Here is a 57,440-nt window from a genome sequence, read left to right as displayed (position 1 = left end):
GCCGCTTCGCCGCGCTACTTGTCGATGTCGCCGACCACGAAGAACAGCGACCCCAGGATCGCGACCATGTCGGCGACGAGCGTCCCCGGCAGCAGTTCGGTCAGCGCCTGGATGTTGTTGTACGACGCGGAGCGCAGCTTGAGGCGGTACGGGGTCTTCTCTCCCTTGGAGACCAGGTAGTAGCCGTTGATGCCGAGGGGGTTCTCGGTCCAGGCGTACGTGGCGCCCTCGGGAGCCTTGAGGACCTTCGGCAGGCGCTGGTTGATCGGGCCCGGCGGCAGGTCGGCGATCCGGTCCAGGCAGGCGTCCGCCAGATCCAGGGAGTTGTGCGTCTGGTCCAGGAGGCATTCGAAGCGGGCCAGGCAGTCGCCCTCCTCGCGGGTCACCACCTTCAGGGTGTCCTGGAGGCCGGCGTAGGCGAGGTACGGCTCGTCGCGGCGCAGGTCGAAGTCGACGCCGGAGGCACGGGCGATCGGCCCGGAGACGCCGTAGCCGTGCACCGCCTCGCGGCTCAGTACGCCGATGCCGCGGGTGCGGCCCCGGAAGATCTCGTTGCCCAGGACGAGCCGGTCGAAGACGTCCATCCGGGAGCGGACCTCGCGGACGGCGTGCCGGGCGCGGCCGAGCCAGCCGGCCGGCAGGTCCTCCTTGAGGCCGCCGACGCGGTTGAACATGTAGTGCATCCGGCCGCCGGAGATCTCCTCCATCACGTTCTGGAGCTCTTCGCGCTCGCGGAAGGCGTGGAAGACGGGCGTGATGCCGCCCAGTTCCAGGGGGTAGGAGCCGAGGAACATCAGGTGGTTGAGGACCCGGTTCAGCTCGGCGAGCAGCGTACGGGTCCACACGGCGCGCTCGGGCACCTCCATGCCGAGCATCCGCTCCACGCCGAGGACGACGCCCAACTCGTTGGAGAAGGCCGACAGCCAGTCGTGACGGTTGGCGAGCATGATGATCTGGCGGTAGTCGCGCGCCTCGAAGAGCTTCTCGGCGCCGCGGTGCATGTAGCCGATCACGGGTTCGGCGTGCTGGATGCGCTCGCCGTCCAGGACGAGGCGCAGCCGCAGCACGCCGTGCGTGGAGGGGTGCTGCGGGCCGATGTTCAGCACCATGTCGGTGCTCTCCGCCGCGCCGCCGATGCCGACCGTGGTCTCCGTCATGGGGACAGTCTCGCAGTTCGGCCCGGCGGGGGAAGGCGGCGGTCGGTGGTGGGGGATCGGCCGGTCACCGGGCGAGCAGGCCCGTACAGCTGCCGCCGACCGGTTGCAGGAGCCAGCCGAAGGAGCCCAGACCCGCCGGATCGGTCAGTTCCGCCGCCGCGCCCGCCGAGGCGAGGGCCCGTACGTAGGCGGCCGGGTCGCTGGACGCGAGGGCGAGCGGCGGGCGGCTGCCGTCGACGCCGAGGGCGTGCAGCGCCTGTCGCTGGCTGAGGTGTTCGGCGCCGGGGCGCGCGCAGGCGTCCAGGGCGACGTGGGCGGTGATGTCGCAGCTGCCGTCCGGCACGGGGCGGACCTCGCGGCCCTCGCGGAAGCCGGTGAGGGTGCCGTAGGGCGGACGGGCGTCGCGGGTGTGCGCGTAGTCGGCGGTGGCGGCGAGTCCGGCGCGCAGGGTGCGTACGGCGCGGGACCAGGCCGCGTCGCGCGGGCGGCCGATCTCGGCGCGCAGCCCGGGAGGGGCGGGGTGGGCGGCCGAGCCGGGGGCGGAGTCCGTACCGGGGACCGGGGTCGGGGTCGGGCCGGGGACCTCGCCGGAGTCCGAGGCCCCGCCCGGGCCGGGGCCCTTGCCGGAGACCGGGGACATGGGCCACCACCGGGCGAGCCAGTCGGCGTCCGCGCCGGTGACCGGGTCGCCGAGCCGCTCGGTGCCGTCCGGCCGGACCAGTACGTACCTGGGCACGCCGGACCCGTCGGTCTCCGCGACGTCGACGGGCACGTTGTCGAGCCACTCGTTGGCGAAGAGCAGGCCCGTCAGGGAGCCGGGCGCGGGCAGCTCCGCGAGCCAGGTGACGCGGTCGTCGAGACCGGCGGGCCGGGGGGCGCGTTCGACGGCGTACGGGCGCACGCGGGCCCGCACCGGCTCGGGAAGCGCCGCGAGCACCCCCGTCAGCAGTTCGCCACGCCCGGCGCCCACGTCCACCAGCGCCAGCTCCGCCGGACCGCCCAGGGACGCGTCGACGCGGCACAGCAACGTCGCCAGCGCCCCGGCGTAGAGGGGCGACACATGCACGGAGGTACGGAAGTGACCGGCGGGGCCCGGCCCGTCGCCACAGGTGTAGAAGCCGCCGGGGCCGTACAGCGCCCGCTCCGTCGCGTCCCGCCAGCCGCACCAGTCGTGTGTCACCGCACCACGGTACGCGGGCGCACCGTGGTGCGGTACGCGGACGCGAACGGCGGCGAACGCCGAGGAGCCGCCCCCGATCCCGCTCTCGATCCCGCCCGGATTCCGCCCCGGTCCCGCCCGCCGGACACGGTCCCGGACCCCGGTGGCAGGCCTGTCTCCACCTTGCGGAGTACTCCCGTCCTCCAGGATCGCCCGTCCGGTTGACCCGTACACTCATACGCCCTGCCTACGCTGGGTGACGTGCAGCGTCTCTACGACTTCTTCCGCAGGCACCCGACAGGGGTGGACACTTTCTGGGCCGTCCTCCTGTTCGGGTTCAACAGCCTGGTGCTGGTGGCGTCGGCGGATGCGCAGAGCGATCTGCGGACGGTCGCCGAGATTCTCGTCGTCGTCGGGCTGTGTCTCGTCGTCGCGCTGCGGCGCAAGGTGCCCGGGAAGATGCTGCTGCTGGCGGTCCTGGTCGGGCTCTGCCAGGTCGCCTTCGCCCTGCAGCCCAACCTGGCCGACTTCGCGATACTGGTGATCATCTATACGGCCGCCTCCGGCTCCGAACGCTGGGCCTCGCGCGTCGCCCTCGTCGGCTCCCTGATCGGCCCGACGCTCTACGCCGCCCGCTACGGCAAGGGCGAGGCCCCGCCCCGCAGCCTGTGGGAAGGGCTGTTCGTCATGGGCCTGCTCACCGTGCCTTTCGTGCTGGCGTGGGTGCTCGGCGACTCGATCCGTACCCGTCGCGCGTACTGGGCCCAGCTGCAGGAGAAGGCCGACCGCCTGGAGAAGGAGCGCGAGGCGCAGTCGCGGATCGCGGTGGCCGCCGAGCGTGCCCGTATCGCCCGCGAGCTGCACGACGTCGTCGCGCACAACGTGTCCGTGATGGTCGTCCAGGCCGACGGCGCCGCGTACGTCCTGGACGCCGCGCCCGAACAGGCCAAGCAGGCGCTGGAGACGATCTCCGGCACCGGCCGGCAGGCACTCGCCGAGATGCGCCGCCTGCTCGGCGTGCTGCGCACCGGCGAACAGCCCGAGAGCGGCGAGTACGTGCCGCAGCCCGGTGTCGAGCAGCTCGCGGACCTGATCGACCAGGTGCGGGGGGCCGGACTGCCGGTCGACTTCCGGGTGGCGGGCGAACCGCGCCCGCTGCCCAGCAGCGTCGAACTCACCGCGTACCGCATCGTGCAGGAGGCGCTGACGAACACCCGCAAGCACGGCGGCCCGGACGTCGGCGCCACGGTCCGCCTCTCCTACCAGGACAGCGAACTGGACCTGCTGGTGGAGGACGACGGCCGGGGCGCCCAGCACGAGCTGTACTCGGGCGGCGGGGCGGACGGCCTCGGCCACGGACTCATCGGCATGCGTGAACGCGTCGGCATGGTCGGCGGCAGCCTGGACGCGGGGCCGCGGCCGGGGGGAGGCTTCCGGATCAGCGCGGTGCTGCCGCTCAAGTCGGGGCAGTGAGGCGGTTTTGGTGGCGGTCGTCGGCTGCTATCGGCCGGATCAGTCGATATCGGCTGCTATCGGTTGCCATGGGGCTCTCCTGTCCGTTGGTCGTCTGCTGCCGTCTGCCGTCTGCCGTCTGCCGTCTGCCGTCTGCCGTCCGCCGTGGCCCGCCCTCACCCCCTTCCGTACGCTCTCGCCCCCTCCCACCCCTCCCGCCCGCTCCCGTACGTACCCTGTTGCCGCGCCGCCGACGGCCGGCCTCCGGTGCCGGGACCACCGGCCCCGCCACTCGCCCGCACGCCGTTGAAAGGGACCTCCTGCCATGACTGTCCGCGTGATGCTCGTCGACGACCAGGTGCTGCTGCGCACCGGATTCCGCATGGTGCTGGCCGCACAGCCCGATATGGAGGTCGTCGCCGAGGCCGGTGACGGGGTGGAGGCGCTGGAGGTGCTCCGGTCCACCAAGGTCGACGTGATCCTGATGGACGTGCGGATGCCGCACCTGGACGGCGTGGAGACCACCCGCCGGATCTGCGCGGGCCAGCAGCAGGAGGGCGCGCCGAAGGTGCTCATCCTGACCACCTTCGACCTGGACGAATACGCCTTCTCCGCGCTCAAGGCGGGGGCCAGCGGCTTCATGCTCAAGGACGTGCCGCCGAGCGAACTGCTGGCCGCGATCCGCGCGGTGCAGAGCGGGGACGCGGTGGTCGCGCCCTCCACCACGCGCCGGCTGCTCGACCGTTTCACGCCGATGCTGCCGACGACCGCCGAGCCGGTCCGCCCGGAGATCGGACGGCTCACCGAGCGAGAGCGGGAGGTGCTGCTGCTCGTCGCGCAAGGCCTGTCGAACGGTGAGATCGCCGCCCAACTGGTGCTCTCGGAGGCCACGGTCAAGACGCATGTGGGCCGTATCCTCACGAAGCTGGAGCTGCGCGACCGGGTGCAGGCGGTGGTGCTCGCCTACGAGACGGGCCTCGTACGGGCCGGGGGCGGCGCGGGGGCGTAGGGGCGTCCGGGACGGGGGCTCGGGGCAGGGGCCCGGAACAGCGGTCGTCGGTCGGTGGTCGGTGGTCGGTGGTCGGTGGTCGGTGGTCGGTGGCCGTCGGTCGGTGGTCGTCGGTCTGTGGTCTGTGGTCTGTGGTCTCGGAAAGTGGCGGCCGGGTACGGCGTTCGGCGCCCGCCCGGCCGTTCTGCATATCCGCTGAAACCCGCCCCTTATGGCATAAAACGCCGACAATATTGGGCGTGGAATCACCGCCCGACGGCAGGAGTACCGCCATGGCAGCCTCCCCCGCCCACCCGTCCCCCGGCAACCACCCGCACCTTCCCGCGTCGCCGTTGCACGACCTCATGTACGGCCACATCTACGCGTCCGCACTGCGCGCCGTCGTCCTGCACGGCATCCCGGACCTCCTGGCGGGCGGGCCACGGTCCGCCGTGGACCTGGCCGCGCGGTCCAGGACCCAGGCGGGTCCGCTGTACCGCGTCCTGCGGCTGCTCGCCGCGCGCGGACTGTTCCGCGAGGACGCGGGCGGAACGTTTGCTCTGACGGAGGGCAGCGAGGCCCTGCGTGCGGGGGTGCCGAACTCCCGGCGCGCCGCCGTCCTGCTGTTCACCGACGTGATGTACCGCCGGTCCGCCGAGGGGCTGACGGACACCCTGCACACCGGCGAGCCCGGCTTCGAGGCCGCGTACGGAGCCCCTTTCTTCGAGTACCTGGTCGCGGCGCCCGACGCGGGCCGCCTCTTCGACACCGCCATCAGTTCGCTCACCGACGGCGTGAACGCGCAGGTCGCCGGCAGCTACTCGTTCCCGGACCGGGGGACCGTCGTCGACGTGGCCGGGGGCCGGGGCGGGCTGCTCCGCGAGGTGCTCACCCGGTCGCCGGGCCTGACCGGGGTGCTCTTCGAGCGGCCCGAAACGCTCGCCGACCACCTGCTCGACTCCGGGGAGACGGCGGGGCGTTGGCGCACCGAAGGCGGGGACCTGTTCGCGGCCGTACCGGAGGGCGGGGACCTGTACCTGCTCAAGAACATCCTGCACGACTGGCCCGACGCGGACTGCCTGCGCATCCTCGCCACCGTGCGGCGGGCCATGGCCCCCGGCACCCGGCTGCTCGTGATCGACGCGGTGCTCCCCGCCGACGGCACCCCGGACCCGGCTGTCGCGCTGGACATCGTGATGCTCATGATGCTGCGGGGGCGTGAGCGTACGGCCGCGGAGTTCGAGGGCCTGCTGACCCGCTCGGGGTTCCGGCTGCGCGGCATCGTGCCGACCCCGTCGCTGACCTCGATCGTCGAGGCGGAAGCGGTCTGATCCGGGGCGGAAATCGGGGGCGGTCCGATCCGGGGAGGAGATCGGGAGGCGGTCTGATGCGGGGGTGGTCTGATCCCGGGCGGAAATCGGGGAGCGGCTTTCGGGGAGCGGATTCCGGGGAGCGGATTCCGGGCGCCGAGGTGGTGCCGAAGCCGCGCCGAACCCGTGCCGAACGGTTGTCGAACAGGTGCTGTGGTGGCGCGAGTTGCGTGTGAGGCGGGGTTGACGGGAGTGGGGGAGCGGAGGAGATTGGGCGCGCTCGGTAAGGAAACTTTCCTAACAGAGGGGCCCTCCTGTGCGCAGACGAACCTTCGCCCTGGCCACCGCCGCCGGAACCGCGCTGCTCGCCGCCGCCGCGCTGCCCGCCACCGCCCAGCCCACCGCCCCCACGGCCGCCGCGAACGCCGCGAGCCGTCCGGGCGTGACCGAGGGCTCGGTCAGCGCCGCCGACCTGCTCGCCAAGGTCACGAACTGTTCGCAGATATCCAACGGCAAGTACCGCACCGACGAGGAGACATCGGCGACCGTCCCGGTCTGCGGCAAGAAGAACGCCGTGTTCTGGAAGGCGGATATGGACATCGACTGCGACGGTCAGGTCACGGCCAAGTGCAACAAGGACACCGACCCCTGGTTCCAGGACGACACCCGCTACCACCAGTCCGACGGCAAGCCGCTGAACGCCGAGAAGCTGCCGTACGTCGTCGTCCCCTCGGTCAGCGGCATCTGGAACTTCGAGTCGGCGGGCATCAAGGGCGGTGGCGTCGTCGCCATCATCTACAAGAACAAGGTCGAGTACGCGGTCGTCGGCGACACCGGGCCCGAGAAGATCATCGGTGAGGCGTCGTACGCGGCCGCCAAGGGCCTCGGCATCGACCCCGACCCGGCCACCGGCGGCGCCGAGTCCGGCGTCACCTACATCCTGTTCAAGAACTCCAAGGCGTCCCCCATCGAGAGCCACAGCGAGGCCGTGTCCCGCGGCGAGGCACTCGCCAAGAAGTTCCTCCAGGAGAACTGACGCCGCCGACCGGGGGATTGGCGTGCTCCGGCCGGGGCGGGCCGCCTCGTCCGGCCGTCAGCGCAGTACTCCTTCCAGGAAGTCGCTGCCCAGGCGCGCCACTACCCGGACGTCCAGTTGGTGCAGCACGTACCGGCCGCGGCGGCGGGTCTGGAGCAGCCCGGCCTTCTTGAGGACGGCGAGGTGCCGGGACACCTCCGGCGCGGATATGCCGAGCGCGGAGGCCAGTTCGCCGGTGCTGTAGGCGGTACGGGCCAGGTAGCGGCACATACGTATCCGCATCGGGTGGGCGAGCGCGTCGAGCCGCGACTCGACCAGGGCGACCGAGGCGGGACCGGCCAGCTCCGGCGCCGCGACGGGGTAGTGGATCACCGGGCGCCAGCCCCTCGCGTGGAGCACGCTCAGGTGCGGCCAGCCGAACGAGGTGGGGACGAGGGTGATCCCGGCGCCGGCGGCCGGCTCCACGGCCGTGCCGTGACCATGGCTCATCTTGTCGACGACGACGCGGGCCCGCTCCTCGTCCAGGGTCACCGCGGGCGATACCTCGGCCAGCGCCCCGGCCAGGCCCTTGTGGCGCAGCACCTCGGCCTTGTGGCGCGCGTCCGCGGCGAGCTGTACCCGTACCCGCTGCCAGACGTCCGCGAAGAAGGCCTGCTCGCAGTCCTCCAGCAGGCGGCGTATCCAGGCCCGTACGGCAGGCGGGTCGGCGAGCAGCCGCTGCGCGAAACCGGCCTGCCGGGGGCCGCGCGCGGTGGCCCGCTCCAGCGCCAGCCGGCGGGCCTCGGCGTCCACGAGCGGCGACGGGCCGCCGCGGCAGTACCCGCTGGTGCAGTTGATCTCCAGCGCGGCGTTCACGAACAGCTCGTCGTCGAGCCGGTCGAGCAGGTCCAGATCCTCGGCGAGTGTCGCGCCGGGCTGTCCGGCGGTGTCCGCGAGCGCGGCGAACGGCATCGACACATCGGAGAACGTCGGCCCCCACAGGAAGTCCGCGTCGCACAGCCGGTCGGCCAGGTCGGGCTTGAGCGCGCCGGCCGTCGCGGTCGTCCAGCCGTGCAGGCCGGGGTGGTGGCCGGGCTCGGCGAGCGCGTGCAGGGCGGAACCCAGCTCCGCGAGCGGCGAAGGGCTGAACACGATGCGCTCGGCAGGCAGCCCCGCGATGTCGATCCACACACTCATGTGCCTCTCCCCGTTTCCGTGTGCGGCACCCGATGCCGCACCCGCCGTCCAGTCCGCCGTACAGCCAGTCCGCCGTACAGCCAGTCCGCCGTACAGCCAGCCCGCCGTACAGCCAGCCCGCCGTACAGCCAGCCCGCCGCACAGCCAGTCCCACGCGCAGTCAGTGCCACGCACAGCCCGGACCGGCTGCGGGCCGACGGCGCCCCCGCCTCGGGCACCGACTCCGCCCCGCTGCCGTTCCATCATGCGTGAGCCCGCGACCTGCGGCGTCGTCGTTTGACGGCTCCTGTCAAACGACGGGCCACCCGCCGCCGGGCAGGCCCACTGTGGTGCCCATGAACGCATTCCAGCAGCACATGCTCGACGCCTACCGCGCCGCCCAGCACGGGGAGAGCGCGCCCGTTCTCCCCAGCGCCGGTGACGTCCACGTCCAGGCCCTGCGCGAGATCCGTGGGTGGCTGCGCTTCCGGGCTGTGGTCACCGCTCCCGCGGACCGTCCGCTGGGCCGCTTCCGCCGCGCCGTACGCCACGCCTTCACCCCGCTGCTCGCACGCCCCGCCCGCCCCCGGCAGGCCGCACGCACCGCCCCGGCCGAGCCGCTGAACCTCCCTCCCCTCGGTCCTTCCTCCGCCTCTGTTTCCACCTCCACCATGCCGGGCCGCGCCCGCCTCGGCGACCCCTGTGGATAACCTCCGCACGCAGCTCCGACGCGCCTGTGGAAAACCATCGGAGCCACGGCCGGAGCCACGGCCGGAGCCGGAGCCGCAGCCACGCCGGAACCGCAGCCGCGGCCCGAACCGCACCCGCAGCCACCGCTGAGATCGCCGCTCAGGACACCGCCGAAGGCGCCCCCGGAAACGCGGTATGAGATGGCCGTCTCACCTTGCGTACGGCTCTGAAGGCGGCCCGAAACACTCGCGTAGCATGGCGAACGAATCGTCCGGTACCCCCCGCGGACTGGAACGGAAGGCCGTCGCCGCGTGAACACAACCCCACCCACCGAGGCCCAGGACCGCCCCGCCCGGCTGACCGTCGGAGTCGTCGGCGCAGGCCGCGTCGGGCCCGCCCTCGCCGCTTCGCTGCAGCTCGCCGGGCACCGGCCGGTCGCCGTGTCCGGTGTCTCCGACGCCTCCGTACGGCGCGCGGCGACGCTGCTCCCCGACGTACCGATCGTCTCCCCGTCCGAGGTGCTGGAGCGCGCCGATCTGGTGCTGCTCACCGTGCCCGACGACGCCCTGGCCGGGCTCGTCGCGGGCCTCGCCGAGACCGGCGCCGTACGGCCGGGGCAGCTGCTCGTCCACACGTCGGGGCGGTTCGGCACGGCCGTCCTCGACCCGGCCACCCGGGCCGGCGCCCTGCCGCTGGCCCTGCACCCCGCCATGACCTTCACCGGTACGCGCGTCGACGTGCAGCGGCTGGCCGGCTGCTCCTTCGGGGTCACCGCGCCCGAACCGCTGCGGATGGCCGCCGAGGCGCTGGTCATCGAGATGGGCGGGGAGCCGGAGTGGATCGAGGAGGGCGCCCGGCCGCTCTACCACGCGGCCCTCGCGATCGGCGCGAACCACCTGGTCACGCTGGTGGCCCAGGCCATGGAACTGCTGCGGGAGGCCGGGGTCGGCGCGCCCGACCGGATGCTCGGCCCGCTGCTGGGCGCGGCCCTGGACAACGCCCTGCGCTCCGGCGACGCCGCGCTGACCGGCCCGGTCGCCCGCGGTGACGCGGGCACCGTGGCCGCCCACGTCTCGGAGCTGCGCAAGCACGCGCCGCAGAGCGTCGAGGGGTATCTCGCCATGGCCCGTACGACGGCCGACCGCGCCCTGGCGCACGGCCTGCTGAAGCCGGAGCTGGCCGAGGATCTGCTGGGCGTCCTGGCGAACATCGGCGGCGGCGCCGCGAGCGGCGGCCGGGACGGTCAGAAATCCGGCCGCCCAGAAGGCCGCCCAGAAGGCCGTCCCGAGGGCCGTCCAGAGAACCGCCCCGACAGCGCCCCCGGCGACCGGCCCGACAGCCAATCCGGCGACCACCCCGACGATCCCCTGGGCGACCACCCCGAAGAAGGCGACCGATGAGCGCCCCGCGCACCCACCTGGTGCACACCGCGGCCGAACTGCGCGCCCTGACGGGCCCTTCCGGGCAGCGGGCCGTCGTCATGACCATGGGGGCCCTCCACGAGGGGCACGCGACACTGGTCCGCGCCGCCCGCGACCGGGTCGGGCCGGACGGGCAGGTCGTCGTCACCGTCTTCGTCAATCCCTTGCAGTTCGGCGCCGGCGAGGACCTCGACCGCTACCCCCGCACCCTGGAGGCGGACCTCGCGCTGGCCGGGGAGGCCGGTGCGGACGCCGTCTTCGCGCCCCCCGCCGGTGAGGTCTACCCGGGCGGGCCGCCGCAGGTCCGGATAGCCGCCGGGCCGATGGGCGACCTCCTGGAGGGAGCCAGCAGGCCGGGTCACTTCGACGGCGTGCTGACCGTCGTCGGCAAGCTGCTGCACCTGACCCGCCCCGACGTGGCCCTGTTCGGGCAGAAGGACGCGCAGCAACTGGCCGTCATAGAGCGCATGGTGGCCGACCTGAATTTCGGCGTACGGGTCGTCGGCGTCCCCACCGTCCGGGAGGAGGACGGGCTGGCTCTGTCCAGCCGCAACCGCTACCTGTCCGCCGCGGAGCGCCGTACCGCCCTGGCGCTGTCCCGGTCCCTGTTCGCGGCCCGCGACCGGCTCGCCGCCGAGGAGGCCCTGCGGGACCGCGCCTCGCACGCGGCGCGGACCGCCCACCGCGCGCACGACCGTTCCGCTGCGCTCGCCGCCCTCGGCGAGGACCGCGCGGCAGCCGACGCGCACGCCCTCGCGCACGCCGTCGCCACCCCGCTGCGCGCCCCCGCGGTGGCGCGCGCCGCGGCCCGCATCGTCCTGGAGGACGCCGCCCGCCTCGACCCGCCGCTCGCGCTCGACTACGTGGCGCTCGTCGATCCGTCCGACTTCACCGAGGTCCCGGACACGTACGAGGGGGAGGCGGTCCTCGCGGTCGCCGCCAAGGTCGGCACCACCCGCCTCATCGACAACATCCGCCTCACGTTCGGAGCGCCCCGATGACCGGCACCGGCCCCAACGGCCACGACACCAACATCGGCCCCACCACCCACACCGGCCCCGATGGCACCAACAACCCCACCGGCCCTGCTGGCACCCCCGCCCCCGCCCTCCGCCTCCACGCCCCCGCCCCCGGCTGGTCCATCGAGGCCGACGTGGTCGTGGTCGGCTCCGGGGTCGCGGGCCTGACCGCCGCGCTGCGCTGCGCCGCCGAGGGCCGCCGTACCGTCGTGGTGACCAAGGCCCGCTTGGACGACGGCTCCACGCGCTGGGCCCAGGGCGGCATCGCGGCCGCGCTCGGCGACGGCGACACCCCCGAACAGCATCTGGACGACACCCTCGTCGCGGGCGCCGGCCTGTGCGACGAGGCCGCCGTACGCACCCTCGTCACCGAAGGCCCGGACGCCGTCCGCCGCCTCATCGCCACCGGCGCGCGCTTCGACACCGCGCCCGGCGGCGAGGAGATAGCCCTCACCCGCGAAGGCGGGCACCACCGCCGCCGCATAGCGCACGCGGGCGGCGACGCGACCGGCGCCGAGATCTCCCGCGCCCTGGTGGAAGCCGTCCGCGCCCAGGGCCTGCGCACCATCGAGAACGCGCTCGTCCTCGACCTGCTCACGGACGCCGACGGCCGCACGGCAGGTGTCACCCTGCACGTGATGGGCGAGGGCCAGCACGACGGCGTGGGCGCCGTGCGCGCCCCCGCGGTCGTCCTGGCCACCGGCGGCATGGGCCAGGTCTTCTCCGCGACCACCAACCCCGCGGTCTCCACCGGGGACGGCGTCGCCCTCGCGCTGCGCGCCGGCGCCGAGATCTCCGACCTCGAATTCGTCCAGTTCCACCCGACCGTGCTCTACCTGGGCCCGGACGCGGAGGGCCAGCAGCCGCTGATCTCGGAAGCGGTACGCGGCGAGGGCGCCCACCTGGTGGACGCCGACGGCACCCGCTTCATGCTCGGTCAGCACGAACTCGCCGAACTGGCCCCGCGCGACATCGTCGCCAAGGCCATCATGCGCCGCGCCCACGAGCAGGGCACCGAGCACATGTACCTGGACGCCCGGCACTTCGGCGCCGCCATGTGGGAGCGGCGCTTCCCGACCATCCTCGCCGCCTGCCGCGCGCACGGCATCGACCCGGTCACCGAGCCGATCCCCGTCGCGCCCGCCGCGCACTACGCCTCCGGCGGCGTACGCGCCGACCTGTACGGGCGGACGACCGTGCCGGGCCTGTACGCGTGCGGCGAGGTCGCCTGCACCGGCGTGCACGGCGCCAACCGGCTGGCCTCCAACTCCCTTCTGGAGGGACTGGTCTTCGCCGAGCGCATCGCGGACGACATCACGGCGACGCCCGCCCGCCGTCCCGGCCCGGCCGTCGCGCCCGCCGCCGATCCCGTACCGCTGCTCGCACCGGAGGCACGCCCCGCGATCCAGCGGATCATGAGCGCCGGTGCCGGGGTGCTGCGCTCCGCGGCCAGCCTCACCGAGGCGTACACCGCGCTGATCCGGCTCCAGCGCACCGCCACCGAAGCGGCCGCGTACGCCGCCGCCGAAGCGGACTCCGCCACCGCCCCGCCCGAAGGCCCCAAGCCCGCCGAGCCCGGCGTGGAGGCCTGGGAGGCCACCAACCTCCTCCTCGTCGCCCGGGTGCTGGTCAGCAGCGCCCGCAGCCGCGAGGAGACCCGCGGCTGCCACTGGCGCGAGGACCACGCCGACCGGGACGACACCACCTGGCGGCGCCACTTCCTGGTCACTCACCGCCCGCCGCACACCCTGAACATCCGTACGACCGACACCGCCGCGTTCCCCGCGACGACCGTCGCACCCGCGCCCGAAACGGAGCCGACCCTGTGAGCACCCCCGACGACCTTCCCCTGCACCAGATCGGCCGTCCGGGCCAGGAGGCCGAGGCCCCGGAGGGCGGCGGCTGCGGCGACTCCTGCGGCTGCGGCGCGGGCGACGGGACGTACGAACTCGACCCGCTGGCCTGCGGGCTGGACCCTGACCTCGCGGCCCTCCTGGTCGCCGCCGGCCTGGACCCCGTACAGGTCGAGGACATCGCCCACCTGGCCGTCGAGGAGGACCTCGACCAGGGCGTGGACGTCACCACCGTCGCGACCGTCCCCGAAGACGCCGTAGCCACCGGCGACTTCACCGCCCGACAGGCGGGCACGGTGGCCGGTCTGCGGGTCGCCGAGGCCGTGCTGTCCCTCGTGTGCACCACGGAGTTCGAGGTCGAACGGCACGTCGAGGACGGCGACCGGGTCGAGGCGGGGCAGCCGCTGCTCAGCGTCACCACCCGCACCCGCGACCTGCTCACCGGCGAGCGCAGCGCCCTGAACCTGCTGTGCCGCCTGTCGGGCATCGCCACCGCCACCCGCGCCTGGGCCGACGCCCTGGAGGGCACCGGCGCCAAGGTCCGCGACACCCGCAAGACGACGCCCGGCCTGCGCAGTCTGGAGAAGTTCGCGGTGCGCTGCGGCGGCGGCGTCAACCACCGCATGTCGCTGTCGGACGCGGCCCTGATCAAGGACAACCACGTCGTGGCGGCGGGCGGCGTGGCCGAGGCGTTCACGGCCGTACGGGCCCGCTTCCCCGGCGTGCCGATCGAGGTCGAGGTCGACCGGCTGGACCAGATCCCGCCGATCCTCGCCGAGGGCGCCGACCTGATCCTGCTGGACAACTTCACGCCCGAGCAGACGCGCGAGGCGGTGGCCCTGGTCGCCGGGAAGGCGTTCCTGGAGTCCTCCGGGCGCCTGGCCCTCGACAACGCCCGTACCTACGCCGAGACCGGCGTCGACTACCTGGCCGTGGGGGCGCTCACGCACTCGTCCCCGGTCCTCGACATCGGTCTCGACCTGCGCGAGGAGCGCTGACGCTGATGCTGCTCACCATCGACGTAGGCAACACGCACACCGTTCTCGGCCTGTTCGACGGTGAGGAGATCGTCGAGCACTGGCGCATCTCCACCGACGCCCGCCGGACGGCCGACGAACTCGCCGTGCTCCTCCAGGGCCTGATGGGCACCCACCCGCTGCTGGGCGAGGAACTGGGCGACGGCATCGAGGGCATCGCCATCTGCGCCACCGTGCCCTCCGTCCTGCACGAGCTGCGCGAGGTCACCCGGCGCTACTACGGCGACGTGCCGGCCGTCCTGGTCGAGCCGGGCGTCAAGACGGGTGTGCCGATCCTCATGGACAACCCCAAGGAGGTCGGCGCCGACCGGATCATCAACGCGCTGGCCGCCGTGGAGCTGTACGGCGGCCCGGCCGTGGTCGTCGACTTCGGTACGGCCACGACGTTCGACGCGGTCAGCGCGCGCGGCGAGTACGTCGGCGGGGTGATCGCGCCCGGCATCGAGATCTCGGTGGAGGCGCTCGGCGTGAAGGGCGCCCAGCTGCGCAAGATCGAACTGGCCCGGCCGCGCAGCGTCATCGGCAAGAACACGGTCGAGGCCATGCAGTCCGGCATCCTGTACGGCTTCGCCGGGCAGGTCGACGGCGTCGTGCAGCGCATGGCGCGGGAGCTGGCGGACGACCCGGACGACGTGACGGTGATCGCCACCGGCGGGCTGGCGCCCATGGTGCTCGGCGAGTCCTCGGTCATCGACGAGCACGAGCCGTGGCTCACGCTGATCGGGCTGCGTCTGGTGTACGAGCGCAACGTCACCCGGGGGTGAGCGGTACGGGACGGGCGGGGCACCGGGCCACCGGGACCGACCGTCTCGACCGGGGCCACGGGGGCCACAGGGGCCGACCGGTCCATTGCCCCCGGGACTCTCCGAGTGATATGTCCAGTTGAGTGCGTTACGTCGCCTCGTCGGCCTGAAGTGGCTTTTGTTGGCTAAAGAGGGTTCCGCGACACTTGCGGCGTTCTAATCGTGTTAAGCGGATTTTGTCCGCCGGGGACGTAAGGTCGGCACATGCCTATGCCATACGGATTCCGCGGCGGTATGGCCTTCAGCGCCGACGAGTTGCGCGTGCTGCGGCGCGCGCTCGCCGCCGCACTCCAGCCGACGCCCCACACGACCGGTGCCCAGGACGCCCCGGCGGGTTACGACGCCGAGGGTGCCCAGGAAGTCCAGGAGTACCTGCGGCTGGCCGGGGCGGTGGACGAGGCGGCGCGCGAGGGCGGGCGCCTGCGCGCCTTCCTCCTCGCCGACCTCGCCCGCTACCGGGCCGCCCTGCCCGGCTCCGCCAGCGGCTACCTGGGGCAGCTCCAGGAGGCCCTGGCGGCCGGCTACGACCCCGGCCCCGCCGACCTCGCCGCCCTGCGCGCCCTGTGCGCGCGGCGCCAGGGGCCAGTCGAGAGCGCGCGCCGCACCGCCCTGCTGCGCCGCTGCGAAAGCCTGGCCGAACGCTCCGTACGGGCCCGCCTGTGCGCCCTCCCGGGCGGCCGGGCCACCGGCGAACCGGAGGCCGAGCCGGCGTCGCGGCCCGCGCCGTCTCCGCAGCCGAAGGCGCCGCGCCCCGGCCGCCCCGTCCCCACACCGGGCGAGGTGTTCCCGCCGCGCCGCAAGCCCGCGCCGCCCCCCGCGGCCCGGTCCGCCTGAGTGCTGCGTACTCTGGAAGCCTCACGCCCGAAGGAGGCCCCTGGTCATGGATTACGTCGCAGCGCTGGTACCGCCCGTGGTGATGGCCGTGGCGTTCGTCGCGCTCATCGTGACGATCGTGAAGAGCCAGGGCGGCGAGAACAAGTCCAAGGAGGACGCGGCGGTCGACGCCGCGCTGGCCCGCGCCGAGGGCGCCCGCCAGGAGCCCAAGGCCCACGGCGCCTGACACCGGTCCGGCCGGGACCCGTCCCGGCCGCCTCCGCGCGGCTCCGGCCCGCCGTTCCGGTATTCGTCCGCCCGTTCGGCAACCTGGCCGGCCTTGCGAACCGCACGCGCCCTGTACGGCCCGAGATTGAGCATCTCGGGCCGTATCGCCTTTTTCCGGGGTAAATCAACCGGGTAAGAACCGGCATTCGCGACATCTCCCACTATTGTGCTGGTGTGCCACGACGCTTGGGTGATCTGGAAGACGCGGTCATGACGCGGGTGTGGGAGTGGAACCGCCCGGTCACCGTTCGGGAAGTCCTGGAAGACCTGCAGAAGGAACGATCGATCGCCTACACGACGGTGATGACCGTATTGGACAACCTCCATCAGAAGGGCTGGGTGCGCCGTGAGGCAGAAGGGCGCGCCTATCGATATGAGGCGGTCTCGACTCGTGCCGCCTACTCGGCCGCACTGATGAACGAAGCGTGGTCCGCAAGTGACAACCCCGCGGCAGCCCTGGTGGCCTTCTTCGGGATGATGTCGCCGGAACAGCGCCACGCCTTGAGGGATGCCGTACGTATGGTGCAGGGTGACGAACCTGCGGAACCCGCACCGCCCCCGCCGCAGGCCGGCCACTCCGAACGCGAACCGTCCGCGCCGCCGGAGCGGCCGGACCGCGAAGAAGGCGCCGGTGAACCGGCCGCGGAACGCGCGCGCGAACCCGCCGGGCCCCCGGAACAGGCCGAAGCGGGGGAAGCGGATGCCGCAGAAGTACCCCCGGCGGGATCGGACGACTCGGGGCGATAGCGTCGCGCCATGCCGCCGCAATCAATTGGACTCACCGTCCGCCGTGCCAGGACCAGCGATGTACCGGCCGTACGCCGGCTCATCGACGCCTACTCGCCGGACGGCATCCTCCTCGACAAAGCCACCGTGACGCTTTACGAGGACATCCAGGAGTTCTGGGTGGCCGAGCGGGACGCGGACGCCGAGGTCGTCGGCTGCGGAGCGCTGCACGTCATGTGGGAAGACCTGGCCGAGGTCCGCACATTGGCGGTGGACCCGCGCCACAAGGGCACCGGAGTCGGCCACCAAGTCCTCGACAAGCTGGTGAGCACCGCCGGCCGGCTCGGAGTCCGGCGCATTTTCTGCCTCACCTTCGAAGTGGACTTCTTCGCCAAGCACGGGTTCGTGGAGATCGGTGAGACGCCCGTCGACGGCGATGTCTACAGCGAGCTGCTGCGTTCCTATGACGAGGGCGTTGCCGAGTTCCTCGGTCTCGAACGAGTGAAGCCCAACACCCTGGGCAACAGCCGGATGCTTCTGCACCTGTGATCAGCGTTCTATGTCCGAATCGCGCCCCTATCTCATAGCTGTGGAAGCAAGGGTTCCCCGACGGTCGTGCAACTGAACCCTACCCAGGGGTTTGTGTTTTTCCCGGAAAAGCGGTTTGCTTTCCGTCGTAATCCGCATTCGATGAAAGGGAAACCGGTGGCACAGAAGGTTCAGGTTCTTCTTGTCGACGACCTCAACGGCGGCGAGGCCCATGAGACCGTGACGTTCGCCCTCGACGGCAAGTCCTACGAGATCGACCTGTCCGACGACAACGCGCAGAAGCTGCGGGAGTCGCTGGCCGAGTTCGTGAAGGCGGGCCGCAAGACCGGTGGCCGTTCCGGTGGCCGGGGCAAGGCGCGTGCGTCTTCCGGAGGCAGCCAGGACACCGCGAAGATCCGCGCGTGGGCCAAGGAGAACGGCTACAACGTCAATGACCGCGGCCGTGTGCCCGCGGACATCCGCGAGGCGTTCGAGAAGGCCAACGGCTGATCGCCGAACCCGCGATCTGTTTGTCTTCGAGCCTGACGACCGCGCAGCAAACGGGCACGGTGGCACTCCGTGGCCGCCGCGCTCACCAGTCGTACGAGGTCGGGGGCGCGCCCCTGGCGATCCGCGAGGGGATCACCGCGGCCCCCGCGCCCTGCCCCTGTCCCCGTGGTGGGCAGAGTCGACTCGACCTCGCATCCCGGCTCGGGAGGCCGCACCCACCCCGCGGCCTCCCGAGGGCCGGATCCGTACGGCCACCACGCGTGCGGTGACGGCGGGGGCGGTGACGGCGCGGGCATCCGGTCCCCGGCGCCGCGCGCGCTCAGATCCAGCCCCAGCGAGCCCCATTCCAGCCATTCCAGGAGCTCCGGCAGCTCTTCCGCGGCGCCCGCCGCCACGAGCACGAGCATCCGGGGGCCGGCGGAGCCGCCGCGGTCGATCGCCACGGGCCCCGTGGGGCCCACCCGCCCCAGCACGGCACGGCCCGCGTCGGCGGGCAGGTCGAGGGCGTCGAAGCGCACTCCGGTCAGCAGCTCCACCGGCTCCGTGCCGGTGGTCGGCCAGCGCAGCTCGTCCTCGTACCACTGCCGTACGGCGGCGAGGGGGGATCGGGGGCGCGGGAGCGCGACGGGCATACCGGAAGCAACTCACGAATCCCCGAGAAGTTACGCTGTGTTGACATGTGCGTACGTACTGTCGTCGCGGAAGGGGGCGCGTGGGGGTGTGGCGGCGCATTCGAAGGCGCTCGGGTGTTCGCCCGTAGCGGATGGAACGGGCCTGCGCCGCATGGAGTGTCAGTGGCAGCGGGTAGGACATTCCCAGTGGGGAGAGACGGTGCAGCGGCGTGCGCAGCGCCTTTTCCGGAGCGGCGGCGGGCTCCGGGCGGGCGTGTCGGTGACGGGTGCGTTCGCCACGGGCGTACTGGCCCGGGGCGTATATGCCTGGCCTGCGGGAACATCGTCTCGCACCATCGGGTTGGAGCAGATGTCGGCTGTTCGGCAGCAGATTTCCCCGCCGTCGCGGGGGTGATCCGGACGGATGTCGGCAGTTGGAATGAGCTGTCCCGTCCCACGGGACTAGCATGCGGAAGGACAGGGAGGGGACCGACCCCTAACTGCCTGACCGCTCTGAGGAGCGATTAACGATGTTCGAGAGGTTCACCGACCGTGCGCGGCGGGTTGTCGTCCTGGCTCAGGAAGAAGCCCGGATGCTCAACCACAACTACATCGGCACCGAGCACATCCTCCTGGGCCTGATCCACGAGGGTGAGGGTGTCGCCGCTAAGGCCCTGGAGAGCCTCGGGATTTCGCTCGAGGCGGTCCGCCAGCAGGTGGAGGAGATCATCGGCCAGGGGCAGCAGGCCCCGTCCGGTCACATCCCCTTCACCCCCCGTGCGAAGAAGGTCCTGGAGCTGTCGCTCCGCGAGGCCCTTCAGCTCGGCCACAATTACATCGGTACGGAGCACATCCTGCTCGGCCTGATCCGCGAGGGCGAGGGCGTCGCCGCCCAGGTCCTGGTGAAGCTGGGCGCCGATCTGAACCGGGTGCGGCAGCAGGTCATCCAGCTGCTCTCCGGCTACCAGGGCAAGGAGGCCGCCACCGCCGGCGGCCCGGCCGAGGGCACCCCCTCGACCTCGCTCGTCCTGGACCAGTTCGGCCGCAACCTGACGCAGGCCGCTCGCGAGACCAAGCTCGACCCGGTCATCGGGCGCGAGAAGGAGATCGAGCGGGTCATGCAGGTGCTGTCCCGCCGTACCAAGAACAACCCGGTCCTCATCGGCGAGCCCGGCGTCGGCAAGACGGCGGTCGTCGAGGGACTGGCCCAGGCCATCGTCAAGGGCGAGGTGCCCGAGACCCTCAAGGACAAGCACCTCTACACCCTGGACCTGGGCGCCCTGGTCGCCGGCTCCCGCTACCGCGGTGACTTCGAGGAGCGCCTGAAGAAGGTGCTCAAGGAGATCCGCACCCGCGGCGACATCATCCTGTTCATCGACGAGCTCCACACCCTGGTGGGTGCGGGTGCCGCCGAGGGCGCGATCGACGCCGCGAGCATCCTCAAGCCGATGCTGGCGCGGGGCGAGCTGCAGACCATCGGTGCGACGACGCTCGACGAGTACCGCAAGTACCTGGAGAAGGACGCGGCCCTGGAGCGCCGCTTCCAGCCCATCCAGGTCGCGGAGCCGTCGCTGCCGCACACCATCGAGATCCTGAAGGGCCTGCGCGACCGTTACGAGGCGCACCACCGCGTCTCCATCACGGACGAGGCCCTGGTCCAGGCCGCCCAGCTGGCCGACCGCTACATCTCCGACCGCTTCCTGCCGGACAAGGCGATCGACCTGATCGACGAGGCCGGTTCCCGGATGCGCATCCGCCGGATGACCGCGCCGCCGGACCTCCGCGAGTTCGACGAGAAGATCGCCGACGTGCGCCGGGAGAAGGAGTCCGCGATCGACTCGCAGGACTTCGAGATGGCCGCGGGCCTGCGCGACAAGGAGAAGCAGCTCCTGGCCGCCAAGGCGAAGCGGGAGAAGGAGTGGAAGGCCGGCGACATGGACGTCGTCGCCGAGGTCGACGGCGAGCTGATCGCCGAGGTTCTGGCCACGGCGACCGGCATCCCGGTCTTCAAGCTCACCGAGGAGGAGTCCTCGCGGCTGCTGCGGATGGAGGACGAGCTCCACAAGCGCGTCATCGGCCAGAAGGACGCCATCAAGGCGCTCTCGCAGGCCATCCGCCGTACGCGGGCCGGTCTGAAGGACCCCAAGCGCCCCGGTGGCTCGTTCATCTTCGCCGGTCCGTCCGGTGTCGGTAAGACCGAGCTGTCCAAGACGCTCGCCGAGTTCCTCTTCGGCGACGAGGACGCGATGATCTCCCTCGACATGTCGGAGTTCAGCGAGAAGCACACGGTCTCCCGGCTCTTCGGCTCGCCTCCCGGCTACGTCGGCTACGAAGAGGGCGGCCAGCTCACCGAGAAGGTGCGCCGCAAGCCGTTCTCCGTCGTGCTGTTCGACGAGGTGGAGAAGGCCCACCCCGACATCTTCAACTCCCTGCTGCAGATCCTGGAGGACGGTCGCCTGACCGACTCCCAGGGCCGGGTGGTGGACTTCAAGAACACGGTCATCATCATGACGACCAACCTCGGGACACGGGACATCTCCAAGGGCTTCAACCTGGGCTTCGCCGCCCAGGGCGACACCAAGAGCAGCTACGAGCGGATGAAGAACAAGGTCAACGAAGAGCTCAAGCAGCACTTCCGGCCCGAGTTCCTCAACCGTGTCGACGACACGGTGGTCTTCCACCAGCTCACCGAGGAAGACATCATCCAGATCGTCGACCTCATGATCGCCAAGGTGGACGAGCGCCTGAAGGACCGCGACATGGGCATCGAGCTCAGCGGTGAGGCCAAGAAGATGCTCGCCAAGCGCGGTTACGACCCGGTGCTGGGCGCCCGCCCGCTGCGCCGGACCATCCAGCGCGAGATCGAGGACGCTCTCTCGGAGAAGATCCTCTTCAGCGAGCTGCGCCCCGGCCACATCGTGGTCGTCGACATCGAGGGTGAGGGCGAGAACGCCAAGTTCACCTTCCGCGGCGAGGAGAAGTCGGCGCTGCCCGACGCCCCGCCCGTGGAGTCCGCGGCCGGCGGCCCGGACCTGTCGAAGGACGCGTGACGGCCGGCGATACGGACCGGGCGCCCGGCGCCTGACCGGTACGGCTGACGCCGCGGCCCGGAACCTGCTCCAGGTTCCGGGCCGCGGCGTTTTCGGCAAGGCGCCCGGTCCGCGGGCGGAAGTGGTTTTCCGGACAGACATCGGCGCATTTTCGTAACCGCCGCATCCGGGACTTCCCCCGTGGTACAGGAGTGACTACGGCTATTGCCCGGGGCGTATCCCGGCGGGTAACCCGGGGCGTAACCCGGCACGTAAATGGAAAACGTCATTCCGGGTGCTCCAGCGGCTCTCGGACGGCATCCCGGCGCTAATACGGACCGGGCTATTCCGATGACCCCGGGACTCCAAGGTGTCTGGGCGCTCCCGAGCCCAGTAAGGCAGGCCCACAGCCCTAAAGGGCCGCGATATCACAGCTCAATGACGCGAACGCCGTCCGGTACACCGCAGACGCGCGGCAGCCGGCTGCCGACCACGAGCGTTTCCAGGCGGGGAAAAGCGGCCAGCCACTCCATCGAGATACCGAGGTCGTACGCCAGCCAGAGCCGGGTCAGGCCGTCCGCCGGAGCGATGCCCGCGGTCAGCTCGGCCGCGGTGAACCGCCCGGCGACCTGGAGGTACGGCCGGCCGCCGAGCCGGCGCAGGGCGTCCAGCTCCTCCGCGTCCGCCACGGGGAAGTACAGCTCGTCCGGATCGAGGTGGGCGATGATCTCCCGGGCGTAGCGGGCGGTGTCGTACCGCCGCCAGGCACCGGCCAGCTGCGCCCGTATGTCGTGGTGCGTCCGCTTGCGCAGCCCGGTCAGGTAGTCGATCGCCATGTCGTCGGCGATGGAGGTGGCCGTGACGGCGAGCAGATAGGCCTCGCCGTCCGAGACGTCGGCCGGCTCCGGCAGCATCTCCAGGACTATCGGGCCGATCCAGCCCAGCGCGCGGGCGCCGGCCGCGGTGCTGGGGCGGACCATGTCACGGGTGAAGCGCTGCACCCGGTGGCGTACCTCGGGGTCCAGTTCGGCGGCGTGCTCCACGCAGGCCGCGGCGAGCAGCTTGCGGTGCCGGGCCTCCGCGGCCCGGATGCCGGGGCGCGGGGCGAGCAGCCCGTTCAGCAGGGCCGCGCACTCGTCGGGGCGGGCCAGCGCGACGGCCATCCGGATGACGTCCTCCCACTCGGAGAGGTGGGCGTGGTTGAGCAGCAGCCCGAAGTCGTGGCGCTGGACGGTGGCGCGGGCGGCCAGGAAGTCCTGGAAGGTGCGGTGGACGAAGTCGACCGTGCCCGGGGCCGGTTCGCGCAGCAGCCCGGTCCGGTTGAGCAGGTGGCGGTAGACCTCCTCGGCGCCGCCCTGGCGCGCGGCGTCGGGGATGGCGGGCAGGTGCTGCGCGAGCGTGTCGACGGCGACCTCGCGGTCCATCTCCGAGCGTCCGTTGACGAGCATCCAGTGGGCCAGCTTCTGCAACAGCTGGATCTTGGGCTGGCGGGGCAGGTCGATGCCGTCCGTGGTGCCCATGGCCCGCTCCCGGTCCCGCCGTTCCAGCAGCATCGACAGCGCGGCCTCGTACAACTCCTTGCGCCCGTCGGGCAGATAGCCGCGGCGGTCGCGGTGCAGCGCGCAGAGCATTCCGCACATCAGTGGGTTGGTGGCCAGGCGGCCGAGGTCGCGGGTGATGCGTACGGCGTTGAGCAGGGTCCGTTCGTAGTGGCCGAGCCGGTCCAGGTCCTCCGGCTCCTGCTGGGCCGCGGCGCGGTGCCAGCGCTGGATGAACGCGGCGATGTCCTCGCGGCTCATCGGGGCCAGCGACAGTTCGGCGAAGCCGTCGGCGGTCAGCCAGTCGGCGCGGACGGCGGAGGGGCGGGAGGTGACGATCCAGACGTTGCCCGGGTACAGGGCGGTCCAGTCGCGGAGTTTGCGGCGCAGCCCCTCGCGCTCGCCCTCGGGGGCCTCGTCCACCCCGTCGATCAGCAGCAGGGCCCGTCCGGCCCGCAGGACGCGGTCGGCCCAGCCCGCCGGCTGGGCGTCGGCGCCCGGATAGCCGACGGTCGCCAGGAAGTCGCCGGGGGAGGGCAGGCCGTGCCGGGCGAAGCGGCGCACCGGCAGGAGGAAGGGGACGCGTCCGTACAGGGCGTGGCGCAGCGCGGCGGGCAGCTCGCCGCGGGCGGTCGCGACGGCCAGCCACTGCAGGAGGGTGGTCTTGCCGGAGCCGGCCACGCCCCGTACCAGGACGTGGCACAGGCCGGACAGCGCCTGCTCGGCGGGGACGGCCGGTCCGGGGGAGGGGCCGCGGTCCCCGGCCGTCGGCTCGGGCTCGCAGCGCAGGCCCAGGTAGGCGGCGTCCAGCGGCCAGCTGTCGGGGGAGTGCGCGAGGTCGATACCGAAGATGGTGAGGTGGTTGAGGAGGACGGCGGTGTCCAGGGCGTACCGCGTCTCGAAGGCGGCGTCCTCGGCGGAGGGGGACGGCAGCCGGGCGGCCAGTGCGCCGAGGGCGTCGTCGAGTCCGGCCAGTGCGCGCCGGTTCTCGGTGAGGGTGCGGGCGGTGAAGCCGGTGAGCCGGGTGAAGAAGTCGAGGATGTGCAGGGACGCGGTGTCCAGCAGGATCGCGTGGAGCTGTGCGCCGTCGGCGGTCAGCTCCCGGGTGGCGTCCGGGGCGGCCCGGCGCAGCTGCCCGGCGAGCTCTCCGGCGTCCAGCCGGGCGTCCTGGACGATCTCCGTGTCGAGCTCGCCGAGCGCCCAGAGCGTACGGGTGAGGGCGTCCGTCACGGTCCGGTCCTCGTCGGGGGCCACCGGCCGCTCGCGCTCCGCGCCGGTGGCGCCGGGCAGCGGGGTCACGGCCCGGTCGACCAGTTTGGCGGCGATCCGCCGCACGTCGCGCTCCCCGAGGGTGCGCTGCTCGCCGCGGAAGGAGACGAGGCGGGCGATCCGTAACGGCCGGTCCACCAGGAAGGCGCCGGGCCCCGGGCGGACCAGGAGTTTCTTGACGAGCGGGGCGACGACCTTCGGGACGAGCCGGGCCGTGATGATCAACGGGTCCATCGGTGATCCCCCATCACCTGGGCAACGCCGGCCGGGCCGGGCGTTGTGGACTTCAAGCCTAGAGGAGACGGCGCTTCCCGGGGCGGCAGTGGGAAAGAGCGGAGGCCGCCCTTTCCCGCGGGGCCTTTGGTCCCGATACGGACATACAAAAGACCCGTCAGGAAGCGGGGAAAAGCGGGCGCGCGGTGACATGCCGCACAGGCTCTCCGGGGCCTACTACGCGGAATAGCGGGAGCTTTTCGAGGTGCGCCGGGCCGGTGCCGGCGCGGGGGCCGCCGCGGTGCGGGCGGGGTGGTCCCGGGCGCTGGGGCGACCGTGTCCGGCGGGGGAAAGGTGCAGGTCAGGGCCTTAGTGGCGGGGAGTCGGCGCGTCCGGGAGACAGCGGTGGGCGCGGGGTTTGAGGCCGGGGGGCGAGGGTAGCCGCGGGGATTTATTTCTCCGGCTTTTGGTACGGGATGAGGTAGTAGAAGCGGCTATTGGCAGCATGTCGGATTCGGGTTACCAAGGTGGAGCGATCCCGGTCGACGGCCGGGACGCGGTCTTTTCCCTTTCCCGGAGGTAGTTCCCGCATGACGAAGCACCACCCCCTGCACCGCCTGACGAAGAAGTCCGCTCTCCGTACCCGCGCCTCCGTGCTCGCGGCGGGCCTGGGCGTCTCCGCGGCCATGGGCGCCGGGGTGGCGATAGCGGCCGGCAGCGACGCGCAGTCGATCGCCCTGGGCGGACTGTCGTCCTCCATCGGCTCCTCGGTGAACGCGCAGGCCGACGCGCAGAAGAAGGCCGCCGAGGCGGAGAAGCAGCAGGCCGAGAAGGCCAAGAAGGCCGCCGAGGAGAAGGCCCGCTCCTGGGTGAAGCCGGTGGACGACTACAAGCTGGGCATGACGTTCGGCCTGGCGGGCAAGCACTGGTCGCACAACCACAGTGGTCAGGACTTCGTGGTGCCCAGCGGCACCGCCGTGCACGCCGTGCACGGGGGCACCGTGGTCAAGGCCGGCCCGAACGGCGGCGGCGACGGTCCCGCGTACGGCAACGCGGTCGTGATCAAGCACGACAGCGGTACGTACACCCAGTACGCGCACCTGACCAGCACCGAGGTCAAGCCGGGCCAGACCGTGCAGACCGGCCAGGAGATCGCGAAGTCCGGCAGCACCGGCAACTCGACCGGCCCGCACCTGCACTTCGAGGTCCGCACCGGCCCGAACTACGGCACCGGCGTCGAGCCGACCGCCTTCCTGAAGGCGCGCGGCGACGGCGTGTGATCCCTGCCGTGACCGACGGCGGGTGCCCCCTGCCGTGACCGGCGGGGAGTGATTCCGGCGTGACCGGCGGCGGGTGATCGCCGCCGCGACCGCTTCCTAGCCGCGGTTCGGCGGGTGGGCCGCGGCGACCAGTTCGGTGGCGACCTCCAGGATGGCCTTGCGCTTGTCCTCGGGGTCGCCTTCGACGTTTTGCATGGCGAACATGCCCGCGTGCATCGAGAAGATCGCGGTGATGCACCGGACCTGGTCCTTCAGCTCCGCGTCGGGCTCCCTGAGCAGCCCGGTCAGCCGGTGCATCCGCTGCTTGAAGGTCTCCCCGATGCTCAGGTCCCGTATGGTCGCCTGGTTCTCCTGCATGAAGCGGAAGAGGGGCTCGGCGGTGCGCAGGGACTCGCTGTAGCGGCGCAGGATCTCCTGCTTGGTCTCCAGGGTGCGCGGCTGCCCGGCGGCCCACGCGGTCAGTTCGTCGATGGGCCGTGACAGGTCCTGGAAGAGGCTGATGACGATGTCTTCCTTGGTCTTGAAGTGGTAGTAGAGCGCCGCCTTCGTGACGTCGAGCCGCTCGGCGATCTCGCGCAGCGAGGTCTTCTCGTACCCCTGTTCGGCGAACAGTTCCAGGGCGACGTCCTGGATGCGCTGACGGGTGTTGCCCCTGCGCGCGTGCGGTGTGCTGCCCATGCTGCTGTTCTCCTGCGTCGATCGCCCAGGCCGGGGGTGCCCCAAACTTACTTGACGCCCGGCTAGTTGTTGCTTACCTTCTTCACTGTACTGAACTAGCCGGGCGGCAAGTAAGTGGGAGAAGTGAAAATGGGGATGTCGCAGTCGAAAGCGACCCCAGCGGGGGGCATATCGAAACCGGCGGACGCCGGGGGGAAGCAGCCGGCCAGCGTCCGCGTGGTGCTGTTCGCGCTGATGATCGCGATGCTGCTCGCGATGCTCGACAACATGATCGTGGGTACGGCCATGCCTACGATCGTCGGCGAACTGGGCGGGCTGAGCCACCTGTCCTGGGTGGTGACCGCGTACACGCTCGCGACCGCCGCCTCGACCCCGATCTGGGGCAAACTGGGCGACCTCTACGGCCGTAAGGGCGTCTTCCTGACGTCCATCGTGATCTTCCTGATCGGCTCGGCGCTGTCCGGCATGGCCCAGGACATGGGCCAGCTGATCGGCTTCCGCGCCGTACAGGGCCTGGGCGCCGGCGGTCTGATGGTCGGTGTCATGGCGATCATCGGTGACCTGATCCCGCCGCGGGAGCGCGGCAAGTACCAGGGCATGATGGCCGGCGTCATGGCCGTCGCGATGATCGGCGGCCCGCTGGTCGGCGGCACCATCACCGACCACCTCGGGTGGCGCTGGAGCTTCTACATCAACCTGCCCCTGGGCGCGATCGCCCTGGTCATGGTCACCGCCGTACTGCACCTGCCGAAGAAGCGGACCCAGGCGCGCATCGACTACGTGGGCGCCGTGCTGCTCACCGTCGGCATCACCGCACTGGTGCTGATCACCACCTGGGGCGGCACCGAGTACGACTGGCTGTCGGGCCAGATCATCGGGCTCGGCGCGGTCGGTGTCGTCGCCCTGCTGGCCTTCGTCCTCACCGAGACCAAGGTCCGCGAGCCCGTGCTGCCGCTGCACATCTTCCGCAACCGCAACTTCAGCCTCGTCACGGTGATCGGCTTCCTGGTCGGCTTCGTGATGTTCGGGTCGATGACCTTCCTGCCGCTGTTCCAGCAGACCGTGCAGGGCGCCTCGGCCACCAACTCCGGGCTGCTGCTCCTGCCGATGCTGCTCGCGATGATGGCCGTCTCGCTGGTCGCGGGCCGGGTCACCACCAACACCGGCAAGTACAAGATCTTCGTGGTGGGCGGCGGCGGGCTGATCACCGCCGGACTGGTGCTGCTGTCCCTGATGGACACCGGCACCACCCGCTTCACCTCGGGTCTGTACATGGCGGTGCTCGGCGCCGGCATGGGCTTCCTGATGCAGACCACGATGCTGATCGCGCAGAACAGCGTCGAGATGAAGGACATGGGCGTCGGCTCCTCGTCCGCCACCCTCTTCCGTACGATCGGCGGCTCCTTCGGCGTCGCGATCTTCGGAGCGATCTTCAACAACCGGGTGCAGGACGTGATGGCCGAGCGGCTCGGTGCCGCGGGCGCGAAGGCGACCGCGGGCGGTGGCCAGATGGACCTGAAGGCGCTGGAGAAGCTGCCGCCCATGATCAAGGACGCGTATATGCACGCGGTCTCCGGCGGCACCCACCAGGTCTTCCTGTGGGGCGCGGTGATCAGCGTCATCGGCTTCGCGGCGGCCTGGTTCCTCAAGGAGGTGCCGCTGCGCGGCGGCCCCGCCAAGCCGGCCGAGAGCCCGGACGGCGGCGAGGCTCCGGCGGACCGGGCCGTGCTGGCGGAGACCGTCTGATCCGGCACTGAATCCCTGGCCAGCGGCCCCCGGCATACGCGCCGGGGGCCGCTGCCGTGTCCGGCGGCGGGGGCCGCCGGGGGCACCGGTGTGTCCGCCGCCGGCCCGTTGTCAGTGGCGCGTGTCACCCTCGGAACATGAACGACGAAGGGGCGCCGGACGACGAAGGGGCGCGGGACGAGGCGCGGGACGAGCGGGCGGGCGGCGCCGCCCCGTCACCGGTCCGGCAGCTGGATGACCGGGAAACTGCCCGTGTTCGTCGGCGCGTTCTCCGGCAGCCACAGCACGGACACCGCCCCCGTCGACCCGTCCGTCATCTCGTCCGCGTTGCGGAAGGTCAGCCGGGCGCCCAGCACCCGCGCCTGGCCCGCCGCGATGGTCAGGCCGAGCCCGTGCCCGCGCCCGGCCCGGTCGCTGCTGCCGGTGCGGAACCGGCTCGGCCCCTCGCGCAGCAGCGCCTCCGGAAAGCCCGTGCCGTGGTCGCGCACGCGCACGACCCGCCCCTCGACGGTGACCTCGATCGGCGGCTTGCCGTGCCGGGCCGCGTTGGCGATCAGGTTGCCCAGGATGCGTTCCAGGCGCCGCGGATCGGTGGAGACCTCGGCGTCCCGGAGGATCTCGATCTTGATGTCGGGGTTCAGGGACCGCACCCGCCGGGTGACGAACTCGCCGAGCGCCACGTCCTGCAGTTCGGCCCGCTCCGCATAACCGTCCAGCCGGGCCACTTCCAGCACGTCCTCGACGAGGGTGCGCATCGCCTGCGCCCGGTCCCGTACCAGCTCCGACGGGCGGCCCGGCGGCAGCAGTTCGGCCGCGGTGAGCAGCCCGGTGACCGGTGTGCGCAGCTCGTGGGCGATGTCGGCGGTCACCCGGCGCTCCGCCTCGATGCGCTTTTGGAGCGCGTCGGACATCGCGTCCACCGCCCAGGCCAGATCGTCCGTCTCGTCCCGGATGCGGCCGCCCACCTCGTCGCGGATGCGTACGGAGGTGTCGCCGTCGGCGAGCTTGCCGGCCGCGGCGGCCGCCTTGCGCAGCCGCTGGGACAGCCGCCCGCCGATCAGCACGCCGAGCGCGCAGCCGCCGACCACGACCGCCGTCGAGCCGATCAGCAGCGCCTGGTCGAGGTCGTCCAGGACGGCGAACCGGTCGGGGAAATAGCCCTGGATGGACAGCACCCGGCCGCCCGCGACCGGCGCCGCCGCCCACACCTTGGGCGTGGTCTGGCCGGTGTCCTCCAGATAGGTCGCCCGCTTCCCCTTGGTGACCTCTTCACGCAGTTCCTTCGGCAGCGCCGGGTCGTCCAGCTTGGCGCCGAAGCGCAGCTGGTGCGTGGTTTCGTAGATCTTCTGCGTGAAGTTGAGGCGCTCGGTCTGTACGTCGCGGCTGTTGTCCAGCATCGAGCCGCGCGCGGCGTTGTGCACGACGAGGCTCAGCGCGATCGCGACCAGCGCTCCGACGAGGGCGATCGCGGCGCTGAGCTTCCACCTCAGTCCGGTACGCAGGGCGAGCCTGACCACCGCAGGAGTCAGCCTCTCAGCTTGTAACCGAAGCCGCGGACGGTCTCGATGCGGTCCTGGCCGATCTTGCCGCGCAGCCGCTGGACGTGGACGTCCACGACCCGGGTGTCACCGCCCCAGCCGTAGTCCCACACCCGCTCCAGCAGCCGGTCGCGGGACAGGACCGTGCCGGGCGAGTTCGAGAACTCCAGCAGCAGGCGCATCTCGGTGGGCGTCAGCGCGACCGGCTGACCGCCTTTGCGTACCTCCATGCCCTCCGTGTCGACCTCCAGATCGCCGAAGCGCAGCACGGCCTCGGCGGGCTCGGCCGCCTCCGAGGCGGCGGCGGCCGCGCCGTCCGGCCCCGAGGCGTGGCCGAAGCGGCGCAGCACCGCGCGGATACGGGCCACCAGCACGGCGCCGTCGAACGGCTTGGTCACGTAGTCGTCGGCGCCGGCCTCCAGGCCCAGCACCACGTCGATGGAGTCGGCCCGCGCCGACAGCATGATCACCGGCACGGTCGACTCGTCCCGGATGCGCCGGCACAGGCTGACACCGTCCAGTCCGGGCACCATCACGTCCAGCAGGGCGATGTCGGGCCGGTCGGCGCGGAACGCCTCCAGTCCCGCCAGACCGTCGGGCATGGCGGTGACCACGAAGCCGTCCCGCTCCAGGGCGAGCTGCGTCGCCTCGCGGATGACGTCGTCGTCCTCGACGAAGAGCACATGGGTATCGGCCATGCGGTGTTCTCAATCCTCCGGTGCCGTGCTGTCCGGGGGCGCGCTCGCCGTGCCCCCGGTGTTGCTGTAATCGGTGTGGTAGCGGGCGTACTCGACGAAGCGGCTACCCGTCCAGTGGTAGGTCATCACATCCTCGCCGGAAGCGCAGCACACCTTGTCGCCGGTGTTGTAGGTCTGCTTGGAGACCTCCAGTTCACCCTTGTTGACGCTCGCGTACACCGAAGGCTGCTCGTCGGCGAAGACATTCTCATACGTACTGCCGCTCTTGCGGTAGACGTAGGAGCCGATGCCGACCGAATCCGCGCAGGTCATCACGTTGACGACGACATCGTTCGCCTTTTCGTGGGTGAGCGAGGCGTAGGTGACCTCGACCGGGTACTCCTCCGCGGCGCACGGCTTCGCGAGGGACTTCTTGACGTCCGCGCCGACCTTCGGGTCGTGCTTCATCAGCTCCACGGCGTCGACCTTCTGGTACGCCACCGACGCCGAGGGGGAGGGGGACGGCGCGCCCGGCGACCGGTCGGCGGGCGCCGGGGTGCTGCTCGCCGTGCCCTCGGTCCGTACGCCCTCGCCGCCCGGATTGCAGCCGGCCAGCAACAGCGAAAGGGCGGCCATCCCCGCGATGACCGCTCCGCCGCCCCTGCGAAACGCCTCGGCCCGCCGGAACCGGAACCGCGCCGTGCGCTGCCGGCGCCCCCGGTCGGGGGCCGGGTGCTCCGGGCCCCGGCCCGGCCGGGACCGCTGGGCGGCAAAGCGTCCGGGGCCCGCGCGCCATCCGGTGACCCGTCCGATTCCCCTCCGTACGAACCGGGTGGGTCCTGCCCCGGGCAGGCTGCCACCGGCCGGCGTGCTCTGGGCCGACCTGCTTCCGGCCGGCCTGTTCCTGGTCAAACCGCTCCCGCTCACAGTCCCTCTGGCTAAGCCACCGGTGCCGCAGCCGGTCAGGCCGCGCACCGCTCCCGCTCCTGCTCGCCGCGCTCCAGCATCCGCGCGTCGATGTCGCGATTCTCCAGCTCCTGGCGCAGCCGGGCCAGGGCCCGGTGCAGCGTGCTCTTGACCGTACCGGTGGACATGCCCAGCGCCGCCGCGGTCTCCTCGGTGCTCATCTGCTCCCAGTGTCGCAGCACGACGACGCTGCGCTGCTTGGGCGCGAGCACGCCGAGGATGTCCATCAGCAGGGCCCGGTCGGCGCGCTGCTCGGTGCCGTCGTCGACGCTGGCGTCCGGGAGCTGCTCGGTGGGCACCTCCTCCAGCTTGCGGGCGCGCCACCACTCCGTACGCGTGTTGATCATGACGCGGCGGAGGTAGGCGTCGGCGAGGGACTTGTCGGCGATGCCGTCCCAGCGCCCGTAGGTGCGCACCAGGGCCGTCTGGAGCAGGTCCTGGGCGTCGACCGGGTCGGGTACCAGGCGCCGGGCGCTGCGCAGCAGGGCCTCCTGCCGCGTCCGCACGTACTCTTCGAAGTCCAGTACCTTGCCGCCGCTGGTCGCCATCCCGACGCCTCCGATCCGCTTGCGCTTCCCCACGTTGACCGCGCTGGTGGTCATCTCCAGCACGAGGAAGACGCTACGGAGGGGGTGTTGCGGCGTAATGTGCGAGGGCCCCACAGAGAGTGCACGGAAAACCGTCGGTTGTGTAACAGCGCGCCGGGGGTCATACCTGCGACGGACCGGCGCCCGAAATGCGTCATCCTCCTGAGGGACAGCGGGGGCGGCCCGAAGAGCTGGTACGCAGCTGCCGCGGGGCACCGCACGACCCCGGCTGTCACAGAGCGGTCATGAGGTGGGCGGCCGGGGCGTCGGGCCCGTCAGCCGGCCGCTGTCCTCAGGGTGCGCTGCGGCCCGCCGGCAGGCGGTACATGCCGCCGGCCAGCGGTTCCACCAGACCGTCGGACACGAGGCCGTCGAGCGCCCGCGCGCGCTGCACCGGCTCGTCCCACACCGCGTCCAGGACGGACTGCGGTACGGGCCCGACGGCTTCGCGCAGTACGGCGAGCAGCTTGCCGCGCACCTGGCGGTCCGTACCGGCGTACGTCTGGCCGCGGCGCGGCGGGCCGTCGTGCGCGGGCGAGCCCGCCAGCCGCCAAGCGCACTGCGCCGAGATCGGGCAGCGCACACACTCCGGGCCGCGCGCGGTGCACACCAGCGCGCCCAGCTCCATCGTGGCGGCGGCCCACTTGGCCGCGGTCTCCTCGTCCTGCGGCAGCAGCGCGCGGGCCAGCTTGCGTTCGGCGGCGGTGGTGGCGTTCGGCGGGTACTGGCGGCCGTCGACGGCGCGCGCGAACACCCGGCGGACGTTGGTGTCCAGTACGGCGTGCCGCTGCCCGTACGCGAAGGAGGCCACGGCCGCCGCCGTGTACTCGCCGATGCCGGGCAGCGCGAGGAGCTGGGCGTGCTCGCGCGGTACGTCGCCGCCGTGACGTTCCTGTATGGCAGCGGCGGCGGCGTGCAGGCGCAGCGCGCGGCGCGGGTATCCGAGGCGGCCCCAGGCGCGTACCGCTTCGCCGGGCGGCTCGGCGGCCAGGTCGGCGGGGCGCGGCCAGCGCGCCATCCACTGTTCGTACACCGGCAGCACCCTGCTGACCGGCGTCTGCTGCAGCATGAACTCGCTCACCATCACGCCCCAGGCGCCCGCCTCGGGGCGGCGCCAGGGCAGGTCGCGGGCGTGCTCGTCGAACCAGTCGGTGACGGGGCCGTGCAGCCGGGCCCCTTCGGCGGCTTCGTTGGCGGCGGTGACAGCGGCGGCGCCGGTGGCGGCAGGAGTGGAAGTCATGGCACTGCCGATCCTGGCACGACGGCGCTCCGCCGTGAAACGCACCGGGCGCGCGCCACGACGCGCCCACCCGCTCGCGGGAACGCGCGCCCGCCCGGACCGGGGCCGATGGGCCGCCCGTGAGGCGCGAGGGGCGAAGATGTCCCCATGATGTGGATGCCGACCAGACCGGCGGGAGAGCCGCGATGACCACCGCAGGCGACTGCCCGGACACGATCCGCCGGGCCCTGGCCGCACACACGACGCTGACCCTCGCGTACACCGACGACGAGGGGCCGCAGGCCTGCGCCGTCCTCTACGCCACCGCGGACGGGCCGGCGCCCTCGCTCGTCCTCGTCACCGCGGAGTCCACCCGGCACGGCCGGGCCCTCGCGCGGGCCGGCGACACCGGCCCCGGCGCCCGGGTCGCCTTCACGGCCCAGCGCGACGGCCAGGAGTGGACCGCGCTGACCGGGGTGCAGGGCCGGGGCGTCTGCCGACGGCTGGCGGGCGCGGACCGCGCGGCCGGGTGGCGTACGTACCTGGAGCGCTTTCCCTTCGTGGCGGCCGACGACCGGCTCGCCGCGGCACTGGAACGCACCGCACTTTGGGAAGTCCGCCCGGACTGGCTGCGGTTGATCGACAACGGCCGCGGCTTCGGGCACAAGGAGGAGTGGCACGCGCCGTGACCGGGGGCGCGGTACGGGCGCGGTGCCCGCCGGGGGCATCCCGGGCCACCGAGGAACGCCCCCACCTGCCGTGGAACCGGCTACGCCCGCACCAGGACCTTCCAGCGCCCCGCCCCCATGCGTACGACCAGCGTGGTCAGCGGCCGGGCGAGCAGCGTCACGCACAGCGTCGCGGTCAGGGTGCCCAGCGCCAGGCCGGCCACCACGTCGTGCGGGTAGTGCGCACCGACGAACACCCGCGAGAAGCCGGTCAGCAGCGCGATCGGCAGCACCAGCCAGGCCAGCGCGCGCCAGGCGAACACGATGCCGACGGCCAGCGCCGCCGCGATCGTGGAGTGGTTGCTGGGGAAGGACCAGTCGCCCTGCGGCGGGCACTGGACTATGGAGGTCGCGGCGCCCGCCACGGCCCGGCAGGGCCGCTCCTCGTGCACGAAGCTCTTGACGATCTCACTCACCAGATACGCGACCGCCGTGGCGATCGGCACCAGGATCGCGAGCGCGACCAGCCGCTCCTCGCCCTTGCGGGACCGCCACCAGCCCAGTACGGCCAGGGCCATGAGCAGCAGGATGCCGCCTTCCGTGCCGCCCGCGGCCAGTGAATGAATCCAGCCGGGCGTGTCGTGCGCGAAGTCGGTGACGTCGCGATAGAGATCGGTGCTGTACATGAACGCATACGGTACGGACTGTTACGGGAAAGCCGCACCTGAGCATCGTCAAGGGGAACGCCCGGCGAAAGCGGGTGGCCGGCGGGGTGCGGACCGTGCGGCGGGCCGTCGCGCGGGCACGGCGGGAGCACGTCGTCGGCGCCGCCGTGGACCCGTTCCAGGATGATGATGTGAAAAGTTGCAGCTTCGTGCGGCGGGTACTGGCCGGTGTGACAGCTGATCTCTCGTAGAGTTTCCGCGTGGGATCTCTGCGCAATCCGATCGGGCCGCTTCCCTCCTCCATCTACTGGCGGCGGAGGGCCGTTGCGCTGGCCGTCCTCGCCCTGCTCGTCCTGTTGGTGGTGTGGGCCCTCAACTGGTCCGGCGACGACGGGAAGACCGGCAGCGAGGGCAAGGGGCCGGGCGTGCCGGGGCCCGCGACGTCCATCACCCCCGGCCCGAACGCGACGGAATCCGGGATCAGTCAAAAACCGGGTGGCCGCGACGAGTCGGGCACCGGCGGTGCCGCCACCGGCTCCGGCGGCGGTACGGGCGGCAGTGGCGGCGCGGGCGGCTCCAGTGGCGGCAGCGGCGGCGCCCCGGGCTCCGGCGGCGCGCCCCTGGGCGAGGGCGGCGGCACCGTACGGGCAGGCTCGGCGCTCGCGAACTGCGCGCAGGCCACCACCGAGTTGAAGCTGCGCAGCCTGAAGAGCACCTACGAGCCCGGCGAGAAGCCCAAGTTCGAGGTCACGATAGAGAACTCGGCCGACAGCGCCTGCAAGGTGGACCTGGGGCGCGGGTACGCCGCGCTCACTATCACCGGGGACGACGGCGACGAGCGCGTGTGGTCCTCCGGCGACTGCCCGCCGGGCGGGGGCGGCACCGCGCCCGTACAGGTGGCGGCGGGCGACTCGATCACGCGGACCGTGGAATGGGACCGCAAGCCCAGCACCTCGCAGTGCGCGACGGCGGAAGCCGACCCGGTCGCGCCCGGCACGTACCAGGTCGAGGCCAAGGTGGGCGGGCTGGCCGCGGTGCGCACGACCTTCGAGCTGGCCAAGGGCTGAGCCGTGGCCAAGGCCCGGCCCGTCGCCGCGGACTGACGTGCCGCCAGTGGCGGGCCCCGTAACGGAGTCCGGCCCGGCCGCGGCGGCGATTGCGCTGTGAGCGTGCAGCCGTTCCGCCGCCGCTCATGATCCGGCACAGTCGGCCCCATGAAGCTACTGATACTGGGCGGTACGGAGTTCGTGGGGCGCGCGGTCACCGACGCGGCGCAGTCCCGTGGCTGGCAGGTGACGGTCTTCCACCGCGGGCGGCACGCGCCGCCGCCCGGCACGGCCGCCGTGCACGGCGACCGCACCGACGCGGCCACTCTCGCCGCGCTCGCCGACAGCACCTGGGACGTCGTCGTGGACACCTGGGCCGGGGCGCCGACCGCGGTCCGCGACGCCGCGCGGCTGCTGGCCGGCCGGGCCGGACGGTATGTGTACGTGTCCACCGGCTCGGTGTACGCGCCACCGGCCGGGCCCGGCCACACCGAGAACAGCAGACTGGTGGAGGGCTCCCCGGACGCCGGCCCGGTGGCGTACGGGGAGGACAAGCGCGGCGGCGAACTGGCCGTACTGGACGCTTTCGGCGAGGACCGGACGGTGCTGGCCCGCGCCGGAATGATCCTCGGGCCGTGGGAGAACATCGGCCGCCTGCCCTGGTGGCTGACCCGCATCGCCCGCGGCGGACCGGTGCTCGCGCCCGGCCGGCCGGACGTGGGCCTGCAGTTCATCGACGTCCGCGACCTGGCCGAATGGATTCTGCACGCCGCGGAGACCGGCCTGTCCGGCCCGTACAACCTGATCAGCGAGCCGGGCCACACCACGATGGGCGAACTGCTGGACGCCTGTGTGCGGGTCACCGGCTCCGACGCCGAACTGCGCTGGACGGAACCGGAGAAGATCCTCGCCGCCGGCATCGCCCCGTGGACGGAGCTGCCCATCTGGCTGCCGCCGGGCGAGCTGTACGACGCCATCCACTGCGGTGACGTGACCAAGGTGCTCGGGGCCGGGCTGCGCTGCCGTCCGGCCGCGCGGACGGTGGCCGACACCTGGGCGTGGATGCGGGAGCTGGACGGGCCGCCGCCGCTGCGCGCGCCTCTGCCGGGCCGGCCGGTGGTCGGGCTGGCGCCGGAGAAGGAGGAGGCGCTCCTGCGGGGGTGACGCGCGGCGGGGGCGCACCGGCCTCCGGCCCCGGGGCCCCGCTTTTCGGGACCCCCCTTCGGGGCTCCGGGCCTTCGGGCGTACGTACACCGGTACGTACGCCCGTACGGGCCGGCGCCCCGACCGGCTCCCCGTACCGGCCGGACGGCCGCAGGCGCGTACCGCCCTACACGTACCGTTCGAGGATCGACGACTCCGCCAGCCGGGACAGGCCCTCGCGCACGGACCGGGCGCGGGCCTCGCCGACCCCGTCCACCGCCTGGAGGTCGTCCACGCTCGCCGCGAGCAGCTTCTGCAGCCCGCCGAAGTGGTCGACCAGCCGGTCGATGACGGCGCCCGGCAGCCGCGGCACCTTCGCCAGCAGCCGGAAGCCACGCGGCGAGACCGCCGAGTCCAGCGTCTCGGGCGAGCCGCTGTAGCCCAGGGCGCGGGCCACGATGGGCAGTTCCAGCAGCTCGGCGTGGCTGAGGGCGTCCAGCTCGGACAGCGCCTCCGGCACCGTACGGGAGCGCTTGGCCGTCGGCTCGGGCACATAGTCGCGGGCGACCAGCTCGCGTTCCGGCTCGACGCCCGCGATCAGCTCGTCCAGCTGGAGGGAGAGCAGCCGGCCGTCCGTGCCCAGCTCGACCACGTACTCGGCGATCTCGGTCGCGATCCGGCGCACCATCTCCAGCCGCTGGGCGACCGCGGTGACGTCCCGGACCGTGACCAGGTCCTCGATCTCCAGCGCCGACAGGGTGCCGGCGACCTCGTCCAGGCGGAGCTTGTAGCGCTCCAGGGTCGCCAGCGCCTGGTTGGCGCGGGAGAGAATCGCCGCCGACTCCTCCAGGACGCGGCGCTCACCGTCCACGTACAGCGCGATCAGGCGCATGGACTGGCTGACCGAGACGACCGGGAAACCGGCCTGTATCGAGACGCGCTGCGCGGTGCGGTGGCGGGTGCCGGTCTCCTCGGTGGGGATGGAGGCGTCCGGGACCAGCTGCACACCGGCCCGCAGGATCTTGGTGATGTCCTTGTCCAGCACCAGCGCGCCGTCCAGCTTGCACAGCTCGCGCAGCCGGGTCGCGGAGAACTCCACGTCCAGCACGAAGCCGCCGGTGCACATCGTCTCGACGGTCTTGTCGAAACCGAGGACGATCAGGCCGCCCGTGTTGCCGCGCAGGATGCGCTCCAGGCCGTCGCGCAGCGCCGTACCGGGCGCCACGGCGCTCAGCGAGGCCCGCATCAGACCCTCCGTACCGCCGCTGTCGCCCGACCTCCGGGTGGGCGGCCCCCAGCCGGACCTGCCACCAGACGACGATGCCCGGTCGTTGGCTGCCACTGCACTCCTCCGTCGCAAGGTCTGTCGGTGCCGCAGGCCGCCCGGCAGATGCCTTGGTCACGCAGCTCACGGGCTGCGCGGGCCGACGGCATGACTTCATTGACAGGCGAGACCGGGGCAAAGTCTACCGGCGCCCAGGCTACGGGCTGTCTGCAAAGGCACGCCGTCCCCTCGCGGGGCAGGGCACTTGCCCGCACGCGGGCACCCGCCCACGGGCGCTCACACGGTGAACGCCGCCCCGGAAGGCCAGCCCTACTCGGCCGCCGCCTTCTCGCGCGCCGCCTCCCGGCGCGGCCGCTTGGGCAGGACGCGCAGCGCCTCGCCCACATCGGCCACCTCCAGCACCCGCATCCCCGCCGGGATCTTGCCCGGGTCGGCGGGGACCAGCGCATGGGTGAAGCCGAGGCGGGCCGCCTCGGCCAGTCGGCGCTGCACGCCCGTCACCCGGCGGACCTCGCCCGCCAGGCCCACCTCGCCGATCGCGACCAGGTTCTTCGGCAGCGGGCTGTCGCTGGCGGCGCTGGCCAGCGCGAGCGCCACGGCCAGGTCGGCGGCCGGCTCGGTCAGCTTCACGCCGCCGACCGTGGCGCTGTAGATGTCGCGCTTGCCCAGGGCGGCGATGCGCCCACGTTGCTCCAGCACGGCCAGCATCATCGAGACGCGGGAGGTCTCCAGGCCGGAGGTGGTGCGGCGGGGAGAGGGGATCTGCGTGTCGACGGTCAGCGCCTGCACCTCGGCGACCAGCGGGCGGCGGCCTTCCAGGGTGACCGTGAGGCACGTACCGGGCACCGGCTCGTCGCGGCGGGTCAGGAAGAGGCCGGACGGGTCGGCCAGACCGGTGATGCCCTCGTCGTGCAGCTCGAAGCAGCCGACCTCGTCGGTGGTGCCGTAGCGGTTCTTCACGCCGCGCACCAGGCGCAGCCGGGCGTGCCGGTCGCCTTCGAAGTTCAGTACGACGTCGACGAGGTGCTCCAGGAGGCGGGGGCCGGCGATGGCGCCGTCCTTCGTGACGTGGCCGACCAGCAGGGTGGCCATGCCGCGCTCCTTGGAGGCCCGGATCAGGGCGCCGGCGACCTCGCGGACCTGGGCCATGCCGCCGGGCGCGCCGTCGATCTCGGGCGAGGCGACGGTCTGGACGGAGTCCACGATCAGCAGCGACGGCTTGACCGAGTCCAGATGGCCCAGGACGGCGGACAGGTCGGTCTCGGCGGCGAGGTAGAGATGGTCGTCGATGGCGCCGATGCGGTCGGCGCGCAGCCGCACCTGGCTCGCGGACTCCTCGCCGGTCACATACAGCGTGCGGTGGCTGTCGCTCGCCGCCTTGGCGGCCACGTCCAGCAGCAGCGTGGACTTGCCGACGCCGGGCTCGCCGGCGAGCAGCACCACGGCGCCGGGCACCAGGCCGCCGCCCAGCACGCGGTCCAGCTCGTCGACGCCGGTGGTGCGGGCGGTGGCCTGGCGGCCGTCGACCTGGCCGATGGGCAGGGCGGCCGTCGTGACGCGGCCCGGCGCGGTCGTCCGGACGGCGGGGGCGCCGCCGAACTCCTCGACCGTGCCCCACGCCTGGCACTCCGGGCAGCGGCCGAGCCACTTCGCGGTGGTCCAGCCGCATTCGGTGCAGCGGTACGAGGGCCGCTCCTTGGCCGAGGATTTACGAGTCGCCATGGGGTTCACCGTAGCGGCGGGGTGTGACAACGCCGGGGGCGGGCGGGAGCGGCGCAGCGTGGCGGGCGGGCCAGGTGGAGGGGTGTGCGGGCCGTGAAGGCCGAAACGCGCGTGAAACCAGGTCCTGGTGTCCCCTTTTGAGGGAGAACGTCACCCGTATGGATTAAAAGAGTCCATGCGGCGCGATAGTGCCTGCATCATCCGCCTACCGTCGCCGGGTGATGAGCAGCAGGTCCGATCACCCCACGCACGCCACCGGCGCACACCAGGCGCACGAAGGCGGCCGGCACCATGACCGGCCGCGGCTCCCCGAGCGGTACGAGCCCCATCTCGACGGGCTGTTCACCTACTGCCTGTCCGTCCTGTGCGAGCACGACGCGGCGACCGCCGTCCTCGGCGAGGTGCTCGCCGTCGCCGAACGGCACCACGGACGGCGGCCGCCCGACCCCGGCCTCTACCGGTCCTGGCTGTACGCGCTGGCCCGCTGGGCCTGCCTGCGGCGGCTGGCCGACCGTACGCAGGACGGCGGACCGGACCGCGGAAGCGGCGCCACGGCCGGCACGGGCACGGAAACGACCTGGGGCACCGGCGCCTCCCGCGGCCTGGACGCCGTGCCCGGCGCCGGCGGGACGTCCGGCGACGCCGCCGAGGAGGCCCGGCAGCGGCGCGAACTGGCCGGCCTGGCCTGGCCCGAGGCCGCCGGGACGACCCCCGAACAGCGCGAGGCGCTGGAGCTGTCCGTACGCCACCGCCTGTCCGCCGAGGAGGTCGCCGCCGTCCTCGGCGGCGACACCGAAGCCACCCGCACCCTCCTGGCCACCGCCGCCTGCGAGGTCGAACGCACCAGCGCCGCCCTCGCCGTCGTCGAGTTCGGCCGCTGCCCGGACGTGGCGCAGCTCGCGGCCGACACGCAGATGCTGCTCGGCGTCGCCCTGCGCCGGGAGCTGGTCCGCCACGTGGACGACTGCGCGGAGTGCCGCCGTACGGCCGAGCGGGCCACCGCGCACGGGCCCTGGCCGGGCACCGCGCCCCTCGACCACGGCCCGCTGCCGCTGGTCGGCGCCCCGCGCACGGCCGTGCACACCGCCATGTCGGCGGCGCAGGGCTCGCGTTCGGGGCGCGCCGAGGGTGTGGCGGGCGCGGGCGCCTCGGCACGCTCCGGGCGTACGGGGCGCTCGGGCGGCGCAAACGGTTCTCCACGCTACGACCGGCGCGGATTCCCCGTCCGCCCCAAGGACCCGACGGCCCGCAGACGCCGGCGGCGGACCCGCGCCGTGACCACGACCGTGATCGCCACCGTCCTCGCGGCGCCGGTGCTCGCCCTGTGGGCCGCCTACCGGGGCGCGCCCCTGACCGGCGAGAGCGAGGGCCCGGCCGTGACGGCCGGCGAGTCGGACGCCGCCCCGTTCGACGACCGCTCGTACGAGAACGCGAGCGCCGAGCGCACGCCCACCGCGCCGCATCTGACCTCGGCGAACGTCTGGCCGGACGTACCCGCCGTCTCGGTGCAGGTCGTCGGCGCGGACGGGGCGCCGCTGCGGCCCGGCGAGCCGGACCGTTCCGGCACCGGCCCCGGGCGGCTGACCGTCGCCGCCGAGCCGCGGGACGGCGGCACGGCCGTCACGCTCACCGCGTCGGGCGGCGCACCGGTCCACTGGTCGGCGCGGGCGGGCGCCCCGTGGCTCCGCCTGAGCACCGCGGCAGGCATGCTGTGGCCGGGGGAGACCGTCACGCTCCTGGTGTCCGTGGACCACGGCCGGGAGCCGGACGGCTACTGGAACGCGCGGGTCACCCTGGCGCCCGGAGGGACGACGGTGACGCTGGAGGGCTGGGGCGAGGGCGGCGGCCACTGGCCGGGCAACGGCAAACCGACGCGCCCCGGACCCGGACCTCGGCCCGAGCCCGATCCGACGTCACCGGCGCCGACCCCGGACCCGGAGCCGACCGGCGTGCCGTCGACATCGCCCACGCCGACACCCACCGCGGGGGAGCCGACGGCGCAGCCGAGTCCGTCACCCAGCCCGCCGGGCCCGGCGGGCTGAGCGGCCGGGGCGTACGGACCCGTGCGGCCGGGACGGCGCGGACCCGCCGTACGGGACCGGTCAGCCCCCGCTCCGCGTCACTTCGGGTCCGCCGGGTGCGGCGCCATCGGCAGCAGCGCGGACAGGCGCTCCTCGCAGAGTTCCACGAGCCGGTCGTAGCCCTCCTTGCCCATCAGCTCGGTCAGCTCCGGCCCGTAGGACACGTACACCGGCTCGCCCGCGCCGTGTGCGGAGGTCGCCGACGTGCACCACCAGTTCAGGTCGTGGCCGCCGGGACCCCAGCCGCGGCGGTCGTACTCGCCGATGGTGACCTGGAGAATGCGGGTGTCGTCGGGGCGGTCGATCCAGTCGTACGTGCGCCGGACGGGCAGCTGCCAGCACACGTCCGGCTTGGTCTCCAGGGGCTCGCGGCCCTCGCGGAGCGCGAGGATGTGCAGCGAGCAGCCGGCCCCGGCCGGGAAGCCGGGCCGGTTCTGGAAGATGCACGAGCCCTTCCAGCGCCGGGTCTGGCGGTCGCCGTCCTCGTCCTCCTGGGTCCAGCCCGTGGACGTACCGACATCGTGGAACTGCCACAGGTCCGGTGTGAGCCGCGCCACGTGCTCCGCGACCCGCTGCTCGTCCTCCTCGTCGGAGAAGTGCGCGCCGAGCGTGCAGCAGCCGTCGTCCGCGCGGCCCGCCTCGATGCCCTTGCAGCCGCTGCCGAAGATGCACGTCCAGCGCGAGGTGAGCCAGGTCAGGTCGCAACGGAAGACCTGCTCGTCGTCGGCGGGGTCCGGGAAGGTGACCCAGGCGCGGGCGAAGTCCAGGCCGCCGACCTCGTCGGCCCGAGCCCCTTGCGCCTCCTGCGCCGCGCGCGCAGCAGCACGCTGCTTTTCCGCCTTCTTCAGGGCTTTTTCCTTCTTCGCCTTGTTCGTCTTAGCCACGACTCCAGCGTAAGGCGACCGGCACCTGGCGAAGTTCTCCCGGGGCCGGGGGCTCGCCGTCGGTTACCGGCCGCCCGCAGTAGGTTCATCGGTATGAGACTCGGAGTCCTCGACGTGGGTTCGAACACCGTCCATCTGCTGGTGATGGACGCGCACCCGGGCGCGCGTCCGCTGCCCGCCTACTCCCACAAGGCGGAGCTGCGGCTGGCCGAACTTCTCGACGAGGACGGCGCGGTCGGCGACACGGGCGTGGAGCGGCTCGTGGCGACGGTCCGGGCGGCCGTGCAGGTCGCGGAGGACAAGGGCGTCGAGGACGTGCTGCCGTTCGCGACCTCCGCGATCCGCGAGGCGTCCAACGGCGAGGACGTGCTGCGCCGGGTCGCCCTGGAGACCGGCGTGGAGCTGCGGGTGCTGTCGGGCGAGGACGAGGCCCGGCTGACGTTCCTCGCGGCCCGCCGCTGGTTCGGCTGGTCAGCGGGGCGGCTGCTGGTGCTGGACATCGGCGGCGGCTCGCTGGAGATCGCGTACGGGCTGGACGAGGAGCCGGACGCCGCCGTGTCGCTGCCGCTGGGCGCCGGCCGGCTCACCGCGGCCGATCTGCCGGGCGACCCGCCGGAGGCGGAGGACATACGGGCGCTGCGCAAGCGCGTACGGGCCGAAATCGCGCGGGTGGTGAGCGATTTCACGCGCTTCGGCACCCCCGACCACGTCGTCGGCACCTCCAAGACCTTCAAACAGCTGGCCCGGATCGCCGGTGCCGCGCGGTCCGCCGAAGGGCTCTACACCCAGCGTGAGCTGGACCGCAAGGCGCTGGAGGAGTGGGTGCCGCGGCTGGCCGGCATGACCGGTGCGGAGCGCGCCAAGCTGCCCGGCGTCTCGGAGGGCCGCTCGCCCCAGCTGCTCGCCGGGGCGCTCGTCGCGGAGGCCGCGATGGACCTGTTCGGCGTGCGCACGCTGGAGATCTGCCCCTGGGCGCTGCGCGAGGGCGTGATCCTACGGCGGCTGGACCAGCTGCCCGCCGGCTAGGGCGCGTCCGACACCCGTCGGCGGCGGCCCGTACCCTGTCCCTCGTGACGGAGCCAGTGGTGCGCATCCCGGATGCGAAGGTCGCCCTGTCCACGGCCTCGGTGTATCCGGAGTCGACGGCGACGGCCTTCGAGATCGCCGCGCGCCTGGGCTACGACGGCGTCGAGGTCATGGTGTGGACCGACCCGGTCAGCCAGGACATCGAGGCGCTGCGCCGGCTCTCCGACTACCACGGGGTGCCGATCCTGGCCGTGCACGCGCCGTGCCTGCTGATCACGCAGCGGGTGTGGTCCACGGACCCCTGGGTGAAGCTGCAGCGCGCTCGCAACGCCGCCGAGAAGCTCGGCGCGTCGACGGTGGTCGTCCATCCGCCCTTCCGGTGGCAGCGCAACTACGCCCGCGAGTTCGTACGCGGAGTGTGGCGGATGGAGAGCGAGACGGACGTCCGGTTCGCCGTCGAGAACATGTACCCGTGGCGCTACCGGGACCGCGAGATGCTCGCGTACGCGCCGGACTGGGACCCGACCAAGGACGACTACCGGCACTTCACGGTCGACCTCTCGCACACCGCCACCTCCCGCAGCGACGCCCTGCACATGGTCGACCGGATGGGCGAGCGCCTCGCGCACATCCACCTCGCCGACGGCAACGGCTCCAACAAGGACGAGCACCTGGTCCCCGGGCGCGGCACGCAGCCCTGCGCCGAGCTGCTGGAGCGGCTCGCCGCCACCGGCTTCGACGGGCACGTCGTCGTCGAGGTCAACACCCGGCGCGCGATGTCCGCGGCCGAGCGGGAGGCGGACCTCGCGGAGGCCCTGGCCTTCACGCGGCTGCACCTGGCGTCGCCGACGTGGGTGCCCGGGTCGTGACACCGGGCGGGGGCGGGGAGCCGGGCGCCCGCCGCGCCGGGCCCGTCCGCGGAGCGGTCACGTGTCTCACATGCCGGATTCGCTGTCCAGATCTTGGAGCCGGGGCGTAGGCTCGACGGTCCCCGTACGCATACGGACACCGCGTACGAGAGCCAGACGCACCCGAGGAGTGGTTCCACGTGCCCGAGCTGAGGTCCCGCACCGTCACCCATGGCCGCAACATGGCCGGCGCCCGCGCGCTCATGCAGGCGTCGGGCGTAGCGCGCGAGGACTTCGGCAAGCCTGTGATCGCCGTGGCGAACAGCTTCACCGAGTTCGTGCCGGGGCACACCCACCTCCAGCCCGTCGGCCGGATCGTCAGCGAGGCGATCAAGGAGGCCGGCGGCATCGCCCGCGAGTTCAACACCATCGCGGTCGACGACGGCATCGCCATGGGCCACGGCGGGATGCTGTACTCCCTGCCGTCCCGCGACCTGATCGCCGACTCCGTCGAGTACATGGCCGAGGCGCACTGCGCGGACGCGCTGATCTGCATCTCCAACTGCGACAAGATCACCCCCGGGATGCTGATGGCCGCGATGCGGCTGAACATCCCCACCGTCTTCGTCTCCGGCGGGCCCATGGAGGCCGGCCGCGCCACCCTCGTCGACGGCACGGTCCGCAAGCTGGACCTGATCAACGCGATCTCCGACGCGGTCGACGAGAACGTCTCCGACGAGGACATCCTGCGTATCGAGGACAACGCCTGTCCGACGTGCGGCTCCTGTTCCGGCATGTTCACCGCCAACTCGATGAACTGCCTGACCGAGGCCATCGGCCTGTCGCTGCCCGGCAACGGCTCGGTGCTGGCCACCCACACCGCCCGCAAGGCGCTGTACGAGAACGCCGGCCGTACGGTCGTGGAGATCACCAAGCGGTACTACGACCAGGACGACGCGACCGTGCTGCCGCGCAGCATCGGCTCCCGCGCCTCCTTCGAGAACGCCATGGCCCTGGACATCGCCATGGGCGGCTCCACCAACACGATCCTGCACCTGCTCGCCGCCGCCCAGGAGGCCGGTCTCGACTACGGCCTGGAGGACATCAACGCGGTCTCGCGCCGGGTGCCCTGCCTGGCCAAGGTCGCGCCGAACGTCGCCCCCGGCGGCACGTACTACATGGAGGACGTGCACCGGGCCGGCGGCATCCCCGCCATCCTGGGCGAGCTGTACCGGGCCGGGCTGCTCAACGAGGACGTGCACACCGTGCACAGCTCCTCGATGGCGGACTGGCTCAAGACCTGGGACGTGCGGGGCGGCTCGCCGTCCCCCGAGGCCGTCGAACTGTGGCACGCGGCCCCCGGCTGCAAGCGCTCCGCCACCGCCTTCTCCCAGTCCGAGCGCTGGGACAGCCTCGACACGGACGCCGCCGGCGGCTGCATCCGCGACTTCGCCCACGCCTACTCCGCCGACGGCGGCCTGGCCGTCCTCAAGGGCAACCTGGCCGAGGACGGCTGCGTGGTGAAGACCGCGGGCGTCGACGAGTCGATCTGGACGTTCGAGGGCCCGGCCGTGGTCTGCGAGTCGCAGGAGGAGGCCGTCGAGAAGATCCTCGGCAAGCAGGTCAAGGAGGGCGACGTCGTCGTCATCCGCTACGAGGGCCCCAAGGGCGGCCCCGGCATGCAGGAGATGCTCTACCCGACGTCCTTCCTCAAGGGCCGCGGCCTGGGCAAGGCGTGCGCGCTGGTCACCGACGGCCGCTTCTCCGGCGGCACCTCCGGCCTGTCCATCGGCCACGCCTCGCCCGAGGCGGCCTCCGGCGGCACCATCGCCCTGGTCGAGGACGGCGACCCGATCCGTATCGACATCCCGAACCGCACCATCGAACTCCTCGTCCCGGAGGCCGAGCTGACGGCCCGCCGGGAGGCGCTCGGTGGTGTGTACGCGCCGAAGAAGCGGGAGCGCAAGGTCTCGCAGGCGCTTCGCGCGTACGCGGCCATGGCCACCAGCGCCGACAAGGGCGCGGTGCGCGACGTGAGCAAGCTGGGCTGAACCACGCCTCTTGAGCACCCCGTCCGCTGTCACCAGCGGGCGGGGTGCTCCGCGTCCGCCGCGAAGACCGAGCCGTCCGGCGCCGCCGCGTAGATCCGGCCGTGCCGCGGGTCCGGCAGCGGCGCGGGCAGCTTCTCCAGGTAGCCGCTGCGGCCGGTGGCCAGCCGGGGCGGCGTCTGGCCGAGCAGCGCGCCGCGCCGGGTGTCCACGGCCAGCAGCCGGCCGTCGGCACCGGTGAAGTACAGCCGGTCGCCCTGCGGGGCGAGCACCGGCGCCGATCCCCGGCTCACCGACGTCTCCATGCTCCAGCGCCGGTCGCCGACCGCCTGGAGCGTGCCCCCGGCGGCGAGCACATAAGCCGTCTCGCCGCGCACCACGGCCGCCGCGTCGTCCACCGGCGCGTCCAGCGGCAGCCGCCGTACGCCGTGCGTGCCGGGGTCGTAGCGCACGACGGCCGCGGTACGGGTGACGATCAGCGGGTCGGCGGCGGTCAGGTAGACCGAGCCGGACGCGCCCGTACCGGCCAGGGTGAGCGAGCCGGGCAGCCGCCGCTCCCAGCGCAGCGAGCCGTGCAACGGGTCGATCGCGGTGACCACGGTCGTGGCCCCGTCGGCCGAGACGGTGGCCGCGTAGGCGGTACGGCCGTCCCCGTACGCCGTGAACTGCCCGAGCGGCTGCGCCGGATACCGGTGGTGCCAGCGCTCCCGGTGCGTGGCACCGTCCAGCGCGGTGACCATGCCGTCCGCCGCGGTCAGCAGCACGGTGTCGCCCACGAACCGCACCTCCGGGCCGTACCCGGCCAGGTCCTTGCTCCAGCGTGTCGCGCCCTTCCCGCCGGCCGACGGGTCGAGCGCCTCCAGCCGTTTGCCGTCCGGGGTCCGTACGTAGAGCAGCCCGCCGGAGAACACCGGCGCGCCCGGCGGGGTGTCGCCCTTGCGGACCGGCCCGCCCGGCCGCCGCCACGTCACGGCCCCGTGCTCCGGGTCGACCCGCGCGGCCTTCAGCCCCCGCTCGACGCAGAACAGGGCGGACGCCCCGTACGCGCAGAACGGCATCTCGGCCGGGTGACCGGCGGGCCGCCGGACCAGCGGGGTGTGCCAGGGGCGGAAGGCCGCGGCGGCGGCGCCGGGGGTGTGCGTCTGCAGCGCCGGGGTGTCCTCGGCGCCCAGGACCCGTACGCCCGCGAAGATCCCCGCACCGGCGAGCACCGCGGCCACGGCGGACCAGACGGCCCAGCGGCGGGCGCCACGCGCGGGGCGCGCCGCCTCTTTCTCCCCGGGAGGCACGGCGTCCGGCTCCGCGCCCGCTCCCGCGCGCGCCCCCGTCCTCGCCTCCGCTCCGGCTTCCGCTTCCGGCCCAGCGGGAGCCCGTACATGCGTGTCCTCGGCCTGACCGGGCACGGCGGATGGCGCGGGCGCGGACACGACCCGTACGGGCTCCCGCTGGGCCGGCACGCGCACGTCTTCCGGTACGCGTATGTCTTCCGCCACGCGCACGTCTTCCGGCACGCGCGCGTTCTCCGCGCCGGGGACGCCCGCGAGCAGATCGTCGTGGATCTCCGTCGGCACCTCGGTGTGCAGCAGCCGCATCAGCACGTCCGGAGTCGGCCGGTCGGACGGACGCTTCGCCAGACAGGTCCGGATCAGCGGCGCCAGATCCTCCGGAACACCCGTCAGATCCGCCTCGTCGTGCACCACCTGGTACGCGACGATGTACGGGCTGTCCGAGTCGAACGGCCCGCGCCCGGTCGCCGCGTGCACCAGCACCGACCCCAGCGCGAAGACGTCCGCCGCGGGCCCCACCTCGCGCGGCCGCTGGAACTGCTCGGGCGCCATGAACGGCGGCGTGCCGATCAGCTTGCCGGTCTCGGTCCGCATCTCGCTGTCCGCGGGGCGCGAGATCCCGAAGTCGATGACCTTGGGCCCGTCGGCGGCGAGCAGCACGTTGCCGGGCTTGAGGTCGCGGTGCACCACGCCCGCCCGGTGGATGTCGCGCAGCGCCTCCGCGAGGCCCGCGGCCAGCCGCCGCACCTCGGCGGGCGACAGCGGCCCGTTGCGCTTGACGTGCTCGCCGAGGGTCCGCCCGGGAATGTAGAGGGTGGCCATCCAGGGCCGGTCGGCGTCCGGGTCGGCGTCCACGACCGGCGCGGTGAACGCGCCGCTCACCCGCCGCGCCGCCGCCACCTCCTGCCGGAACCGGCCGCGGAACTCGGGGTCCTGGGCGAACTCGGCGTGCACGACCTTCACCGCCAGGCGCAGCCCCGACGACGACCGGGCCAGATGCACCACGCCCATCCCGCCGGAGCCCAGGCGTGCGTCCAGGCGGTACCGGCCCGCGTACTGCGGACGTTCCGCTTCCGGGTCCGCTCCGGAACCGCGCACCGGCGGCATCTCCCCACCCCCGAGTCCATGGGCCGCGGATGCGACGCACGGAGCCTAGTCGATGGTGCGTACGGGACAGGTGAGGCTTGCTAGCGTGCGGGGCACCGGCCGCAGCCGTACCGCACCCGCCGTACCGCACCGGCCGACCCGCACCACGGAACCACGCAACGGGGGAGCACACATGAGCAGCACACCGGAGAACACCGTCGGCACGGCCGCCGAGGAGGCCGCCGCGGTCGCCGAGGCGGAGGTGGTCACGGAGGCCGAGGGCGTCGCCGCCGAGGCGATGGCGGCCTCCGCGGTCACCTACCCGGTCGCACCGGGCTACCGCCTGAACGTCCGCAGCGGCCCGAGCAGCAAGGCCTCCCTCGTACGGCAGCTCCCGTACGGCGCCCGGGTCGCCATCCGCTGCCAGCGCTCCGGCGAGCGGGTCGGCGGGCCGTACGGCACCAGCGACATCTGGGACTGCATCGCCCCCGGTCAGTACGTCTCGGACAGCTACGTCCACACCGGCAGCGACGGCCCGGTGGCCCCGCGCTGCGCGAACTGAAACCGGATAGAACCGGGCAACCGGCAGGGCCGGGGACGAGCCGGGGATAATCGGCGGCATGAGCGACGAGACACCGCCCGCCCCGGACCGGTCCGGCCCCGAGCCGGCCGAGATCCGTTTCTTCGGGACGACCTGGGTGCACCACGACGGCGGCTACGGCCTGCGCCGGGCCGGGGTCGCCGCCGGCTCCCTGGCGCTCGCCGCGGCCGGCGCGGTGGTGCTGCGCTTCGCCTTCCAGGGCCTGGCGATCGCCGAGGTCGGCTCGTTCCTGAACGTCCTGGTCGTGGCCTGCTTCGCGGTGTGCAGCGCGGTCGCCTTCCGCCGCACCTGGGACCGCCTGACCCGCACCGCCGACGCCACGGCCGCCGAGCGCCCGGCCGATCGGTCCGCGCAGAGCCTGCTGCTCATCGGCTTCATCGGCTCGCTGCTCGCCTACTTCTGCCGCAGCCTCGTCGAGGCGCCGGGGGAGCGGGTACGGCGCGCCGAATACACGGCCGAACGCGAGCGCCACGAGCGGCGCCGGCAGGCACGTACGGGCAACCCGGCAGGCAAGAAGACGAAGAAGAAGCGCGGCTAGAACTCCCAGTCCGGTTTCCCGTCCCCGTACAGCCAGTCGTCGAAAAGGTCCGTCAGATCGACGTCCGTACGGTCCTGGCAGAAATCGATGAATTCCCGGCTGTCCGCGCTGCCGTGGCGGTGTTCCGCCGGCCAGTCCTTGAGAATCGCGAAGAAGACTTTGTCGCCGACGGCCTTCCGGAGCTGCTGGAGGACCATGCCGCCGCGCTTGTAGACGGGGCTGCCGGTCACGTTCTCCGCGTCGCCGGGGTCGCCGGGCGGGAAGCCCCAGATTTCCTCGTCGTCCTCGTCGGTCTCGTACAGCGCGTCGAATTGCTGCTGTGCCGTACGGCCGCCCTTGTCCTCCTCCCACAGCCATTCCGCGTACTGCGCGAAACCCTCGTTGAGCCAGATGTCCTGCCACGTCTTCGGCGTCACCGAATCGCCGAACCACTGGTGCGCGGTCTCGTGCACGACCGTGCCCTCGTCCGGCGCCCCCGCGTAGAGCGGCTTGGTCTGGGTCTCCAGCGCGCCCCAGTCGACCCGCTCGGGCGTGTGGTCGACGATCGCCCCGGCGGAGGTGAACGGATACGGGCCGAACCGTTTCACCGACCAGTCGAGAATCTCGTCCAGCCGCCCCAGCGGCCCCGCGCTCTCCTTCGCCTCCGCCGGGTCCACCGCCGTGTAGACGGGCAGCCCGCCCTTCGTCCGCGACTCGCGGACGGTGAACTTCCCGATGGTCGCGGTGGCGAGGTAGGAGGCCATCGGCTCGGCGTTGTGCCACTCGAAGGTGGTCCGGCCCTTGTCGCTCCTGCGACCGCGCAGCTCGCCGTTGGCGACGGCGGTGTACCCGTCCGGCACGGTGATCCTGAAGTCGTACGCGGCCTTGTCGCCCGGGTGGTTGTTGCCGGGGAACCACGTCATGGACCCGGCCGGCTGGCCCGCGACGAACGCCCCGTCCTCCGTACGCACCCAGCCCTCGGTCGCGCCGTCCGCGTCCGTCATCTCCTCGGGCGCGCCGTCGTACTCCACCGTCGTACGGAACGTGGCGCCCTTCTTCACGGTCTCCCGCGGGCGGACCGTCAGCTTGTGCCCCTTGCGCGAGAACTCGGCGTCCGCGCCGTCCACCCGCACGCCGTGCACCTTCATCCCCTGGAGGTCCAGCTTGAAGGAGGCGAGGTCGGCCTGTGCGGTGGCGCTGATCTCGGCGGTGGCGTCCAGCGTGCCGCCGCGTACGTCGTAGTCGAGGTCGAGCCCGTAGTGCCCGACCTGGTAGCCGCCGTTGCCGAGGGCGGGGAAGAGCGGGTCGTGCACACTGCCCGCGCCCTGCGTGCCGTCGAGCCGCGTCGCGCTCGTACAGGAGGACAGCAGCAGGGCGACGGAGAGCGCGGCGGTCGCGCCGCAGGAGCGCAGAGGCCGGCGGATCACGGGGCTCCTAGGGTCGTGGAACGGGTGGATCAAGCTCCCCGACCCTACGGCCCTTTGGCCCCGCAACGCCGACCCCTTCCGCTTAATGGCGTTTATCCACCCTTATGTCCGGACTGTGGGGCGATGGTCGTGGTGGCGGAACCGGCACCGGGCACCGGACCGGTCTCCGGCCCCGGCCCCGGCCCCGGCACCGCCCCGGGCCCGGCACCACCGGGGCCCGGATCACCGGCCGGCCGCCGCCGCTCCGCCCAGCCGCCCAGCGCCGCCGCGCAGGCCCGGTCGAGGTGCCGCAGCCCGGACAGGTCCAGGACCGCGGCACGGTCGCGCGGCAGCGCCTCCAACTGGTCCAGCAGCCTGGGCAGCCGCAGGAACGTGGCGTTCCCCAGGGCCCGTACGTGCAGGGGCCCGGCCTCGTCGTCCTCCGGCCACGTCACCTCCAGATGCGCGTGCGACGTCTCCCAGGCGGACTTCGCGACCGCCATCAGCAGACCGATGACGACGCCCTCGAACATGTTGGTCACCACGATCGCCACCGCGGTCGCCGCCAGCACCACGGCCTCGCCCCGGTGCTCCCGCCACAGCGGCACGAACTCCCGTACGGGCAGCAGCTTCCAGCCGGAGTACACGAGCACGCCCGCCAGCGCCGCCAGCGGCACGACACCCAGCGCCTCCGGGAACGCCGCCACGAACAGCAGCAGCCACACGCCGTGCAGCACCCGCGACGCCTTCGTACGGGCCCCGGCCCGCACGTTCGCGGCGCTGCGCACGATCACCGCCGTCATCGGCAGCGCGCCGAGCAGCCCGCACACCGCGTTGCCCGCGCCCTGCGCCATCAGCTCCTTGTCGTAGTCCGTACGCGGCCCGGTGTGCAGCCGGTCCACGGCCGCCGCGCTGAACAGCGACTCCGCCGACGCGATCAGCGTGAAGGCCAGCACGGTGCCGACCGCGCCGACCCCCAGCAGCCGGGCGAAGTCCGCACCGTCCGGCGGCTGCACGACGGACAGCAGCCCTTCGACCTCCACCCGGGCCACCGGCAGACGGAGGGCGGCGACGGTGACGGTGGCCAGCGCCACGGCCGCCAGCGGCGCCGGCAGGACGCGGGCCCCGCGCCGCCACCGGGGCCACAGCGCCAGTACGGCGATGGTGCCGACGCCGACCGCCGCCGCGGTCAGCGCCTGGTCCGACCAGATCGTGTCGACCGCCAGCTCCGGCAGGCCGCCGAGGTTGGCGAGCCCGGTGCCCGGCGGCCTGGCGTCGGTGAGCGCGTACAGCTGCCCGGCGATCAGAACGAGCCCGATGCCCGCCAGCATGCCCTGCACGACGGCCACGGAGATGGCGCGGAACCAGCGCCCCAGCCGCAGCGCGCCCATGACGAGCTGCAACAAGCCCGCCGCGAGCACCAGCGCCCCCAGCGCGCTCAGCCCGAACTCCCGCACCGCCTCGTACACGAGGACGGTCAGACCGGCGGCCGGACCGCTGACCTGAAGACTGCTGCCGGGCAGGAAGCCGGTGAGCAGGCCGCCGACGATGCCGGTGACGAGCCCGAGTTCGGCCGGTACGCCGGAGGCGACGGCCACGCCGACGCACAGCGGAACGGCGACCAGGAAGACGACGAGAGAAGCGGTGAAGTCCGCGCGTATGTGTGTGGATTTCCGCATGAGGATGCCTCCAGGGCGTTGCGACGGACCGCACGGCGCGGACGTGCGCCGCGCGGAGGGAACGGATGTCCGGATCGATCCGTGAACGGTGTGCCGCGCGGGCACGGGGGAATGCCCGGGGCACCTGACTGCCGACCCGCCACCGGCGCTGTCGGCAATGCGCCACCGGCTACCGACAGCCGGCTCCGGCTGTCGGCGTCACCGGCGAACGCCGGTCAGCAGCGGAACACGCGATGACTGATGGGCAGCTGACCCGAACGCGTCAGTGGGACGGCACGGCGTCCGGTGACCGGAGCCGCCGGGCGGGGGCCGGTGGCCGGCGGGACGGTCGGGTCGCTCGCGCACCTGGTCTGGTCGCCGGGGTGGCAGGCCGGTGCGCCGGTCGCGGAGCGCGCGGCGCGGCCGGTCGGGCAGTGCTCGGCCATGGAGTCCGCCGGGCCGCCGTCCTCGTACGCGTACGGCGCGACGGCGTCGACGGCCTGCGCCCCGCCCCTGCCTCCGGCCGCCCGCCCGTACGTGACCTCGGCCCCGACGGGAAACGCCAGCAGCGCTGCCATGAGGAACAGCAGCACGCGGCGCATGGCGTCGGCCCCCTCCGCTGGTTGGACACTCAACTTCAGTGTGTCCAAAACCGCATGGCTTTGCGCGACTTCCTCTGTAACCGTCATGTAAACGCCGAGTCACCGATCAGGAATGCCCAATTCCACACCCCCGGCGCACACCACCCCCGCCCCGCTCCCCACCCGGCCCGGCGTCCGGCCCCACCATTCCCACTCCCACCCCGCCCGGCTCGGCGTCCGGCCCTAGCCAATTCAAGAGCGCCCGGTTTCGCACCGACCCCAGCCAACCGCAGCCCGTCCGGCGTTTGAGGACGAGCCCGCCGGGCGATCACGGCCTTCAGGGATCTCCGCGGCCGCACCTGCCCCGGCCCTCTCAAGCGCGCCCGGCCCGGCGTCCGGCCCCAGCCCATTGCAGCCCGTCCGGCGTTTGAGGACGAGCCCGCCGGGCGATCACGGCGTCCGAGGACCGCCCCGCCCACCCCCGCCCACAACGTGAACGCCCCCACCCCCCGAACCCCCACGATGCGAGGATGACCAGGGCCGCAACGTCCCGCAACGCACATCCGCAGGCCGCCCCCGGCCACCCCGTATCCCCATCAGCCCCACCGGCGAGGTGAACCGCAACATGACCCATAAGGTCGCCGTACTCGGCACCGGAAAAATCGGCGAAGCCCTCCTCAGCGGCATGATCCGAGGCGGCTGGGCCCCCACCGACCTCATGGTCACCGCCCGCCGCCCCGAACGCGCGGACCAGCTCCGCACCCGCTACGGCGTCACCCCCGTCACCAACCCCGAGGCCGCCAAGTCCGCGGACACCCTCATCCTCACCGTGAAGCCGCAGGACATGGGCACCCTCCTCACGGAGCTGGCCCCGCACACTCCGGCCGACCGCCTGATCATCAGCGGTGCCGCCGGTATCCCCACCGCCTTCTTCGAGGAGCGGCTGCCCGCGGCCACCCCCGTCGTACGGGTCATGACCAACACACCCGCCCTCGTCGACGAGGCGATGTCCGTCATCTCGGCCGGCACCCACGCCACCCCCGCCCACCTCACCCGCGCCGAGGAAATCTTCGCCACCGTCGGCAAGACGCTCCGCGTCCCGGAGTCCCAGCAGGACGCCGCGACCGCCCTCTCCGGCTCCGGCCCGGCGTACTTCTATTTCCTCGTCGAGGCGATGACCGACGCCGGCATCCTGCTCGGCCTGCCCCGCGACAAGGCCCACGACCTGATCGTGCAGGCCGCGATCGGCGCGGCGACCATGCTCCGGGACAGCGGCGAGCACCCGGTCACCCTCCGCGAGAACGTGACCTCGCCGGCCGGCACCACCATCAACGCCATCCGCGAGCTGGAGAACCACGGCGTACGGGCGGCCCTGATCGCCGCCCTCGAAGCGGCCCGGGACCGCAGCCGCGAGCTCGCCTCCGGCAACGGCTGACCCTCACCCGCCGCCGTCCTGGCCCGCGGCCGTGGCCACCGCCGCACCCCTACCCCGCACCGGTGGCCACGCCGCCCGGGCAGCCCGCGCCCGGAACACGACCCCGGGCCCGGACCACCGCACCGCGCCTCACACCGCAGGCATCAGCCCCACCGCCCGGTACGCCGCGTCCACCCGCGGCCGCGCCATCGCCCGGGCCCGTTCGGCCCCGTCCCGCAGGACGGAGTCCACGTACCCGGGATCGGCGACGAGCTCCGCGTGCCGCTCCCGCACCGGCCGCAGCAGTTCCACGACCGCCTCGGCGGTGTCCTTCTTGAGCGCGCCGTACGAGTCGTACGCACCCGCCAGCTCCTCCGGACCGCCCGCGCCGCACGCCGCCAGGATGTCCAGCAGGTTCGCCACGCCGGGCCGCCCGGCCCGGTCGTACACGACGTCCGTCCCGGCGTCGGTCACGGCCCGCATGATCTTCTTGCGTACGGTCTCCGCCTCGTCCAGCAGGTAGACGATCCCCGCGGTACGGGCGTGCGACTTGCCCATCTTCGACGTCGGCTCCTGGAGGTCCATCACCCGCGCGGCCACGGGCGGCACCGTCGCCTTCGGCACCACGAACGTCTGTCCGTACCGCTGGTTGAAGCGGGTCGCCAGGTCCCGCGTGAGCTCCACGTGCTGCGCCTGGTCCTCGCCCACCGGCACCTCGTCGGTCCCGTAGGCGAGGATGTCGGCGGCCATCAGCGCCGGATACGTCAGCAGGGACAGCCGTACGCTCCCGCCCCGCGCCCGCTCACGCTCGGCCTTCTCCTTGTACTGGATCATGCGCCGCATCTCGCCGTCGGTGGCCGTGCACTCCATCAGATACGCCAGCCGCGCGTGCTCGTCGACATGACTCTGTACGAACAAGGTGCAGCGCGTCGGATCGAGCCCCACCGCCAGCAGCAGCGTGGCGGCCTGCCGACTGAGCCGGCGCACGCGCGCCGGATCGTGGTCCACGGTCAGCGCGTGCAGGTCCACGACACAGAACAGGGCCTCGGCGCGGTGCTGGCCCTCGTTCGCCCAGCCGCGCAGCGCGCCCAGGTAGTTCCCCAGGGTCAGGTGCCCCGTCGGCTTCACACCACTGAAGATCCGCGTCATCTCTCTCGTCTCCCGAACTACTGGTCCCGGGACCGCCGCGCCCACCGGCCGGCTGCGAGGAGATACGCGAAACGGCCGCCGAGGCGGCGGCCGTTGTCACATGCACTCTGGGGCGGCCGCCGTCAGGCGGGCCACCACTGCTGGACGAGCGCACGTGTTGTCATACGGGCCACGGTACGCCCGGAACCGTTGCCCCGCACGGGTTTGAAGCCCCCCAACCCCTCGTGTAGTGTTCTCCGAGTTGCCACGGAGCCGACAGGTCCCACGGCAGCCACCTCACGCCACACCGGCGGCACCATCACTACTGCACGACTCCCGGACGGGATGAATTTCGGCATGCCGAAATTCCGATCGTCGGCGCGATTATGCGTCACCGGGAAAAAGCACTAAAGTAGTGATCACGCCGGAAGGCGCGAACAACCCCCTCCGACGGGGAATCGGATTCGAATTCGAACCGACAGCTTCCTTCACCGGAAGCCCGGAACGAAAATCGGATCTGATAGAGTCGGAAAGGCCGGAAAGCGAAAGCCGGACGGCCGCCCCGCTCCAGCAGGGGCCGGATACGGAAAGCGGAAACGCCGAACGGATCTGGTAAGGTTGGAACCGCGCAGAAGCCGAAAGGCCGAAACGCACCGGCGGAAATCAGGATCGCGAGGATCTGATAGAGTCGGAAACGCAAGACCGAAGGGAAGCGCCCGGAGAGCCTGGTGAAACAGGCATAAAGGAAGCGTCCGTTCCTTGAGAACTCAACAGCGTGCCAAAAGTCAACGCCAGATATGTTGATACCCCGTCCACCGGCATCATGTCGGAGGATGAGGTTCCTTTGAAAAGTCCACCGGCGCCCACAGGGTGCGGGTGGCACACACAGCGAGGACGCTGTGAACGGGAAGCCTATTCCGCTTCCTGTTCCGCTCTCGTGTGTGTTACCGGGATAGCCCGGAAACATTCACGGAGAGTTTGATCCTGGCTCAGGACGAACGCTGGCGGCGTGCTTAACACATGCAAGTCGAACGATGAACCTCCTTCGGGA

The 57,440-nt window shown here is 72.6% G+C and carries 48 protein-coding genes and 1 rRNA gene; 29 read left to right on the top strand and 20 right to left on the bottom strand.

Annotated features, from left to right (window positions below):
- Positions 1-14: 14 nt before the first annotated feature.
- A complete protein-coding gene (locus ACFV57_RS09325) occupies positions 15-1,157 on the bottom strand; it encodes an NADH-quinone oxidoreductase subunit D (RefSeq protein ID WP_385227686.1) in 1,143 nt (380 codons plus the stop codon).
- Positions 1,158-1,221: 64 nt separating this feature from the next.
- Complete coding sequence (locus ACFV57_RS09320; protein WP_385227683.1) at positions 1,222-2,337, bottom strand: SAM-dependent methyltransferase; 1,116 nt, start codon at positions 2,335-2,337, stop codon at positions 1,222-1,224.
- 240 nt (positions 2,338-2,577) lie between these two features.
- Between ACFV57_RS09320 and ACFV57_RS09315 the strand changes: the two genes are divergently transcribed.
- From ACFV57_RS09315 to ACFV57_RS09300, 4 genes are all read left to right on the top strand, one after another.
- Positions 2,578-3,789 carry a sensor histidine kinase gene (locus ACFV57_RS09315; protein ID WP_385227680.1) on the top strand — a complete coding sequence of 404 codons (1,212 nt, stop codon included), beginning with the start codon at positions 2,578-2,580 and terminating at the stop codon, positions 3,787-3,789.
- A gap of 304 nt (positions 3,790-4,093) precedes the next feature.
- Positions 4,094-4,777, top strand: coding sequence for a response regulator (locus ACFV57_RS09310; protein ID WP_385227677.1), 684 nt, complete (start codon positions 4,094-4,096; stop codon positions 4,775-4,777).
- A 272-nt stretch (positions 4,778-5,049) separates the two neighbouring features.
- Positions 5,050-6,087 (top strand): methyltransferase, encoded by a 1,038-nt coding sequence (locus ACFV57_RS09305; RefSeq protein ID WP_385227674.1) that lies wholly within the window; start codon positions 5,050-5,052, stop codon positions 6,085-6,087.
- A 295-nt stretch (positions 6,088-6,382) separates the two neighbouring features.
- Entirely contained in the window at positions 6,383-7,102 is a 720-nt protein-coding gene (locus tag ACFV57_RS09300) for a glycoside hydrolase family 75 protein (RefSeq protein WP_385227671.1), read from the top strand.
- Positions 7,103-7,159: 57 nt separating this feature from the next.
- Here ACFV57_RS09300 and ACFV57_RS09295 read toward each other — a convergent pair whose 3' ends face one another.
- Positions 7,160-8,272, bottom strand: a complete 1,113-nt coding sequence (locus ACFV57_RS09295) for a DUF5937 family protein (protein WP_385228052.1) — start codon at positions 8,270-8,272, stop codon at positions 7,160-7,162.
- A gap of 341 nt (positions 8,273-8,613) precedes the next feature.
- Here ACFV57_RS09295 and ACFV57_RS09290 point away from each other — a divergent pair, with 341 nt between their 5' ends.
- The 11 genes from ACFV57_RS09290 to ACFV57_RS09240 all read left to right on the top strand — a co-directional run bounded on the left by ACFV57_RS09290 (position 8,614) and on the right by ACFV57_RS09240 (position 17,945).
- Positions 8,614-8,967 carry a hypothetical protein gene (locus ACFV57_RS09290; protein ID WP_385227668.1) on the top strand — a complete coding sequence of 118 codons (354 nt, stop codon included), beginning with the start codon at positions 8,614-8,616 and terminating at the stop codon, positions 8,965-8,967.
- 291 nt (positions 8,968-9,258) lie between these two features.
- Positions 9,259-10,347, top strand: a complete 1,089-nt coding sequence (locus ACFV57_RS09285; protein ID WP_385227665.1) for a Rossmann-like and DUF2520 domain-containing protein — start codon at positions 9,259-9,261, stop codon at positions 10,345-10,347.
- Positions 10,344-11,369 carry a pantoate--beta-alanine ligase gene (gene panC / locus ACFV57_RS09280; RefSeq protein WP_385227662.1) on the top strand — a complete coding sequence of 342 codons (1,026 nt, stop codon included), beginning with the start codon at positions 10,344-10,346 and terminating at the stop codon, positions 11,367-11,369. The genes ACFV57_RS09285 and panC overlap by 4 nt, the downstream gene beginning before the upstream one ends.
- Complete coding sequence (locus ACFV57_RS09275; RefSeq protein ID WP_385227659.1) at positions 11,366-13,216, top strand: L-aspartate oxidase; 1,851 nt, start codon at positions 11,366-11,368, stop codon at positions 13,214-13,216. Before panC ends, ACFV57_RS09275 begins: the two co-directional genes overlap by 4 nt.
- Positions 13,213-14,238 carry a carboxylating nicotinate-nucleotide diphosphorylase gene (gene nadC, locus ACFV57_RS09270; RefSeq protein WP_385227657.1) on the top strand — a complete coding sequence of 342 codons (1,026 nt, stop codon included), beginning with the start codon at positions 13,213-13,215 and terminating at the stop codon, positions 14,236-14,238. Before ACFV57_RS09275 ends, nadC begins: the two co-directional genes overlap by 4 nt.
- A gap of 5 nt (positions 14,239-14,243) precedes the next feature.
- The gene (locus ACFV57_RS09265; protein WP_385227654.1) at positions 14,244-15,041 is read left to right on the top strand and encodes a type III pantothenate kinase; all 798 of its coding nucleotides are present in this window, start codon (positions 14,244-14,246) and stop codon (positions 15,039-15,041) included.
- 243 nt (positions 15,042-15,284) lie between these two features.
- Positions 15,285-15,914: a hypothetical protein gene (locus tag ACFV57_RS09260; protein WP_385227651.1), complete on the top strand. Its 630-nt coding sequence runs from the start codon at positions 15,285-15,287 to the stop codon at positions 15,912-15,914.
- A gap of 46 nt (positions 15,915-15,960) precedes the next feature.
- A complete protein-coding gene (locus ACFV57_RS09255; RefSeq protein WP_003982975.1) occupies positions 15,961-16,140 on the top strand; it encodes a hypothetical protein in 180 nt (59 codons plus the stop codon).
- A 251-nt stretch (positions 16,141-16,391) separates the two neighbouring features.
- The gene (locus ACFV57_RS09250) at positions 16,392-16,928 is read left to right on the top strand and encodes a BlaI/MecI/CopY family transcriptional regulator (protein WP_385228049.1); all 537 of its coding nucleotides are present in this window, start codon (positions 16,392-16,394) and stop codon (positions 16,926-16,928) included.
- 9 nt (positions 16,929-16,937) lie between these two features.
- On the top strand, positions 16,938-17,456 hold the full coding sequence (locus ACFV57_RS09245) for an amino-acid N-acetyltransferase (protein WP_385227648.1): 519 nt from the start codon (positions 16,938-16,940) through the stop codon (positions 17,454-17,456).
- 156 nt (positions 17,457-17,612) lie between these two features.
- Positions 17,613-17,945 carry an Lsr2 family protein gene (locus tag ACFV57_RS09240; protein WP_385228046.1) on the top strand — a complete coding sequence of 111 codons (333 nt, stop codon included), beginning with the start codon at positions 17,613-17,615 and terminating at the stop codon, positions 17,943-17,945.
- Here ACFV57_RS09240 and ACFV57_RS09235 read toward each other — a convergent pair.
- Entirely contained in the window at positions 17,876-18,577 is a 702-nt protein-coding gene (locus ACFV57_RS09235; protein WP_385227645.1) for an SCO3374 family protein, read from the bottom strand. The genes ACFV57_RS09240 and ACFV57_RS09235 overlap by 70 nt on opposite strands.
- Positions 18,578-19,086: 509 nt before the next feature.
- Here ACFV57_RS09235 and ACFV57_RS09230 point away from each other — a divergent pair.
- Positions 19,087-21,606, top strand: coding sequence for an ATP-dependent Clp protease ATP-binding subunit (locus ACFV57_RS09230; RefSeq protein WP_385227642.1), 2,520 nt, complete (start codon positions 19,087-19,089; stop codon positions 21,604-21,606).
- A 407-nt stretch (positions 21,607-22,013) separates the two neighbouring features.
- Here the strand turns inward: ACFV57_RS09230 and ACFV57_RS09225 are convergent, their stop codons facing one another.
- Positions 22,014-24,626 carry an NACHT domain-containing protein gene (locus tag ACFV57_RS09225; protein WP_385227639.1) on the bottom strand — a complete coding sequence of 871 codons (2,613 nt, stop codon included), beginning with the start codon at positions 24,624-24,626 and terminating at the stop codon, positions 22,014-22,016.
- Between the two features lie 569 nt (positions 24,627-25,195).
- Here ACFV57_RS09225 and ACFV57_RS09220 point away from each other — a divergent pair.
- Positions 25,196-25,885, top strand: a complete 690-nt coding sequence (locus ACFV57_RS09220; protein WP_385227636.1) for a M23 family metallopeptidase — start codon at positions 25,196-25,198, stop codon at positions 25,883-25,885.
- Positions 25,886-25,981: 96 nt separating this feature from the next.
- Here ACFV57_RS09220 and ACFV57_RS09215 read toward each other — a convergent pair whose 3' ends face one another.
- Entirely contained in the window at positions 25,982-26,563 is a 582-nt protein-coding gene (locus ACFV57_RS09215) for a TetR/AcrR family transcriptional regulator (RefSeq protein WP_385227633.1), read from the bottom strand.
- A gap of 135 nt (positions 26,564-26,698) precedes the next feature.
- On the opposite strand from ACFV57_RS09215, the gene ACFV57_RS09210 reads away from it, so the two are divergent.
- Positions 26,699-28,309 (top strand): MDR family MFS transporter, encoded by a 1,611-nt coding sequence (locus tag ACFV57_RS09210; protein WP_385227630.1) that lies wholly within the window; start codon positions 26,699-26,701, stop codon positions 28,307-28,309.
- Positions 28,310-28,524: 215 nt separating this feature from the next.
- Here the strand turns inward: ACFV57_RS09210 and cseC are convergent, their stop codons facing one another.
- From cseC to ACFV57_RS09185, 5 genes are all read right to left on the bottom strand, one after another.
- Positions 28,525-29,826: a two-component system sensor histidine kinase CseC gene (gene cseC, locus ACFV57_RS09205; protein ID WP_385227627.1), complete on the bottom strand. Its 1,302-nt coding sequence runs from the start codon at positions 29,824-29,826 to the stop codon at positions 28,525-28,527.
- A gap of 8 nt (positions 29,827-29,834) precedes the next feature.
- Positions 29,835-30,545 carry a two-component system response regulator CseB gene (gene cseB / locus ACFV57_RS09200; RefSeq protein ID WP_385227624.1) on the bottom strand — a complete coding sequence of 237 codons (711 nt, stop codon included), beginning with the start codon at positions 30,543-30,545 and terminating at the stop codon, positions 29,835-29,837.
- 9 nt (positions 30,546-30,554) lie between these two features.
- Positions 30,555-31,160, bottom strand: coding sequence for a hypothetical protein (locus tag ACFV57_RS09195; RefSeq protein WP_385227621.1), 606 nt, complete (start codon positions 31,158-31,160; stop codon positions 30,555-30,557).
- A gap of 326 nt (positions 31,161-31,486) precedes the next feature.
- Positions 31,487-32,038: a SigE family RNA polymerase sigma factor gene (locus ACFV57_RS09190; protein WP_030023568.1), complete on the bottom strand. Its 552-nt coding sequence runs from the start codon at positions 32,036-32,038 to the stop codon at positions 31,487-31,489.
- Positions 32,039-32,369: 331 nt separating this feature from the next.
- Positions 32,370-33,317: an A/G-specific adenine glycosylase gene (locus tag ACFV57_RS09185; RefSeq protein WP_385227618.1), complete on the bottom strand. Its 948-nt coding sequence runs from the start codon at positions 33,315-33,317 to the stop codon at positions 32,370-32,372.
- Between the two features lie 185 nt (positions 33,318-33,502).
- Here ACFV57_RS09185 and ACFV57_RS09180 point away from each other — a divergent pair, with 185 nt between their 5' ends.
- A complete protein-coding gene (locus ACFV57_RS09180) occupies positions 33,503-33,985 on the top strand; it encodes a pyridoxamine 5'-phosphate oxidase (RefSeq protein WP_385227615.1) in 483 nt (160 codons plus the stop codon).
- A gap of 80 nt (positions 33,986-34,065) precedes the next feature.
- On the opposite strand, the gene ACFV57_RS09175 is transcribed toward ACFV57_RS09180, so the two are convergent.
- Entirely contained in the window at positions 34,066-34,650 is a 585-nt protein-coding gene (locus ACFV57_RS09175) for a phosphatase PAP2 family protein (RefSeq protein WP_385227612.1), read from the bottom strand.
- A 239-nt stretch (positions 34,651-34,889) separates the two neighbouring features.
- Here ACFV57_RS09175 and ACFV57_RS09170 point away from each other — a divergent pair, with 239 nt between their 5' ends.
- The gene (locus ACFV57_RS09170; protein ID WP_385227609.1) at positions 34,890-35,696 is read left to right on the top strand and encodes a hypothetical protein; all 807 of its coding nucleotides are present in this window, start codon (positions 34,890-34,892) and stop codon (positions 35,694-35,696) included.
- A gap of 147 nt (positions 35,697-35,843) precedes the next feature.
- Positions 35,844-36,839 carry an NAD-dependent epimerase/dehydratase family protein gene (locus ACFV57_RS09165; protein ID WP_385227606.1) on the top strand — a complete coding sequence of 332 codons (996 nt, stop codon included), beginning with the start codon at positions 35,844-35,846 and terminating at the stop codon, positions 36,837-36,839.
- Positions 36,840-37,005: 166 nt separating this feature from the next.
- On the opposite strand, the gene disA is transcribed toward ACFV57_RS09165, so the two are convergent.
- Both disA and radA read right to left on the bottom strand, forming a co-directional pair.
- Positions 37,006-38,160 (bottom strand): DNA integrity scanning diadenylate cyclase DisA, encoded by a 1,155-nt coding sequence (gene disA / locus ACFV57_RS09160; RefSeq protein ID WP_385227603.1) that lies wholly within the window; start codon positions 38,158-38,160, stop codon positions 37,006-37,008.
- A gap of 252 nt (positions 38,161-38,412) precedes the next feature.
- Complete coding sequence (gene radA, locus ACFV57_RS09155) at positions 38,413-39,825, bottom strand: DNA repair protein RadA (protein WP_385227600.1); 1,413 nt, start codon at positions 39,823-39,825, stop codon at positions 38,413-38,415.
- Between the two features lie 221 nt (positions 39,826-40,046).
- Between radA and ACFV57_RS09150 the strand changes: the two genes are divergently transcribed.
- On the top strand, positions 40,047-41,867 hold the full coding sequence (locus ACFV57_RS09150; protein WP_385227597.1) for a sigma-70 family RNA polymerase sigma factor: 1,821 nt from the start codon (positions 40,047-40,049) through the stop codon (positions 41,865-41,867).
- Between the two features lie 77 nt (positions 41,868-41,944).
- On the opposite strand, the gene ACFV57_RS09145 is transcribed toward ACFV57_RS09150, so the two are convergent.
- Positions 41,945-42,790: a hypothetical protein gene (locus ACFV57_RS09145; RefSeq protein ID WP_385227594.1), complete on the bottom strand. Its 846-nt coding sequence runs from the start codon at positions 42,788-42,790 to the stop codon at positions 41,945-41,947.
- A gap of 93 nt (positions 42,791-42,883) precedes the next feature.
- Here ACFV57_RS09145 and ACFV57_RS09140 point away from each other — a divergent pair, with 93 nt between their 5' ends.
- The 3 genes from ACFV57_RS09140 to ilvD all read left to right on the top strand — a co-directional run bounded on the left by ACFV57_RS09140 (position 42,884) and on the right by ilvD (position 46,715).
- Positions 42,884-43,816, top strand: a complete 933-nt coding sequence (locus ACFV57_RS09140) for a Ppx/GppA family phosphatase (protein ID WP_385227591.1) — start codon at positions 42,884-42,886, stop codon at positions 43,814-43,816.
- Between the two features lie 56 nt (positions 43,817-43,872).
- Positions 43,873-44,685 carry a sugar phosphate isomerase/epimerase family protein gene (locus tag ACFV57_RS09135; RefSeq protein WP_385228042.1) on the top strand — a complete coding sequence of 271 codons (813 nt, stop codon included), beginning with the start codon at positions 43,873-43,875 and terminating at the stop codon, positions 44,683-44,685.
- A gap of 179 nt (positions 44,686-44,864) precedes the next feature.
- On the top strand, positions 44,865-46,715 hold the full coding sequence (gene ilvD, locus ACFV57_RS09130; RefSeq protein WP_385227588.1) for a dihydroxy-acid dehydratase: 1,851 nt from the start codon (positions 44,865-44,867) through the stop codon (positions 46,713-46,715).
- Positions 46,716-46,744: 29 nt separating this feature from the next.
- Here the strand turns inward: ilvD and ACFV57_RS09125 are convergent, their stop codons facing one another.
- The gene (locus tag ACFV57_RS09125) at positions 46,745-49,105 is read right to left on the bottom strand and encodes a PQQ-binding-like beta-propeller repeat protein (RefSeq protein ID WP_385227585.1); all 2,361 of its coding nucleotides are present in this window, start codon (positions 49,103-49,105) and stop codon (positions 46,745-46,747) included.
- A gap of 172 nt (positions 49,106-49,277) precedes the next feature.
- Here ACFV57_RS09125 and ACFV57_RS09120 point away from each other — a divergent pair, with 172 nt between their 5' ends.
- Together ACFV57_RS09120 and ACFV57_RS09115 are read left to right on the top strand one after the other, a co-directional pair.
- A complete protein-coding gene (locus ACFV57_RS09120; protein WP_385227582.1) occupies positions 49,278-49,646 on the top strand; it encodes an SH3 domain-containing protein in 369 nt (122 codons plus the stop codon).
- A 58-nt stretch (positions 49,647-49,704) separates the two neighbouring features.
- Entirely contained in the window at positions 49,705-50,223 is a 519-nt protein-coding gene (locus tag ACFV57_RS09115; RefSeq protein WP_385227579.1) for a hypothetical protein, read from the top strand.
- On the opposite strand, the gene ACFV57_RS09110 is transcribed toward ACFV57_RS09115, so the two are convergent.
- The 3 genes from ACFV57_RS09110 to ACFV57_RS09100 form a co-directional block, all read right to left on the bottom strand.
- On the bottom strand, positions 50,220-51,629 hold the full coding sequence (locus ACFV57_RS09110) for a M1 family metallopeptidase (RefSeq protein ID WP_385227576.1): 1,410 nt from the start codon (positions 51,627-51,629) through the stop codon (positions 50,220-50,222). The genes ACFV57_RS09115 and ACFV57_RS09110 overlap by 4 nt on opposite strands.
- Before the next feature lie 92 nt (positions 51,630-51,721).
- Positions 51,722-53,287, bottom strand: a complete 1,566-nt coding sequence (locus ACFV57_RS09105; RefSeq protein WP_385227573.1) for a SulP family inorganic anion transporter — start codon at positions 53,285-53,287, stop codon at positions 51,722-51,724.
- Positions 53,288-53,502: 215 nt separating this feature from the next.
- Entirely contained in the window at positions 53,503-53,901 is a 399-nt protein-coding gene (locus ACFV57_RS09100; RefSeq protein WP_385227570.1) for a hypothetical protein, read from the bottom strand.
- Between the two features lie 571 nt (positions 53,902-54,472).
- On the opposite strand from ACFV57_RS09100, the gene proC reads away from it, so the two are divergent.
- On the top strand, positions 54,473-55,282 hold the full coding sequence (gene proC / locus ACFV57_RS09095; protein ID WP_385227567.1) for a pyrroline-5-carboxylate reductase: 810 nt from the start codon (positions 54,473-54,475) through the stop codon (positions 55,280-55,282).
- 129 nt (positions 55,283-55,411) lie between these two features.
- Here proC and trpS read toward each other — a convergent pair whose 3' ends face one another.
- The gene (gene trpS / locus ACFV57_RS09090) at positions 55,412-56,410 is read right to left on the bottom strand and encodes a tryptophan--tRNA ligase (RefSeq protein WP_385227564.1); all 999 of its coding nucleotides are present in this window, start codon (positions 56,408-56,410) and stop codon (positions 55,412-55,414) included.
- A gap of 945 nt (positions 56,411-57,355) precedes the next feature.
- Here trpS and ACFV57_RS09085 point away from each other — a divergent pair.
- Positions 57,356-57,440 (top strand): 16S ribosomal RNA (locus ACFV57_RS09085); the annotation flags it as partial.

The organism is Streptomyces sp. NPDC059788 (assembly GCF_042732265.1).
Taxonomy (GTDB): domain Bacteria; phylum Actinomycetota; class Actinomycetes; order Streptomycetales; family Streptomycetaceae; genus Streptomyces.
Note: the sequence above shows the minus strand (reverse complement) of the source record. Positions and strands in the feature narration are given on the sequence as shown.

Bases quoted from the DNA above. Each gene is read 5' to 3' on its own strand.
- cseB (WP_385227624.1), bottom strand. From the start codon at position 30,545: ATGGCCGATACCCATGTGCTCTTCGTCGAGGACGACGACGTCATCCGC.
- ACFV57_RS09245 (WP_385227648.1), top strand. From the start codon at position 16,938: ATGCCGCCGCAATCAATTGGACTCACCGTCCGCCGTGCCAGGACCAGC.
- ACFV57_RS09220 (WP_385227636.1), top strand. From the start codon at position 25,196: ATGACGAAGCACCACCCCCTGCACCGCCTGACGAAGAAGTCCGCTCTC.
- ACFV57_RS09260 (WP_385227651.1), top strand. From the start codon at position 15,285: ATGCCTATGCCATACGGATTCCGCGGCGGTATGGCCTTCAGCGCCGAC.
- proC (WP_385227567.1), top strand. From the start codon at position 54,473: ATGACCCATAAGGTCGCCGTACTCGGCACCGGAAAAATCGGCGAAGCC.
- ACFV57_RS09275 (WP_385227659.1), top strand. From the start codon at position 11,366: ATGACCGGCACCGGCCCCAACGGCCACGACACCAACATCGGCCCCACC.
- radA (WP_385227600.1), bottom strand. From the start codon at position 39,825: ATGGCGACTCGTAAATCCTCGGCCAAGGAGCGGCCCTCGTACCGCTGC.
- ACFV57_RS09225 (WP_385227639.1), bottom strand. From the start codon at position 24,626: ATGGACCCGTTGATCATCACGGCCCGGCTCGTCCCGAAGGTCGTCGCC.
- ACFV57_RS09210 (WP_385227630.1), top strand. From the start codon at position 26,699: ATGTCGCAGTCGAAAGCGACCCCAGCGGGGGGCATATCGAAACCGGCG.
- ACFV57_RS09290 (WP_385227668.1), top strand. From the start codon at position 8,614: ATGAACGCATTCCAGCAGCACATGCTCGACGCCTACCGCGCCGCCCAG.
- ACFV57_RS09325 (WP_385227686.1), bottom strand. From the start codon at position 1,157: ATGACGGAGACCACGGTCGGCATCGGCGGCGCGGCGGAGAGCACCGAC.
- panC (WP_385227662.1), top strand. From the start codon at position 10,344: ATGAGCGCCCCGCGCACCCACCTGGTGCACACCGCGGCCGAACTGCGC.
- ACFV57_RS09185 (WP_385227618.1), bottom strand. From the start codon at position 33,317: ATGACTTCCACTCCTGCCGCCACCGGCGCCGCCGCTGTCACCGCCGCC.
- ACFV57_RS09120 (WP_385227582.1), top strand. From the start codon at position 49,278: ATGAGCAGCACACCGGAGAACACCGTCGGCACGGCCGCCGAGGAGGCC.
- ACFV57_RS09180 (WP_385227615.1), top strand. From the start codon at position 33,503: ATGACCACCGCAGGCGACTGCCCGGACACGATCCGCCGGGCCCTGGCC.
- ACFV57_RS09150 (WP_385227597.1), top strand. From the start codon at position 40,047: ATGAGCAGCAGGTCCGATCACCCCACGCACGCCACCGGCGCACACCAG.
- ACFV57_RS09115 (WP_385227579.1), top strand. From the start codon at position 49,705: ATGAGCGACGAGACACCGCCCGCCCCGGACCGGTCCGGCCCCGAGCCG.
- trpS (WP_385227564.1), bottom strand. From the start codon at position 56,410: ATGACGCGGATCTTCAGTGGTGTGAAGCCGACGGGGCACCTGACCCTG.
- ACFV57_RS09140 (WP_385227591.1), top strand. From the start codon at position 42,884: ATGAGACTCGGAGTCCTCGACGTGGGTTCGAACACCGTCCATCTGCTG.
- ACFV57_RS09215 (WP_385227633.1), bottom strand. From the start codon at position 26,563: ATGGGCAGCACACCGCACGCGCGCAGGGGCAACACCCGTCAGCGCATC.
- ACFV57_RS09310 (WP_385227677.1), top strand. From the start codon at position 4,094: ATGACTGTCCGCGTGATGCTCGTCGACGACCAGGTGCTGCTGCGCACC.
- ACFV57_RS09105 (WP_385227573.1), bottom strand. From the start codon at position 53,287: ATGCGGAAATCCACACACATACGCGCGGACTTCACCGCTTCTCTCGTC.
- ACFV57_RS09265 (WP_385227654.1), top strand. From the start codon at position 14,244: ATGCTGCTCACCATCGACGTAGGCAACACGCACACCGTTCTCGGCCTG.
- ACFV57_RS09190 (WP_030023568.1), bottom strand. From the start codon at position 32,038: ATGGCGACCAGCGGCGGCAAGGTACTGGACTTCGAAGAGTACGTGCGG.
- ACFV57_RS09305 (WP_385227674.1), top strand. From the start codon at position 5,050: ATGGCAGCCTCCCCCGCCCACCCGTCCCCCGGCAACCACCCGCACCTT.
- ACFV57_RS09195 (WP_385227621.1), bottom strand. From the start codon at position 31,160: ATGGCCGCCCTTTCGCTGTTGCTGGCCGGCTGCAATCCGGGCGGCGAG.
- ACFV57_RS09165 (WP_385227606.1), top strand. From the start codon at position 35,844: ATGAAGCTACTGATACTGGGCGGTACGGAGTTCGTGGGGCGCGCGGTC.
- ACFV57_RS09230 (WP_385227642.1), top strand. From the start codon at position 19,087: ATGTTCGAGAGGTTCACCGACCGTGCGCGGCGGGTTGTCGTCCTGGCT.
- ACFV57_RS09125 (WP_385227585.1), bottom strand. From the start codon at position 49,105: ATGCCGCCGGTGCGCGGTTCCGGAGCGGACCCGGAAGCGGAACGTCCG.
- ACFV57_RS09235 (WP_385227645.1), bottom strand. From the start codon at position 18,577: ATGCCCGTCGCGCTCCCGCGCCCCCGATCCCCCCTCGCCGCCGTACGG.
- ACFV57_RS09175 (WP_385227612.1), bottom strand. From the start codon at position 34,650: ATGTACAGCACCGATCTCTATCGCGACGTCACCGACTTCGCGCACGAC.
- ACFV57_RS09250 (WP_385228049.1), top strand. From the start codon at position 16,392: ATGACGCGGGTGTGGGAGTGGAACCGCCCGGTCACCGTTCGGGAAGTC.
- ACFV57_RS09255 (WP_003982975.1), top strand. From the start codon at position 15,961: ATGGATTACGTCGCAGCGCTGGTACCGCCCGTGGTGATGGCCGTGGCG.